At 33.4% G+C, this 57671-nt stretch carries 50 protein-coding genes, 2 tRNA genes and 1 pseudogene (1 of these 53 only partly in view); 14 read left to right on the top strand and 39 right to left on the bottom strand.

Annotated features, from left to right (window positions below):
- The 3 genes from X925_RS08330 to X925_RS08320 form a co-directional block, all read right to left on the bottom strand.
- Positions 1-1263, bottom strand: the 5' portion of a protein-coding gene (locus X925_RS08330) for a threonine synthase (RefSeq protein WP_121959662.1). Its footprint begins 3 nt before the window's first position; 1263 of the gene's 1266 nt are visible here — the first part of the coding sequence; it begins with the start codon at positions 1261-1263; the stop codon falls past the left edge of the window.
- 1 nt (position 1264) lies between these two features.
- A complete protein-coding gene (locus X925_RS08325; protein ID WP_012209517.1) occupies positions 1265-2731 on the bottom strand; it encodes a phosphoribosylaminoimidazolesuccinocarboxamide synthase in 1467 nt (488 codons plus the stop codon).
- Between the two features lie 256 nt (positions 2732-2987).
- The gene (locus tag X925_RS08320; protein WP_012209516.1) at positions 2988-4346 is read right to left on the bottom strand and encodes a uracil-xanthine permease family protein; all 1359 of its coding nucleotides are present in this window, start codon (positions 4344-4346) and stop codon (positions 2988-2990) included.
- Positions 4347-4609: 263 nt separating this feature from the next.
- Here X925_RS08320 and X925_RS08315 point away from each other — a divergent pair, with 263 nt between their 5' ends.
- From X925_RS08315 to X925_RS08305, 3 genes are read left to right on the top strand one after another with little or no spacing between them, the layout of a single operon-like run.
- On the top strand, positions 4610-4933 hold the full coding sequence (locus tag X925_RS08315) for a hypothetical protein (protein WP_012209515.1): 324 nt from the start codon (positions 4610-4612) through the stop codon (positions 4931-4933).
- On the top strand, positions 4933-5442 hold the full coding sequence (locus X925_RS08310) for a hypothetical protein (protein WP_012209514.1): 510 nt from the start codon (positions 4933-4935) through the stop codon (positions 5440-5442). The genes X925_RS08315 and X925_RS08310 overlap by 1 nt, the downstream gene beginning before the upstream one ends.
- 9 nt (positions 5443-5451) lie before the next feature.
- Complete coding sequence (locus tag X925_RS08305; protein ID WP_103065488.1) at positions 5452-6522, top strand: hypothetical protein; 1071 nt, start codon at positions 5452-5454, stop codon at positions 6520-6522.
- 97 nt (positions 6523-6619) lie between these two features.
- Here X925_RS08305 and eno read toward each other — a convergent pair whose 3' ends face one another.
- The 10 genes from eno to X925_RS08255 all read right to left on the bottom strand — a co-directional run bounded on the left by eno (position 6620) and on the right by X925_RS08255 (position 16362).
- A complete protein-coding gene (eno, locus tag X925_RS08300; RefSeq protein WP_121959661.1) occupies positions 6620-7918 on the bottom strand; it encodes a phosphopyruvate hydratase in 1299 nt (432 codons plus the stop codon).
- Positions 7919-7996: 78 nt separating this feature from the next.
- Positions 7997-8695 carry a UMP kinase gene (pyrH, locus tag X925_RS08295; RefSeq protein WP_012209511.1) on the bottom strand — a complete coding sequence of 233 codons (699 nt, stop codon included), beginning with the start codon at positions 8693-8695 and terminating at the stop codon, positions 7997-7999.
- A gap of 98 nt (positions 8696-8793) precedes the next feature.
- Positions 8794-9387: a translation elongation factor Ts gene (gene tsf, locus X925_RS08290; protein WP_103065487.1), complete on the bottom strand. Its 594-nt coding sequence runs from the start codon at positions 9385-9387 to the stop codon at positions 8794-8796.
- 132 nt (positions 9388-9519) lie between these two features.
- Positions 9520-10008 (bottom strand): pantetheine-phosphate adenylyltransferase, encoded by a 489-nt coding sequence (gene coaD, locus X925_RS08285; RefSeq protein ID WP_012209509.1) that lies wholly within the window; start codon positions 10006-10008, stop codon positions 9520-9522.
- 2 nt (positions 10009-10010) lie between these two features.
- Positions 10011-11114: a tRNA 2-thiouridine(34) synthase MnmA gene (mnmA, locus tag X925_RS08280; protein ID WP_103065486.1), complete on the bottom strand. Its 1104-nt coding sequence runs from the start codon at positions 11112-11114 to the stop codon at positions 10011-10013.
- The gene (locus tag X925_RS08275; RefSeq protein WP_012209507.1) at positions 11107-11577 is read right to left on the bottom strand and encodes an Rrf2 family transcriptional regulator; all 471 of its coding nucleotides are present in this window, start codon (positions 11575-11577) and stop codon (positions 11107-11109) included. The genes mnmA and X925_RS08275 overlap by 8 nt, the downstream gene beginning before the upstream one ends.
- An 89-nt stretch (positions 11578-11666) precedes the next feature.
- Positions 11667-13460: a LysM peptidoglycan-binding domain-containing protein gene (locus tag X925_RS08270; protein ID WP_012209506.1), complete on the bottom strand. Its 1794-nt coding sequence runs from the start codon at positions 13458-13460 to the stop codon at positions 11667-11669.
- A complete protein-coding gene (locus X925_RS08265) occupies positions 13457-14119 on the bottom strand; it encodes a DUF2225 domain-containing protein (RefSeq protein WP_012209505.1) in 663 nt (220 codons plus the stop codon). Before X925_RS08265 ends, X925_RS08270 begins: the two co-directional genes overlap by 4 nt.
- Complete coding sequence (gene ftsY / locus X925_RS08260; RefSeq protein ID WP_012209504.1) at positions 14116-15030, bottom strand: signal recognition particle-docking protein FtsY; 915 nt, start codon at positions 15028-15030, stop codon at positions 14116-14118. Before ftsY ends, X925_RS08265 begins: the two co-directional genes overlap by 4 nt.
- Positions 15031-15081: 51 nt before the next feature.
- Positions 15082-16362 carry an alpha-amylase family glycosyl hydrolase gene (locus tag X925_RS08255; protein ID WP_121959660.1) on the bottom strand — a complete coding sequence of 427 codons (1281 nt, stop codon included), beginning with the start codon at positions 16360-16362 and terminating at the stop codon, positions 15082-15084.
- 264 nt (positions 16363-16626) lie between these two features.
- On the opposite strand from X925_RS08255, the gene X925_RS08250 reads away from it, so the two are divergent.
- The 3 genes from X925_RS08250 to X925_RS08240 are packed head-to-tail and all read left to right on the top strand — an operon-like array spanning position 16627 to position 19071.
- Positions 16627-17001 carry a DUF2089 domain-containing protein gene (locus X925_RS08250; RefSeq protein WP_012209502.1) on the top strand — a complete coding sequence of 125 codons (375 nt, stop codon included), beginning with the start codon at positions 16627-16629 and terminating at the stop codon, positions 16999-17001.
- Positions 17002-17017: 16 nt separating this feature from the next.
- On the top strand, positions 17018-18127 hold the full coding sequence (locus X925_RS08245) for a DUF4097 family beta strand repeat-containing protein (protein ID WP_121959659.1): 1110 nt from the start codon (positions 17018-17020) through the stop codon (positions 18125-18127).
- A gap of 2 nt (positions 18128-18129) precedes the next feature.
- Positions 18130-19071 carry a hypothetical protein gene (locus tag X925_RS08240; RefSeq protein ID WP_121959658.1) on the top strand — a complete coding sequence of 314 codons (942 nt, stop codon included), beginning with the start codon at positions 18130-18132 and terminating at the stop codon, positions 19069-19071.
- Here X925_RS08240 and X925_RS08235 read toward each other — a convergent pair whose 3' ends face one another.
- Positions 19072-19797, bottom strand: a complete 726-nt coding sequence (locus X925_RS08235; RefSeq protein ID WP_369974001.1) for a WecB/TagA/CpsF family glycosyltransferase — start codon at positions 19795-19797, stop codon at positions 19072-19074.
- A gap of 205 nt (positions 19798-20002) precedes the next feature.
- Here X925_RS08235 and tig point away from each other — a divergent pair, with 205 nt between their 5' ends.
- The 3 genes from tig (at position 20003) to X925_RS08220 (ending at position 21540) form a co-directional block, all read left to right on the top strand.
- The gene (gene tig / locus X925_RS08230; RefSeq protein ID WP_041534145.1) at positions 20003-21331 is read left to right on the top strand and encodes a trigger factor; all 1329 of its coding nucleotides are present in this window, start codon (positions 20003-20005) and stop codon (positions 21329-21331) included.
- A gap of 51 nt (positions 21332-21382) precedes the next feature.
- Positions 21383-21459: transfer RNA gene (locus X925_RS08225), tRNA-Asp, on the top strand.
- Between the two features lie 4 nt (positions 21460-21463).
- Positions 21464-21540: transfer RNA gene (locus tag X925_RS08220), tRNA-Cys, on the top strand.
- A 13-nt stretch (positions 21541-21553) separates the two neighbouring features.
- Here the strand turns inward: X925_RS08220 and proB are convergent.
- The 12 genes and pseudogenes from proB to argJ all read right to left on the bottom strand — a co-directional run.
- Positions 21554-22657 (bottom strand): annotated as a pseudogene (gene proB, locus X925_RS10625) (glutamate 5-kinase); the annotation flags it as partial.
- A gap of 7 nt (positions 22658-22664) precedes the next feature.
- Complete coding sequence (locus X925_RS08210) at positions 22665-23660, bottom strand: isocitrate/isopropylmalate dehydrogenase family protein (RefSeq protein WP_012209496.1); 996 nt, start codon at positions 23658-23660, stop codon at positions 22665-22667.
- Between the two features lie 11 nt (positions 23661-23671).
- Positions 23672-24175: a 3-isopropylmalate dehydratase small subunit gene (locus X925_RS08205; RefSeq protein WP_012209495.1), complete on the bottom strand. Its 504-nt coding sequence runs from the start codon at positions 24173-24175 to the stop codon at positions 23672-23674.
- 30 nt (positions 24176-24205) lie between these two features.
- Complete coding sequence (locus X925_RS08200) at positions 24206-25465, bottom strand: 3-isopropylmalate dehydratase large subunit (RefSeq protein WP_012209494.1); 1260 nt, start codon at positions 25463-25465, stop codon at positions 24206-24208.
- Positions 25440-26585 carry a homocitrate synthase gene (nifV, locus tag X925_RS08195; protein WP_012209493.1) on the bottom strand — a complete coding sequence of 382 codons (1146 nt, stop codon included), beginning with the start codon at positions 26583-26585 and terminating at the stop codon, positions 25440-25442. Before nifV ends, X925_RS08200 begins: the two co-directional genes overlap by 26 nt.
- 155 nt (positions 26586-26740) lie before the next feature.
- On the bottom strand, positions 26741-27778 hold the full coding sequence (gene argC / locus X925_RS08190) for an N-acetyl-gamma-glutamyl-phosphate reductase (protein ID WP_121959657.1): 1038 nt from the start codon (positions 27776-27778) through the stop codon (positions 26741-26743).
- Complete coding sequence (gene argH / locus X925_RS08185; RefSeq protein ID WP_121959656.1) at positions 27775-29100, bottom strand: argininosuccinate lyase; 1326 nt, start codon at positions 29098-29100, stop codon at positions 27775-27777. Before argH ends, argC begins: the two co-directional genes overlap by 4 nt.
- Positions 29097-33587 carry a carbamoyl-phosphate synthase (glutamine-hydrolyzing) large subunit gene (gene carB / locus X925_RS08175; protein WP_233187764.1) on the bottom strand — a complete coding sequence of 1497 codons (4491 nt, stop codon included), beginning with the start codon at positions 33585-33587 and terminating at the stop codon, positions 29097-29099. Before carB ends, argH begins: the two co-directional genes overlap by 4 nt.
- Positions 33588-33612: 25 nt before the next feature.
- Positions 33613-34656: a glutamine-hydrolyzing carbamoyl-phosphate synthase small subunit gene (gene carA / locus X925_RS08170; RefSeq protein ID WP_121959655.1), complete on the bottom strand. Its 1044-nt coding sequence runs from the start codon at positions 34654-34656 to the stop codon at positions 33613-33615.
- A gap of 1 nt (position 34657) precedes the next feature.
- The gene (locus tag X925_RS08165; protein WP_121959654.1) at positions 34658-35842 is read right to left on the bottom strand and encodes an acetylornithine transaminase; all 1185 of its coding nucleotides are present in this window, start codon (positions 35840-35842) and stop codon (positions 34658-34660) included.
- Positions 35829-36728: an acetylglutamate kinase gene (gene argB, locus X925_RS08160; protein ID WP_121959653.1), complete on the bottom strand. Its 900-nt coding sequence runs from the start codon at positions 36726-36728 to the stop codon at positions 35829-35831. The genes X925_RS08165 and argB overlap by 14 nt, the downstream gene beginning before the upstream one ends.
- Positions 36725-37921 (bottom strand): bifunctional glutamate N-acetyltransferase/amino-acid acetyltransferase ArgJ, encoded by a 1197-nt coding sequence (argJ, locus tag X925_RS08155; RefSeq protein WP_369974003.1) that lies wholly within the window; start codon positions 37919-37921, stop codon positions 36725-36727. Before argJ ends, argB begins: the two co-directional genes overlap by 4 nt.
- A 399-nt stretch (positions 37922-38320) precedes the next feature.
- On the opposite strand from argJ, the gene X925_RS08150 reads away from it, so the two are divergent.
- A complete protein-coding gene (locus X925_RS08150) occupies positions 38321-39577 on the top strand; it encodes an IS110 family transposase (protein WP_121959674.1) in 1257 nt (418 codons plus the stop codon).
- Positions 39578-39998: 421 nt separating this feature from the next.
- On the opposite strand, the gene X925_RS08145 is transcribed toward X925_RS08150, so the two are convergent.
- The 12 genes from X925_RS08145 to flgB form a co-directional block, all read right to left on the bottom strand.
- On the bottom strand, positions 39999-42656 hold the full coding sequence (locus X925_RS08145; protein WP_121959651.1) for a CBS domain-containing protein: 2658 nt from the start codon (positions 42654-42656) through the stop codon (positions 39999-40001).
- 62 nt (positions 42657-42718) lie between these two features.
- Positions 42719-44473: a M3 family oligoendopeptidase gene (locus X925_RS08140; protein ID WP_121959650.1), complete on the bottom strand. Its 1755-nt coding sequence runs from the start codon at positions 44471-44473 to the stop codon at positions 42719-42721.
- Between the two features lie 17 nt (positions 44474-44490).
- Complete coding sequence (ribF, locus tag X925_RS08135) at positions 44491-45381, bottom strand: riboflavin biosynthesis protein RibF (protein ID WP_121959649.1); 891 nt, start codon at positions 45379-45381, stop codon at positions 44491-44493.
- A gap of 2 nt (positions 45382-45383) precedes the next feature.
- Positions 45384-46301, bottom strand: a complete 918-nt coding sequence (truB, locus tag X925_RS08130) for a tRNA pseudouridine(55) synthase TruB (protein WP_121959648.1) — start codon at positions 46299-46301, stop codon at positions 45384-45386.
- Positions 46298-46651: a 30S ribosome-binding factor RbfA gene (gene rbfA, locus X925_RS08125; RefSeq protein ID WP_121959647.1), complete on the bottom strand. Its 354-nt coding sequence runs from the start codon at positions 46649-46651 to the stop codon at positions 46298-46300. Before rbfA ends, truB begins: the two co-directional genes overlap by 4 nt.
- Positions 46638-47537 carry an HDOD domain-containing protein gene (locus X925_RS08120; protein WP_158245444.1) on the bottom strand — a complete coding sequence of 300 codons (900 nt, stop codon included), beginning with the start codon at positions 47535-47537 and terminating at the stop codon, positions 46638-46640. Before X925_RS08120 ends, rbfA begins: the two co-directional genes overlap by 14 nt.
- A 51-nt stretch (positions 47538-47588) precedes the next feature.
- Positions 47589-48938, bottom strand: coding sequence for a magnesium transporter (gene mgtE, locus X925_RS08115; protein ID WP_012209479.1), 1350 nt, complete (start codon positions 48936-48938; stop codon positions 47589-47591).
- 97 nt (positions 48939-49035) lie between these two features.
- Positions 49036-50289, bottom strand: coding sequence for an MFS transporter (locus X925_RS08110; protein ID WP_369973684.1), 1254 nt, complete (start codon positions 50287-50289; stop codon positions 49036-49038).
- Positions 50286-50498: a hypothetical protein gene (locus X925_RS08105; RefSeq protein WP_012209478.1), complete on the bottom strand. Its 213-nt coding sequence runs from the start codon at positions 50496-50498 to the stop codon at positions 50286-50288. Before X925_RS08105 ends, X925_RS08110 begins: the two co-directional genes overlap by 4 nt.
- A gap of 157 nt (positions 50499-50655) precedes the next feature.
- Positions 50656-50955, bottom strand: a complete 300-nt coding sequence (fliE, locus tag X925_RS08100) for a flagellar hook-basal body complex protein FliE (protein ID WP_012209477.1) — start codon at positions 50953-50955, stop codon at positions 50656-50658.
- An 18-nt stretch (positions 50956-50973) separates the two neighbouring features.
- Positions 50974-51396, bottom strand: a complete 423-nt coding sequence (flgC, locus tag X925_RS08095) for a flagellar basal body rod protein FlgC (RefSeq protein ID WP_012209476.1) — start codon at positions 51394-51396, stop codon at positions 50974-50976.
- The gene (gene flgB, locus X925_RS08090; RefSeq protein WP_012209475.1) at positions 51393-51794 is read right to left on the bottom strand and encodes a flagellar basal body rod protein FlgB; all 402 of its coding nucleotides are present in this window, start codon (positions 51792-51794) and stop codon (positions 51393-51395) included. Before flgB ends, flgC begins: the two co-directional genes overlap by 4 nt.
- A gap of 100 nt (positions 51795-51894) precedes the next feature.
- Here flgB and X925_RS08085 point away from each other — a divergent pair, with 100 nt between their 5' ends.
- Positions 51895-52920 (top strand): polysaccharide pyruvyl transferase family protein, encoded by a 1026-nt coding sequence (locus tag X925_RS08085; protein WP_012209474.1) that lies wholly within the window; start codon positions 51895-51897, stop codon positions 52918-52920.
- Here the strand turns inward: X925_RS08085 and X925_RS08080 are convergent.
- The gene (locus X925_RS08080; RefSeq protein WP_012209473.1) at positions 52901-53908 is read right to left on the bottom strand and encodes a WD40 repeat domain-containing protein; all 1008 of its coding nucleotides are present in this window, start codon (positions 53906-53908) and stop codon (positions 52901-52903) included. The genes X925_RS08085 and X925_RS08080 overlap by 20 nt on opposite strands.
- A 276-nt stretch (positions 53909-54184) precedes the next feature.
- Between X925_RS08080 and X925_RS08075 the strand changes: the two genes are divergently transcribed.
- The 3 genes from X925_RS08075 to X925_RS10475 all read left to right on the top strand — a co-directional run.
- Positions 54185-56113, top strand: coding sequence for a hypothetical protein (locus X925_RS08075; RefSeq protein WP_121959645.1), 1929 nt, complete (start codon positions 54185-54187; stop codon positions 56111-56113).
- A gap of 25 nt (positions 56114-56138) precedes the next feature.
- Positions 56139-57239, top strand: a complete 1101-nt coding sequence (locus X925_RS08070) for a BMP family protein (protein WP_121959644.1) — start codon at positions 56139-56141, stop codon at positions 57237-57239.
- 109 nt (positions 57240-57348) lie between these two features.
- Positions 57349-57671 (top strand): ATP-binding cassette domain-containing protein (locus X925_RS10475; RefSeq protein WP_233187767.1); only part of this gene is annotated, 323 nt, incomplete at its 3' end.

Raw genomic sequence — 57671 nt, 5'->3', positions numbered from 1 at the left:
TTTAAAATTATATTTTTCTAATAGTTGAGATAATTCATTTAAATTCGGATCTAAAGACAAAGGAGCGCCCGTTGCTTTTTCAGCATTTTTAATATCTTTCAGACCGTTCCCAGTAACAACAACCGCAACACTTTCAGAAGGTTTGATTATGCCGTTTTCAACAGCTTTTTTTATACCAGCCACTCCTGCAACTCCTGCAGGTTCACCAAAAATGCCAGTATTCTTTCCTAAAATTTTTATCATATTTAGTATTTCATCATCTGTTACATTGATCATATCACCATTTGAATCTTTAACTGCTTTAATAGCTTTTATATAATTTCGAGGTTTTCCAACAGCAATGCTATCAGCGATGGTATTTTCGGGAACTGGAACAAGATCTGTATCGCTTTTAAATGCCTGAGTAATTGGCGCACAGCCTTCAGATTGCACCCCTAATAGCCTTGGTAGTTTATCGATGAATCCTATTTGTTTTAAATCATACATACCTTTCCAAGCACCTGCTATTGTGCAGCCATCACCCACGGAGTAAACTAACCAATCAACCATTTCCCAATTTAATTGTTCAGCGATTTCAATTGAAGAAGTTTTTTTACCTTCAACTAAGTAGGGGTTTATCGCAGCGTTTCTGTTATACCAGCCCCACTTATCAATAGCTTCTTGTGATAGATAAAAAGTTTCTTCATAAGACCCCTTTACTGATAAAACTAAAGCTCCAAAAACCAATAGCTGAGTAACTTTTCCAATTGGGGCTCGCGAGGGAACAAAAATAACAGCCTTCATTTCATTTCCCATAGATGCTATGTTCCCCGCCAACGAAGAGGCAGCGTTCCCAGTAGAAGCGCAGGCAACGATGTTCATGCCTGCCTCTTGTGCTTTTACAACAGCTATAGCTGAAGCCCTATCTTTCAAAGATCCTGTTGGATTTAAACCATCATCTTTAATGTAAAGGGTTTCTATACCTAACAGTTTCGCCATAACATCACTTTTGTATAAAGGTGTGCCTCCAATCTTCAAAGGGGGTTTAGGGGTGTTAGGTTCTATAGGTAAGAGTGGTGAATATCTCCATATAGATGGATCAGGATTTGCTTTTAAATCTTGCTTATTCCAATCTTTTTTTATCTTTTCGTAATCGTATTCAACATCTAAAATACCTTTTTCTCCACATTTTGGGCAAAGATATTGTGTTGGTGAAGCTTCGTATTTTTCCCCACAAGAAATACAAACCAAATCTTTTACATATTTCAGTTTTCTCCCCTCCAATTTAGCCTAATAATCCCGTTTTTTTGTTAAATTCATTTATTAATTGATCGATTTTGTCTGCAATTTCAAAGGCATTACCCCAATATTTTTCATCGTTGTACCATTGCTCGTTCAATTCTTCTAATTCTTTACCCTGCTGTTCTATCCAAGTATAGTATTTTAAATTGTGTATTCTTTTTTTATCATAATAACTCAGTTCCTGAATAAAGTCTGTTTTTACCCCCATTAGATGCTTCTCAAAATCTACAGCAGCCTGCTGTTCAGAATATTTACCTTTTTGCTCTTGTAACTCTTTAAGCCTAGAATCGTATAATTCCATTGAATCAGTGAATACGGTCATCACAACATCTTTATCTGTTAATTCGTAGTATTTGGCAAATTTTATAGCAGAAAGAACATTTGCAATAGAAGAGATTCCCAGTAAAGATAAATTATTTACTATCGACGAAGAGACTCCCTGTTTTCTTAAAAAGTCTTTCCCTTCAGGTTCGTTGAAAAGCCTTATTAAATTCATAGCATCATTGTCATCTATTGCCATAACCATATCGGTATTTTTAACGTTATGAATCCAAGGCACATGTTTATCTCCTATGCCCTCAATTCGATGGGCACCAAATCCGTTGTATAATAAAGTGGGACACTGCAGTGCCTCTGAGACAGCTAATTTACTATTTGGGTACTTAGATTTTAAATATTCTCCTGAACCCAACGTTCCAGAAGATCCTGAAGTGAGGACGGTTCCTGCCAATCTGTCTTTTTCCCCCATAATTTTTTGCAGCACCTCTTCCATAGCAGGCCCGGTAACTACATAATGCCACAAACGATTGCCCATTTCATCAAACTGGTTGAAAATAACAATATTGTCGTGAGTAGACTTTAATTCATTACATTTATCGAATATCTCTTTTACGTTACTCTCACTTCCGGGTGTTCCTATTACTTCCCCCGCAACTTTTGATAACCATTCGAATCTTTCTCTACTCATACCTTCAGGCAATATAGCTATGGATTCACATCCTAAAAGCTGGGCGTTATAAGCTCCTCCGCGACAATAATTTCCTGTTGAAGGCCAAACGGCTTTTTGAGTAGTAGGATCAAATTGACCGGTTACAAGCCTTGGTACAAGGCACCCAAAGGTGGCACCAACCTTGTGGGAGCCGGTTGGGAACCATTTACCTACCAATGCCACGATTCGAGCTTTAACGCCCGTTAATTCAGATGGTAACTCAAAGTAATTTACATCACCATATAAACCACCTTTTGGAACTGGTTCGTTTTTCCATGTAATTCTAAATAAGTTGTATGAATTAACATCCCATAAACCTATATTTTTTAGCTGTTGTTTGATTTTATCAGGAATCAAAGCTGGATCTCGCATCTGTGCAAAGGTAGGTATAATAATATTATTCTCTATAGCCCTTTCTACTGCTTTTTCGAGTACCTCTTTGTCCATAGTAAAATCTATCATCTTATTCCTCCTAGGTCTTTTAAATATTTTTTAGATATGTTCTCATACTTGGAATCAAAAAGGCTTCACAGTGATGTACTTTCAAGATCAAAGCCTTTTTTCTTCGTTAAGTTATTATTATACATCTTTTTGACCAAATAATAAAATTTGATTTTCATTGATAAATCAAATTAATCTTTTTTAGTTGTCTATAAAGAACAATAAACGGGAATAATCATGAATAATCAACTTTATTCATAAGTGGCAATAAGTAAACTTAGGCTTTATATCCATTCTTTTCCTTTTTTGGTTCTGGTATCAAAAGGTTTAAAATAAAAGCGGTTAAAAATCCAACAGTAATGTTAGAAGAAAAGACAACAGCCATCCATTCTGGTAATTGGTTCACTATGTCGGGCCTAAATGTAACTCCCAATCCCAAAGCTAAAGAAAAAGCTAATATAAACATTTTTTTATCGCTTAGTCCACCTTTTGTTGCAATTTTCATACCTGCCATCGCTACCATTCCAAAGAGAGCTATAGTAGCACCTCCTAAAACAGGTTTAGGCATAACGCTTACTAAAGCACCAATTTTAGGAAAGACACCTAATAGTATCAAAACAATTGCCACACCGTAGCCAACGACTCGACTAGAAATTTTACTAAATTGAATAACTCCAGTATTTTGACTGAAAGTTGTGTTAGGAAGAGTATTAAAAACAGCTGCTAAAGCACTCCCTACACCGTCCAATAAAACTCCTCTTTTTAATCTTTCATCGTGAATTTTGCCTTCAATTGGTTCGCCACTAACTTCAGCAATAGCTGTCAAATCACCTACTGTTTCAATTGTAGTAATAATATATGCTAAAATCCAAGGAATGATAAGTGCCCAATTAAATGATAGCCCATATTTAAATGGGATAGGGACTGTTACCCATCCAGCTTCTACAATCGGAGCAAAATCCACCATACCCAACGGTATTGCAACCAGATATCCTGCAACTAAACCAATAGCCACCGCCCCAGCTTTTATGATGCCTTTGCCATATATATTTGCAATCACTATGATTATTAATACGAACAAAGCTATGGCTAAATTTTGCACATTCCCAAAATCAATAGCTCCAACTCCTCCACCAATGTCGGTTATGGCTGTTTCTATCAACCCTAAACCTATTAACATTACAACTGTACCAGAAACTACAGGAGGGAATATCTTGCGAGTTTGAGCTAAAAACCGACTCAAAATCATCTCAACCGGGGACGTAATAAGTGCCATACCTAAGACTAAAGGTAACCCCCCTAAGTTTGCAGCGACAATCGCCATAGGAACAAATGTAAAACTTGTCCCTTGTACTGCTAATAGACCGCTACCAAAAGGTCCTAATTGTTTTACTTGAAAAAAAGTAGTTACCCCGGAAATAATCAAAGCCATGCTGACGAAATATCCCGTTTCTAGAGGATCCAAGCCCACTACCCCCGCGATTATCAAAGGTGGAGTAATGATACCAACGAACATAGCTAACATGTGCTGAATACTCAGAACAACCGTTGCATAAAACGGAGGTTTGTCTTCAAGTTTGTATAAAACTTCTGTTCCTTTTTCTTCTTCCGTAGTCTTTTCTGTGCTATCTCCCATTAATAATCACCCCTTTGAAAATGAATAGGATTTTTACTTAAACATTAACTTTAATTATACTTTAGTTTTGCTTTATTCGCAAGTAAAGTTTTTTATAGATTAATGGGTTTAATCGTTTTTACTTCCTGTTATTTTTTTATAATTCCCCATAATCTGATATATTTAACTTAACGTATAAATTATGATATAATCTCAATATAGATTGAGAAGTAATTGTACAGTTTTAAAAATAATTTAATTGTTCGAAAAGGAGGACAGTCGTAATGTTTAACTTTTTTAAAAGAAATAAGTCAGATAATTCAAAAACCTCTAATAACAATGTTTTTTACGATGAAAAAAATGCATTAGTTATATATTTCAAATGTTCAAAATGTGGAGAGAAATTTAGAAGTTATCTTAGAAAAGGCTACGATTTTATTACGGATTACGATACAGGGGAGTACAAAATAAATAAAGAATATATTGGCTCAAAATGTTTTAACAGAATACACCTTTCTGCCACTTTCGATAGGAATTATAAATTAAAAGAATACACCTTAGAAAACGCGGAAATTATAGGTAAAGAAGAATGGGAGGAAAAAAGCTAATGCCTAGAACGAGAGGGGAAAAAGATACTAACGTAAATTTGTTTGAATATCGACCTGTAAGACCTTTTATTCAAATACCAGAAAAGGTACTTATGTATATTTTGCAACTAACCCCGTCGTCTTTTGCAAAGGTATATTTATACTTGTACAACATGAGCTACGGACTTGGATACGATCATACAGTTACCCATACCAGTGTGCGTGAAATAGCTTCAAATTTGAACATTAGCATTGGAAGAACACAAAATGCAATTACTTATTTTAAAAAAATTAAAGCTATAGAAAAAATAGAGTCAAGAGCGGTAATTGGAACAAAATACAAAATAAACGTGCCTGAATATTCTTCGTCTTTTAACAACTGGTACTTCACTGCCCCCAATAAAGTTAGATACATAATGATGAAAGAGAAATTGCTTACTTCGGAGAAGTTGGTTACTTCAAAAATCAAACGGTATAAATCTGTTAAAAAATCTTTGGAAATGGGTTTGTTTGATGATCTTGAAGAGTAGGGTAATAAAATGTATGACAATTTGTTGAGTTTAATCCTTTCTCAAAATAATTCCTTTTTATACGATTACGCTAAAAAAAATAATATTAATAGATTCGTAGGAACAGTTCTCTATTCTAAGAATAATTTAGTTGTAGTTGGAGTTAGAAATTTTCTTTTCCTTCTAGAAAATCAAAGCACTCAAAATTTTCAAACAGGTGTTAGGGTAAATTTAAATTTTCAAGATAAAACACATAATATGGATGCTCCAATTAAGATGAAATATTTGGGGGAGGCATCAAAAGACAGCATAAAATTAAGTTTGAAATTTCCAAACTTTAAAAATATTGATGCCGTTAACCTTAAATCTCCTAACTTCACTGAAACCCAAAATATTAAAGCGTCGGTATGGCTCGCAGAGTTTTCTCGAACTTTAAACGAACAATTAAAAAAATTAAAATTTGATAATTTAGAACCCCACGAGTTTACTTCTTTTAAAAAACTAACCGAAAAAATAGTAAATTCACTTCTAAAATCTTTTAAAGATAACTTAAACTCCGTTTTATCACCTTCTCACTCTGCGGTCAAAATTGTTGATATGATAAGAGCCTATATTTCTAAAAAGGATAATTTAGATTTTTTCTCTAAGAATGAGATAAGATTAATGAAAGAATTATTAACCTTGCAGGAAGAAGATAAGAATAGTCTACTTAATAAATATGAATCCAAAACTTCTATAAAACATAACATAGTGGATAAAACATTAAATTCTTACCTAACTATTAAAAATCTTAGCTTAGAAATAAAAACACCACTGATGTTTTTTTCTATCTTTGGGATGCCTATATTTTTAGCAATTGATAGAGAATATCAAAACAATTCAAAAAATTACCAGCAAGAGGCAATGAACCAAAAGTTGAATTTAATTCTTTTGACTAATAACTTTGGGGTTATAGATGCAAATATACAAAGTTTTGAGAAGGAAATTTATATAAGTTTTGAATTGGAGAATAACTCTGCGTATTTTAAATTGAAAACCCAGTATCTCATAGAAAAATTGGAGGAAAAAGATTATCTAGTGAAAAGGATTGATTTTGTATGATAAAATTAATTTCGTTCAAGTATTATAACAAATATATCTATTAAAAAAACCGGTGAAATAATAAATCACCGGTTTTTTTTAGTTAATTGAATATTTATTACTTTTTAATTGAATAAAAAGCATTCAAGCCTCTATATTGTGCAGTTGAACCAAGCTCGTCTTCGATTCTTAACAATTGATTATATTTCGCTATTCTATCGGTTCTAGAAAGTGAGCCAGTCTTGATAAAACCTGCATTTACAGCTACTACCAAATCGGCAATAAAAGAATCTTCCGTTTCTCCTGAGCGATGAGATACAACGGCGGTCATATTATTTTTATAGGCTAATTCAATGGCGTCTAGAGTCTCGGTTACACTCCCTATTTGATTCAATTTGATCAAAATAGAGTTTGTAGCCTTTAAATCTATACCTTTTTGCAATCTTTTAACATTAGTAACGTATAAGTCATCACCAACTATTTGTACCCTGTCTCCCACTTTTGCGGTGAACTCAGAGTAACCTTCCCAGTCATCTTGATCGAAAGGATCTTCTAATGATTTAATAGGATATTTATCAATCAACGATATATAATATTCGGCTAATTCAGCAGCACTCATTTCTTTTCCATCAACAGAGTATTTCTTTGTTTCTTCATTGTAAAACTCTGAAGCTGCGGCATCCATGGCGATAAAAATTTGTTTACCAGGTTCGTAACCAGCAGCTTGTATGGCTCTAATTATGTATTTTATAGCTTCTTCATTGGAATTTAAATTCGGAGCGAAACCACCTTCATCTCCAACAGAAGTTATGTGCCCTTCTTTTTTCAAAATATTTTTTAAATTGTGGAAGACTTCAGCCCCTGCCCTCAAGGCGTCTTTAAATGAATTAAATCCAGCAGGCATAATCATGAACTCTTGAATATCGAGATTATTATCGGCGTGTTGTCCCCCGTTTATTATATTCATCATTGGTACGGGCAAAACTTTGGCGTTCACGCCTCCTAAATACTTATAAAGAGGTAGTCCCAAGGAGTTAGCTGCAGCTCTTGCCACTGCCATAGAAACAGCTAATATTGCATTAGCGCCAAGATTTTCTTTGTTTTCTGTTCCGTCTAAATCCAGCATCACTCTATCAACGTTTACTTGATCAAAGGCATTCAATCCAACAACCTCTTGCTCAATAATGTTGTTTACGTTGTTCACGGCTTTAGTAACACCTTTTCCCATGTAATAATCTTTATTACCATCTCTTAATTCTAAAGCCTCAAATTTACCTGTTGAAGCACCTGAAGGAACAATAGCTGAACCAGTTACACCTGTAGATAAAGTTACCTCTGCTTCAACGGTTGGATTTCCCCTCGAATCCAATACCTCTCTTGCTTTTACTGATACTATTTCATCGTAAAACTTTTCCATTTAAATAACACCTCCAGAAATTTATTATTTAATATTTCGTGAAACCTCGAATAGAACTCATGCTTGAAGAAGAATTTGTTAGTGATCGACTTTTGTACCTATATTCTCTCCTTCAACAGCTTTAAGCAAGCTTCCTTCTTTGAAAAAATTGATAATCAATATTGAAAGATTATTTTTTTCACATATTGAAAAAGCCTCTGTATCCATAACTTTTATTTGCTCTTTAATCGCTTGTTCATACGTTATATTATTGTATTTTTTGGCATCTTCGAATAATTTTGGATCTTTATCGTATATCCCATCAACCTTGGTAGCTTTTACAAGTATATCTGCATTCATTTCTATCGCCCTCAATGCGGCAGCGGTATCAGTAGTGAACAAAGGGTTTGATGTTCCTCCACCAAATAAGACAATATAACCAGCTTCAAAATATTGTTCAATAAAATCGTATTTAAGTGGCAATACAGAGGGTAAATTAACAATTGGGGAAACTATAATACTTTTCAAACCATTCTTTTCGAAGAGATTTTTAAGATAGAGTGAATTAATGACGGTGCCCAACATCCCTAATTGATCTGCCATTTGAATTTGGAAATCTTTCAGCTCTTTCCCCCTAAAAATATTGCCAGCTCCTGTAACTATACCCAATTTTATATTTAAACTGTGGATTTTCTTGATCTCGTTCACCAGATATGTTAACATTTGTTCAGAAAATCCTTTTTCACTTTCACCACTCAAAGCTTCCCCACTTAATTTTAATAGTACTCTTTTGTACATAGGGCCTCCTTTTAAATAAGAGCATGCAGCCTTATAGTTGAAAGAAAAATTTTATACTCCATAAATAAAGCAAAAAGGCGGAAGACTCCACCTTTTTATCATTCACCGATTGCAAATCTTGCAAATTTATCCACTGTTATATTTTCTCCTACCTTAGCAATCATAGAATTAATAATGTCTTTGATGCTTTCCCCTTCTCCAAAAACATATTCCTGTTCAAGAAGACAATTTTCACTGTAGAATTTTCCTAATTTATTTTCTACAATTTGTTCTTTAATATTGTCAGGCTTGTTGGAATTTTTTAACTCTTCAAGGTAAATTTCCTTTTCTTTATCGATAATTTCTTGAGGTACATCTTCCCTTGAAATCCACTTTGGATTCATCGAAGCAATTTGTAGTGAAATCTTCTTAGCTAAATCGTGGAAATCATCAGTCCTAGCCACAAAATCTGTTTCACAACCTAATAATAAAAGAACACCTATCTTTTCATTATGATGAATATAAGAGTACACGATACCTTCGTTGGTGACTCTTCCAGCTTTTTTAGCAGCTTTTATGGCACCTTTCTTTCTCAGGATTTCTACGGCTTTATCTATATCTCCATCAGCCTCTTCCAAAGCATTTTTACAATCTAACATTCCTGCCCCTGTTGAAGCTCTAAGATTCTTTATCTTTTCAATTGATACGTCCACTTATAATACCTCCTAATGCTTATTATTAATGTTTAATAAATTTGAGTATTTGAAATCTCAACCGTTGGCTAAAACTAATTTATTTTAACACAATTAATTGAATATTAAAATAAGAAAATTATTGTTTTATTACTATTTTTTTAATAGTTTTTCTTTTAACTTCAATTCGACGAACTTAGAAACCCACTTACTAACATCTCCGTTGTAAGATGCAATTTCTTTTATCATAGATGAAGAAATATAAGAGAAATCAGTATCAGCCATGAGAAAAAAAATTTCTAACTGAGGAAAAAGCATATGATTCGCGTTTGCCATTTGAAGTTCATACTCGTAATCACTGACCGCTCTTAAGCCTCTTATTAAATTATAAATTTTTTTCTCTTTTAGGTAATTTACCAACAGACCGTCAAAAGATTCAACAATAACATTTGGTATATCCTCTAAATCTTTTTTTACCATTTCAATCCTTTCTTGGAGAGAAAACAAATACTTTTTGTTCGGATTATTCACAACAACAACATACAGATTGTCAAATCTTTCAATAGATCTTTTCACTATATTAACGTGTCCAAAGGTTATTGGATCGAAACTTCCTGGATAAGCTGCGTCCCTAATTCCCATTATCAAACTTCCTCCATTTCTTTAATATTGATTACACCGGAAGCCAAAACAACACCGCTTTCATCATAAATTGTTGCAAATTGTCCAGGAGTAACGGCAAATATAGGCTCTTTAAAACTTACTTTTAAAGTATGATCTGCAATTTTTTTAACAACTGCGGGCTTTTCCTCACTTTTTTTGCGAACTCTACAAAAGCCTTCTATTTCTTTGAAATCTACAAAAAAGTTGACATTTTGTACAATTAGTTCTTTAGAATACATTTCTTCAGTAGGAGCAACTATGAGAACATTCTTTTGAGGAAATATTTTATAAACATGCAGTTTTACATTTGCGTTTTTATAGTAGCTTATTCCAGAACGCTGACCAATAGTGTAATTCATGTATCCTGTGTGTGTTCCTATTTCGTTTCCTTCTAAATCGTAAACTTTTCCTTCTTCTGTAGTAACTCCATTTTCTTTTAGAAATCTTCTATAATCATTATCAGGAATAAAACACAACTCTTGACTGTCAGGTTTATTTGCCACACTTAAGCCTATTTTGTTGGCTATATCCCTGATTTCAACTTTATACATATTTCCCAATGGAAAGTGCAATTTGGGAAGAGTATTTTTGTCTATATAAGATAAAAAATATGATTGATCTTTGTATTGATCAACACCTTTTTTAATAATATAGGTAGAATACTTGTTAGAATACTCTTTTATTAAATAATGACCGCTGGAAACCCAATCTGCGCCATAGCTATGTGCAATTTCTAAAGCCTTCCCAAATTTAAAAAACCTGTTGCATAACATGCAAGGGTTTGGCGTTTTACCTTCTTTATATGTTTTTATGAAATAATCGATTATTTTTTCTTTAAATTCCTTTTTTATATCAACAATCTGAAAATCATCAAGATCTAACTTATCAGCAATTTTTAGTGCATCTTGTGTATCTGAAGGGCTACAACAAACCTTCTTTTTTTCTGGGATCAATGAGAAAACAACATCGCTTACAGTTTTGAAATGAAGCCCTATAACGTGATAATTTTGTTCTTTCAAAAGATAGGCAGCGACAGAGCTGTCTACCCCACCACTCATAAGCATTAATACTTTTTTGTTAGACATTTAATTTTTTTAATCTACCTCCTTCATTTTCAGCGATCTTGATCTTGGCAATTTTTCTTCCGTAATCGATTATATCTTGCAAAGTCATTTTACTCAGCTCTAACATAATAGAATTATTAACCCTTTTCCATACAAATTCAACGGCACACTCTATTTCCAACGAACATTCGCCAACAATACAATCAAAAGATTGAAGTGGTTTATCTAAGACTTGAATAATTTCACTCAAACGTAAATCTTTTGGATTTTTAGCCAAAGCATATCCTCCAAATTTACCTCTAACAGATTTAACTATTCCCGCATCACGTAATTCTATAAATATCTTTTCAAGAAAATCTTTTGGTATGTTTTGCCTTTCTGATAATTCGCTGATAGGTACTTTCTCTTTTCCTTCATCTTCGGCTAATACAGCTAATTCAAACAAAGCTCTTAAAGCATAACTGCTTTTAACAGTAAGAGACATATTTAATTCCTCCTTTTAAGATAAACGTTTCCTCAATTAATTAACACCCTTTAGATAAGCTTCGAATAGATTTACTAACTTTATAATTCTTATACATTTGATTTTCTACCAACTACATATATAGTTAGATTCTGTAAACTATTATTAGCTAATCTCACATCGTTTACATATATATCAATTTTATTACCCAATACCTTAGCTCCCGTATCTTGAACCTCAAAATAACCGTTATTGGGAAGATCCGATAATTCAGGTATATAAACTATGGTTCCTAAAGGCAAGACATCAGGATCTGCTGCAATTGTTTTATACGATGTTGGTTTTTCTCCAGACTTTGTTAGCCTAAAAGTTGGAGAATAGACAAGTTTGTCATCCCATTCTGTGTAGTACGTTGCCTGGAATTCTCCAATCATGTCGTAGAAAAGTTTCAATGGGTCTCTAGGTTCACCATTCTTCCACAATTCAACTGTTACAATACTCCCTGCGTTAGCAATTCCTAACGAAGTATTAGAATCAACCCATTTACCTTCATCAACATATGGTGTTTTTATATTCCCTATGACGCTTATAATAGCATTTCCGTGATCGATTTTTATATACCAATTGTTATTTGCTAACTTTCCGGTCTCAATTACCCTACCAGGTAGAACTGGATAAACTTGTTCGGTTTGAACCAAAACTCCTATCCCACTAGAAATTCCTGCAGCATTCCTTTCTCCAAAACGTACAACAATTTTTTCATACTCGGAGAGTGATGTTTTAGAAAATGGCCATCTAATATACTCTTCAATATTGTTCACTGGTATGATTAATTCTTGTCCTACTTTAATATTTGTGGATTGTAAATTGTTGGCTTGCAGTATAATTTGAACACCATTATTTCCTAATTTAAATGCGTTTGAAATACTAATTAGAGTATCCCCTGATTTCACTTGATACCTTACTTCGTTTGAATTCTCAAACAAATAACTTACTTCTGCATCCCCCACAGATCTATAAAGTTCATCTATCTTCAATTCAATATTTTGTATTTGACCCAGATATTTTTCGTTTAATGAATTTGATGGTTGAGTAATAACCTTCTGAAGGTCATATTTTAAATTTTCAACTTCCTTATCTAAAGAAGCAACTGTATTTTCTAAAGATTTAATATTCAGTATATCTTCGCTCTGATTTTGATAATAAAATTTTGAAACGGTCTCTTCAGTTTTATAATCAACTATATTTTCAACATATTTTTCTAAATTGAGTTTATCTACCTCTTGTTGCACAAGTTCTTTTATATTTCCATTTTCCAAAAAGTAAAATTCAGAGTTTTGAAAACTTTTCTCCAAATTATTAACCTTTTCCGTTAGTGAACTCACCGTATCTAAGAGGATTGTTTGGTCATTCTTAGGAATATTATTCACAACATTTTGTAATTCTGAAATCTGAATTTCCAATTGAGATACTCTTTGATCCAAATCAGTGTTTGTAAAATTATTTACCTTTTGTAGAGAGAGATTGTTAATTTGATTCTCTAAGCTTTGAACTCTTTGATCCAAATCTAAAAGTTTATCAATAGATTCAGAGCTTCGCCCTTCGTATAGATAATTTTCCAAGGTTACCACTCTGCTATCGATATTGGTGTACTGATCTTTTAAGCTTTTTGTCATATCAAAAGCATAACTGTTATTCTTTGAAATTTGATAAATTTCGTCAGATAAAGTATTAAATTTTTCTTCCATTTGAGTTAAACGCTCGTTTAAAGTATCCAACTGATTTTGAATTGCCACTAAGTCTTCGCTTGGCAAAGTAATTTCTTGAGAGGCAGGTTGAAAAACCGTACATCCCGATAGAAAAAATACCAAACCTATTAGAAAAATCCCAAAAAATTTCCTCACTTTAATTCACCCCTTAGAAATTTCGCAGCTTTTAAATACGGATTTGTAGGATTATTATAATTTTTCACCAAATAATCAAACAAATTCGCCGCTTCTTTTCTATTATTTAATCTATAGTTTATATATCCCAGATAGAACAAAGAAAATATATAATCTTCTTCTGAAAATGTTTCATAGTTCTTTTCAATTATCTTTCCACAATAGTAAAGTATTCCTAACTCCTTTTCTTCTTCATTTTGTTCACGATAATACCAAGCGAATTTTATTAAAATTTTTACTACTTCACTGGGTAGTCCCAAAATTGCGTAAATATTGGCTGCTATCATAAGTTGAGTTGCATAAAACTCGTGAGACTTTGAAGAAGAATTATCTACTTCAGGAAGAGATAATTTATTTATCTTACTCAAAAACAACTTAACCTGTTCAATATTTTGAGAATTTAAGTACTCATATATATAATCTTTATCTTTTTCTTGAAAAGTAAAGTTACAATTGGGACAGGTAATCAAAGAATACAGAGATACATTAACATCTCTATATTCAGGTTTTAAATCGAGATCGTAAGAACTTACCTTTATAGATGTAGAGGCCACTTTATCAAAAGAAAATTCTTTTTGACATATTGGGCAGACTGCAAAATCTCTAATAAAATCTTTCATATTACTTCGTCAACCCCTAATAAAGCATTGCAATAAGAAACCGGATCGAAAATTTGTAAATCGTCTTCTTTTTCTCCAAATCCCACCAATTTTATTGGGATATTGAGTTCATGGTTTATAGCAAAAGCTATTCCCCCTTTGGCGGTTCCATCTAATTTAGTTACGACTATACCCGTTATGTCTATAGCCTCCTTAAAAGCCTTAGCCTGTGAAATCCCGTTTTGACCAGTCGTTCCATCTAGAACTAACAGAGTTTCATGCGGAGCTCCTGGGACTTCTCTTTCAACCACACGCCTTATTTTTTTCAATTCATCCATTAAATTGCTTTTTGTATGTAAACGCCCAGCGGTGTCCACTAACACGACATCTTTGCCTCTTGACTTTGCATGTGTTATTGCGTCATACACAACAGCGGCGGCATCTGAACCTTTTTGGTGAGCTATCACGGTGGTATTTAACCTATTACCCCACTCTTTGAGTTGTTCGATTGCTGCTGCCCTAAATGTGTCTGCAGCAGCTAAAACAACTTCTTTACCTTGTTTAGAATACATCTTTGCTAATTTAGCAGCAGTTGTCGTTTTACCGCTACCGTTTACTCCAACAATGAGTATTACATAGGGTTTTTGTTGAAAATCACTAACTACTTCGTCTTTCTGTAAATTTTCCACTAGAATATCCCTCAATAATAATAGCGGGTCATTGTGAGAATTATTACTTTTATACCTACTTTTTAACTCTTCCAAAATTTTATGAGAAACTTCAACACCCATATCAGACATTATTAAAATCTCTTCCAATTCTTCCAAAACATCATCGTCGAGAACTTTACCAGAAAAAATAGTTTTGATATTTTTAAATACGGTGTTTCTCGCCTTACTTAAACCATTTTTGAACTTTTCAAAAATTCCCATTCATCTACCTCCATTAAATCAATCAAAGGTTTATTTGAATTATTAGCTGTTTTACCTGACTTTTATAATCATAGGTAACTTGCTGATCACAAAGTAGTTTTGTATTGAAACAGTTTCATTCGTTATAAGGTCTGTTCCATATAAATTAAAATCTACTGGTATTTTTCCGTGTCTATCTTCCAAATTCAAAATGGTAATGTATTCCTCCTCTTCTCCATTCCATTTTATCATTATTATACCCTCAGATAACTCGCAAAGAGAGAATTGATTACAAGTAGATTTAATCTCTTTAGTCAATTTAATGATCTTTTTGAAAAAACTTAAAAATTCATAATCACCTTTGTCCCATTTGATTGAATCTTTCTCAAAAAGGTTAGGCAGTTTTTCCATCATTAATTCTTGGCCTGCATATATTAAAGATGCCCCTGGCAAAAGATTATATAAAACAGTCCAATTTTTAATCTTATTTTTTCCCTCTAAAACGGATGCTATTCTAGGATTATCATGATTTTCTAAAAAACGCAACTTAAGAGAATTTTTTGGGAATATAGTTTCCTGCAAAAAAACATGTTCAAAAAAATGCTTCAAATCTTTCTCTCCAGAAAAATAGCTCCTTAGATAATAGAAGCCATCGTAATCGTATGTAAGGTCAAAAGCTTGATATACCTCAGAGTCCGAGTGAACATCGTACCCTTTAGTTCTGAGATCATGAATAAATTTCGGGTCAAGTGTTTCAGCCAACCAGATAATTTCCTTTTTTTGATTCAACAGTTCTCTAGATTTTTTCCAAAACTCTAAAGGCACTAGCGAAGCGACATCACATCTAAAAGCATCTACACCAAGATCAATCCAACCATCTAAAACATTTATTAGATAATCCCATAAATCTAAATTATCATAATCCAAATCGTAAACGTCGTTCCAATCTTCTACCTTTCTAGTTAATTTTCCGTTTTGATCTTTCATAAACCATTCAGGATGTGTTTCAGCTAGCTTCGAATCAATAGCGGTGTGATTGAAAACAATATCGATCAATATTTTTAATCCGTTATCATGTGCTTTGTCTATTAATCTTTTAAAATCCCTCTTATTACCAATTTCTTTCGATATTTCTTCGTAATCTTTTATTGAATAGGGACTTCCATGTGTACCTTTTCTACCAACTTTTCCGATGGGATAAAAAGGCATAAACCAAAGTATATCTGCTCCCAAAGCCTTAATACGTTCAATATCGTTATATATATCGTTGAAGGTTCCAGCATTTCCATAATTTCTAACAAAAACTTCATAAATTATAGAACTTTTTAACCAACTTGGTGAATCTATTGCCACGATTGGACCTCCTCGAAGTGAAATTTTTCTTTGAATCCCGATTATTCTAATAAGTATTATATCATCGATTATATCAAATACCTATCCCTTTTTTTAAAATTTATATTAGAAACCATTAAGTTTAATTTTTTTATTTAGAAAATAAAAAATTTTTTATTAAAAGTTGACAATTTTAAAGTTTTATGTTATAATTTTTTCAAAATAACGAGAAAGACTATCAAAATATCATAAAAAACATAAAAAATAATAATAGGAGGTCCTAATATGCCTAAATACCGCTTATCCAAATGCCCTGTTTGTGGAGGGAAGTTAAATATCGTAAAATATCGATGTGAAGAATGTGGAACTGAAATAACTGGTAACTTTGAATTAGAGGAATTTGCTCAATTAACAAACCAACAATTAAATTTTTTGAAGATTTTTATCAAGGTTAGAGGAAATTTATCGGAATTACAAAAAGAGCTTGGAATCTCTTATCCTACGGCAAAAGCAAGATTAGAAGAAGTCGCCACAGCGATGGGATACGAGTCTGAAAACATTGAAAGTAGAGAAAAAACACTTGAAATTCTTGAAAAAATTGAAAAAGGAGAAATTACCCCTGAAGAAGCAAAAGAATTATTAAAAAAGTACAAAAAATAAAAAGGAGTGATTTTTAATGCAAAAGATTGATTTGAATGTTGTAAAAGTGATAAAAATAAAGGCACGAAACTTTCATGGAAGAATAAAAATTTGCCACGGTGAAACAACATATCTCGAATACGCAGATCAAGACATCAACGTAGAAACTAGCTGGGGATCAGATCGTACAAGTGTATCAATCGATATAGATTATGAAAAAGGTGATTTCTTATCAAAGTTCTTTTCTTTCTCTAGAATGTTCCATGAAGTACCTATTAATTTGTACATAGGAGATCAAGTTAACAATATATCGTTAGACTTATCCTCAGCTGATATAGAAACAGACTTGGATTCTACCAACTTATACAATTTAACGATCAAAACTCGATCAGGAGATGTGGATATTAGAGGATCTAATCAAACTAAAACTTTGAAATCTTTAAGGGTGGATACCGGGTCTGGGGATGTAAGTATCGACTTAAGTAACAGTGAGATGGATGAATTAATTTTAAAAGGAGCTTCGGGAGATTTTGAAATTCACAACCTAAACATATCATATGGTGATTTTAGCATGGCTAGTGGCGATGTTCTAATTCAAAACTCTAAAATTGAAAATCTTAAGTTAAGTATGGCTTCCGGTGATGTCTCAATAAAAAATTCAATCGTGAAAGTAGCAAATTTTAAATCAGCGAGCGGTGATATCTCCGTAGATTCCCTAGATAAAGATTTTTACTGTACCGTAAACACTGCTTCCGGTGACATAGATCTAATAGTTCAAGGAAAAGAGAAAATTTATTTAGAAGCTCCAATACACAGATTTTCATCATCTATAAGATCAAACGTCGATTTAGTTCAAAATAATGATTCTTCTACTATGCCAAAGAAAAGAGTTTTAAAAATTAATGTGCTGACAGGAGATATTAGTATTAGAGGAGTAGAAATTCAGGGGAAAAGCATAGATTGGCAGGAAGAAGAAAAAGGTGAAGATGTTTCGCAAGACGATGAATTCTTAACTATTGAAGAAAAAAAGATTTTGTCCTTATTAAAAGAGAGAAAGATTTCTCGATCTTTTGCGATAGAACTTTTAAAAGAGTTGGGCTACTCTGATGAGTTAGCAGATAAATTTTTGAAGGACAGGGGGGAATAATAATGCAAGGAAGAATTATATTAGTCGCGTTAGGTATTTTAATTGTTTTATCAGTCATTTTCAACGAATTCTTAGTTAGTTTCAACCTGGTAGAATTCTTTTTTGCGGTGATTTTTCTTGCAGGTGGGCTAACCTTTTTCAAAAAAAGAAACGTAGGAACTTTAGGAAGTCTAATATTTGGAATAATACTTATGATAGACACATTTGAGTTGTTCCCCACCTCGCTAAATTTTTGGGAACTGTTTCTGTTGATGATCGCATCTTATATTATTGCTGCTGGATTTAAAGGGCTGTTCCATATTAGAAAGCCCCACTTAAAGATTGACAAATCAATCATATCTGAAAATCTTCCTCCTAAATTTATAGGTGACACACTTGATTTATCAACAGATGTAGACTGGAGCTCTGTAACTATTGACTCTTCTAAGATAGAGACACCTGTAAAAGTAAAAGCTGTAATTGATAATGATATATATTCTTTTAAACAAGAATATGACTCTTCTAAAGTCCATATTTTGAACAAGTTGAAAGTATCCAACGTAAAAGTACCTGAACGGGCAAAGATAACTGTATATTTAAATGAGAATATTAATTATAATTATCGTGCGAAGCTGAACGTTAGTGTAGCTTTTTTTGATTTAAGACAAATTAAAACAAGAGAAGTAAGAATCAAATCTACCGCATCTAAAATCACCTTGATACCTTCTCAGAAGGATAACACCACAGTTGATGTAGACTCTGAAGTTTCAGCGATAAACATAAAATTGCCTGGGGATGTCGCTTTAGTATTGAACCATGTTGGAGATTTGAACTTCAAAAATTTTGAACGAATGTACCAAAGAGAAGATGGAACTTATATTTCTGATAATTTCTCAGAGGCATCTTACACTTGTTATCTGAATATTTCCTCAGAGATTTCACGTCTAAATGTTGAATTTATATAATTAATCTTTATTTCTATACAAATTCATATAAAATTTAAATAAATCGGGTAATTTTTTGAATCGGTGGGGCTCTTCAAACATTCTATACAACCATTCTAATCCAAGTTTTTGAAAGAAAAGAGGAGCCCTTTTTGTTATTCCAGCAAATACGTCAAAGCTACCACCAACCCCCATCATAAGCTTAGCTTGTAACGTTTCATAGTTTCGAAAAATAAAGGATTCCTGTTTTGGAATTCCCATCCCTACAAAAAGAAGATCCGCTTTACTATCGTTAATTTTTCGAACTACCTCTCCTTCAGCATTTGCATCAAAATATCCATGGTGATAACCAACTATATTTACCTTGAATTCTTTCTCAATTACTTGAGATGCTTGTTTAACCACATCCTCTTGTGATCCCAGTAAAAATATTCTATAATTACTTATTTGAGACAATTCTAACAAATACTTCATTGTATCTATACCGGGACACCTTTCCGTCTCAATTCCTTTCTTTTTGAGTAATTTGACAATCCCCACTCCATCGGGAATAGAAAAAGATGCTTTACTAATGGCTTTAGAATAATCGTTACCTTTTAAATATTCCATATACATCAACGCATTTAAAGTAACTATCCAAAGCTTCTCTTTTCCTATTTGTTCTTCGATAAAAGAATAAATATCATTTTGACTGCCATAAATCATTGGAATATCTTTCAAAAGGAACTGTCCAATCAATACTTTCACCTCTAAATACTATTTCGAGTCGAAATATTGTATCACAAATAAATTAGAATTTCCAAAAAAATATTATACAAATAAAAAGTTGAGTTATGAAAAATGTTTACACTATAAAAACAAAAATTGACGTTTAATTAACCAAATTCCCTCTCTTTCATTGTATAATACTTTGAACTTTGATGAAAACTTCTCAAAATTAGGAGGAAGAATCATGGAAAAAACTTTACTTAGTCAAGACAAAAATGTTAAGAAATACCTTATCAAATTTTCTAAAGATGAAATTGAAAAAATAGAAGATCAAATCGTTCGAGAAATTAACCAGCATTACACCTTTGAAGGATTTAGAAAGGGTAAAGTCCCCAAACAGGTTATTAAGTTGCGTTTAGGTCCCGATTTCAATAATATGTTGTTAGAAGAAGCCGAACATGAGCTAGATCACAAAATCAGAGAAGAAGAAAATTTACTCTTCCCAATTATTGTTGAATCAAAAGCTCAAGATGAGGAACACATAGAATTTGAAGTTTTACTTCACACCTATCCTGAAATTACAAAAACAGAATTTGAAAATATAACGGTTAAAATCCCTGAATCTAAAGAAGTGGTTGAAGACTTTGTTCAAAGAAGATTGAATGATTTACTGGAGAGCAACGCAATATTAGATCCAAAAGAAGAACCAATACAATATGGAGATTATGTAAGAATTAATTATGATTTAGTAGACGAAAACGGTGAAATAATCAAGTCCAATGAAGAAGAAGAAATAGTAGTAAGAGAAAATGACGAAAGAGAGCTGGTTAAAAACCTTCTCGGGAAAAAATCCGGGAACGAATTTGAATTAGAAAAAGAAGACCAGGGCAAAAAATTGGTTCAAAAAGTGCGAATCGCACAAGCTTATACAAGAAGACTTCCAGAATTGAACGATAATTTCGCCAAAGAGTTGAATATTGAAGTAGAAACATTGAACGACCTGAAAGAGATGCTGAAAAAAGAAGGAGAAGAAGCTGTTAAAAATTGGCAGGATGAATTTGTGATTAACTATATCTTATCTGAGTTACCCAATTATGTTGATATTGATATATCTGAAGAAAGCATAAATTATTATATTGACTCGACAATAAACGACCTAAAAAGCAAGGATAAATACGAAGAAAACTTAAAAAAATTTGAAAATGATGAAAATAAATTGAGAGAAGAAATCAAAAAGAGTGCTTTAAATTGGATTAAAGAGATGGTTGTCATCGAAAAAATATCTTTAGAAAACAACATAAAAGTAGGAAATGAGGAGTTATCTCAAGAAATTAAGAACTTCTCAACTATGTATGGTTTACCTTTCTCTCGCGCTCAGGAAATAATAAGCTCAAATCCCGAACTATCAAATGAAATCCTGTGGAACAAATTAAGAGAAAAAGTTGCCCAATTCATCAAAGAGAAAGTACAAATAGTTGAAATATCAAAAGAAGAGTTTGAAGGTGAAAATGTAACCCCAAACGAAGAACAAAAAGAAGAAGTCATCACTGATGATGAAGCAAGCGAAGAATAGAATAGACTAGACAAAATAAGAATTATATGATAAAATACACTTGAAGTTGAAGGGGACGTGGTGAAGTTGGTTATCATGCCGGTCTGTCACACCGGTGGCCGCGGGTTCGAGTCCCGTCGTCCCCGCCAATTTGGCAACGTAGCCAAGGGGTCAAAGGCGGCGGTCTGCAAAACCGTTATTCGAGGGTTCAAATCCCTCCGTTGCCTCCATTATAACTAAATTATCCCTGTGTATTACTTCTTCAGGACCAACGTTGTCTTTGAACGTAAGAATTTCATTGGTTTTCTTACCAATTATTTCTTTCAATTCCTTTGATGAATAGTTTACCAAACCCCTTCCGATATTTTCTCCTTTTTTATTGGAGACTATCACCAGATCTCCGATGGAAAAATTTCCTGTTAAACTTACAATTCCTACCGCTAACAAACTTTTTCCTTTTAAAAGTGCCTCGCGAGCTCCATTATCCACAATCAATTCTCCTTTTGGCTTTAAGCTGAACTGAATCCACCTTTTCCTTTTGCTCATCTTTTTATCTTTAGGTAAAAAGGTTGTACCAATGTTGAACTTCGTATTTTCAATATTATCAACAGCTTTTGTGATGATACCCTCTTCGTAAGATGGGAGAATTGTTAAAGGTATTCCTGAAGCATTGGAAATCTTTGCTGCTTTTAATTTTGAACTCATTCCTCCAGTACCAAGTTTGCCACTCTTTCCGTTGGCAAGATTTTCAAGCTCGGGGGTAACTTCTTCAACAATATTAATCAGCGATTTCGGGTTCCCTAAATTTTTTAATAATCCTGGAATATCCGAGAGAATGATCAATAAGTCTGCTTCCAACAAGCTTGCAACTTGAGCAGACAAAACATCATTATCGCCTAATTTAATTTCATCTGTCGTTACTGTATCGTTTTCATTTACAATAGGTACTACATCATTTTCTAAAAGTGCATTCATCGTATTGTATGCATTTAAATAACGCTGACGATTAGAAAAATCGTCAGCCGTTAAAAGTATTTGAGCCACTTTAATATTTTTAACTGCAAAAAGATCACGATATTTAGAGATCAACACACCTTGACCAACTGCTGCACAAGCCTGCTTTTCAGAAACAGAATAAGGTTTATAACGGTAACCTAACTCACTTTTGCCAGCGGCAATAGCTCCTGATGAAACAATAATTATATCTTTTTTTCTTTTAAACTTTAATTCAGTCACTTGCTCGACGATTTTATTCATCTTACCAACATTTATTCCATTCTCATCGGCTATTGAACTACTACCAACCTTTATAACTATCTTATAAATTCTATCTTTCAAAAAAATCACCAACCATTCAATTCAAAAATGAAATAATTTTATTTTTTATAGACTCTATGTTACCTTTTCCACCTAAATCCGGGGTTAAACTATCTATATCTTTAACTGTTGAGGAAATAGCGTTTTCGAGTTTTTTTGCTAACTCGTTCAGCTTTAAATAATCTAACAACATAATGGATGAGCTTAATAAGGCGATCGGGTTTGCTATACCTTTATTAGCTATATCCGGAGCACTCCCATGGACTGCCTCAAAGATAGCAGTATCCTCACCAATATTAGCAGCTGGAGCAAGACCCAATCCTCCTATTAAACCTGCAGCTAAATCGGAAAGGATATCTCCGTACAAATTTGGGGCTACAACTACATCAAATTTTTCAGGATTCAACACCAACTGCATTGACATATTGTCAATGATCTTTTCTTCGTACTCTATTTCAGGATATTCATTTGCTACTTTTCTAATAGCTTCCAAAAATAAGCCATCTGTAATCTTTAGAATGTTAGCCTTATGAACAGCTGTGACTTTCTTTCTTTTATTTTCCTTTGCATAATTAAATGCAAAATATGCGATCTTTTCACTTGCGCTTTTTGTTATAACTCTGACGGCACAAGCTGTATCGTCAATCTTATACTCAATCCCTTTATACAAACATTCGGTATTTTCTCTCACTACAACCAAATCGACATTATTGTACTTAGTATTGAGACCCTCTAAACTTTTAACAGGCCTTAAATTTGCATATAAATTGAACCGTTCTCTTAGTGTAACGTTCACACTTCTAAATCCTTTGCCTATCGGCGTAGTTATAGGACCTTTCAAGGCTACTTTATTTTTCCTAATCGAATCGATCACATAATCAGGCAGTGGAGTTCCATATTTTTCAATTACCTTCTCTCCAGCTTCCACTAAATCCCAACTAATAGGAGCTTTCAAATGTTCAAAAATCTCTACCACTACAGAGGTTATTTCTGGACCTATTCCATCACCCGGAATCAAAGTAACTGTATACATAAAATCACCTACTATTCCATTAATTCTAAAGTACCATATTTTTTGTAATAATTAACCAAACCCCCACTTTGTAAAATCTTTAGCATCACTTTGGGGAGAGATTTAATCTTCAAAATTTCATCTTTGGTAAGATTCTTAACTACACCTTTTTCTAGATCAACAGTCAATAAATCACCTTCTTCTATATTATCAGTTGGAACTTCAACTAAAGGTAAGCCAATATTTATGGAATTTCTATAAAATATTCTGGCGAAAGATGTTGCTATAACAGCACTTATACCAGCATGTTTTATCACTAAAGGAGCTTGTTCCCTAGAAGAACCACAACCAAAATTTTCTCCTGCAACAATGAAATCACCTTTTTTGATTTCATTATAAAAATTTGGCCTTAGATCCTCCATCAAATGAACAGATAATTCATCCATATCGATGGTATTGAATTTGTATTTTCCAGAAATAATGTAGTCGGTGTTCACATCATCACCAAATTTATGAGAATAACCTTTTAATTCCATTATTTATCCTCCCGTTCTAAAAATTAACTTTCACAAATATTTTCGGGGATCCGCTATTTTTCCCTCAATACAAGAAGCTGCCACTGTGGCAGGTGATCCCAAATAGATGAAAGCTTTGTTGTTTCCCATTCTTCCTTTGAAGTTTCTATTTGCTGTAGAAATTACATTCTCGCCATCTGAAGGTACTCCATTATGTGTACCCACACAAGGCCCACAGCCTGGGGCAACTACCGTAGCTCCAGCTTGAATTAAAGTTTGAATTATTCCCTCATTCATAGCTTTTAATAAAGTATCTTTAGATGCAGGAGCCACAATAAGTCTAACACCCTTATGGATTTTTCTGCCTTTTAAGATATTCGCAGCTATTCTTAGATCTTCAATTCTTCCGTTAGTGCACGTACCTAACAAACCTTGATGTATAGGAATACCTTCAACTTCACTAATTGGACTAACATTATCAACGGCATGGGGTTTGGCAACTTGAGGTTCCAAATCGCTGACATCAAATTTGTATATCTTTTCATAATTTGCACCTTCGTCTGATTCGTAACTTTTAAATGGTTTATCAGTTCTTTCTTTTATCCAATTTTCAGCTTTTTCATCAAGTTTCATCAAACCGACTTTGGCTCCCATTTCCACTGACATATTAGAAATGGTAAATCTTGCCTCAACCGATAAATTATCAATAACTGGGCCCTCAAACTCTACAGCCTTGTAAGTTGCTCCATTGGCGGTCATATTCTTTATAACATACAACGCAACGTCCTTAGAATAAATACCTTTTGAAAGAGAACCTTCTAAAACAATTTTTATACTTTGTGGTACCTTAAACCATAACTTACCACTCGCCATAGCAATAGCCAAATCTGTTGAACCGACACCCGTTGAGAAACAATTAAGGGCCCCATAAGTACACGTGTGAGAATCAGCCCCTATTACGATCTGTCCAGGTAGGGCATGCCCTTTTTCGGGCATTAGTTGATGACATATGCCCTCACCGATATCGTAAAACTTGGTACCGTAATTGCTACTAAAATCTCTCATCAATTTATGTAACGCAGAAACCTTTTCACTTGGACTGGGAGCGTTGTGGTCTATTACAAAGGCTACTTTTTCAGGGTAGGCAACCTTTTTAGCTCCAACATTTTCAAACGTCTTAATAGCTAATGGAGTGGTTCCATCTTGCCCCATCATGAAATCAACATCAACTATGACTATTTCCCCCGCTTCAACATCTCTTCCCAAATGATCACTGAATATCTTTTCAGATATTGTTTTGTAAGTTGACATCCTTTATCTTTTCCTCCCTCATTTCGTTGTAAAGATAGATTAACTCTTTATCGAATAAGCTTCTTTTGAGTTGAACAGATAGGGATCTTACCCTTTTTAAAATCTCTTCTCCTTCTTCAGGAGTTAAATCTATTTCGTATTCTTTGAATTTTGCAATAATTGCGTTCCTCCCGGAATGTTTTCCAATAAGTATTTGTCTTTGTAATCCTACTTCTTCAGGAGTGAAGGATTCATATGTTTTGGAGTCCTTTAATACACCGTCTGTATGAATGCCAGACTCGTGAGCAAAAACATTATGGCCTACGATTGTTTTTGATAAAGGAAGAACTCTTCCTGACGCCTTAGCAACGTATTCACAAACTTCTTTTAGTAAGTGAGTTTTTATTCCCAAATCATTTTTGTAAATGTATTTAAGAGCCATCACCACTTCCTCTAAAGCTGCATTACCTGCTCTTTCTCCTAACCCATTTACCGTAACACCTGCGTACTTAGCACCCGCTCTTATTCCTGCCAATGTATTAGCTGTAGCTAAGCCAAAATCGTTGTGAGTATGCATTTCAACATTTATACCAACTTCGTCTATTATTCTTCTGATATGTTCGTAGATGGAAAATGGTTCCATCATGCCAACGGTGTCACAGTATCTTAACCTATCCGCTCCTGCCTCTTTAGCCTCTTTGGCAAACTTTATAAGAAAATCCATATCAGTTCTAGAGGCATCTTCAGCGTTTACAGACACGTACAAATTGTGTTTTTTGGCAAATTTTGTGGCATCTACCATGCTTTTTAATACCCAATCCCTATCTTTCTTTAATTTATGTTTGATGTGAATATCTGAAGTGGAAATAGAAATGGCAACAGCATCAACCCCACAATCAATAGATTCTTCAACATCCTTTATAACTGCTCTATTCCAGCCCATAATTGATACACCTAAGTCTAATTTACTTATCTTTTTTATGGCTTCCTTTTCATCTCCACCCATCGTGGGAATCCCGGCTTCGATCTGATAAACCCCTAACTCTGCTAACATCTTCGCTATTTGGACCTTTTCTTCATTGGCAAATACTACCCCGGCAGTTTGCTCGCCATCTCTTAAAGTTGTATCAACTATATACACGTTACTCACGTTCTTTTGTACGTTCTTCTTTCCATTAGATTTAGAAGAATCGTACCCTCCCTCCTTTCAATTTTTGTTTCTATTGTAACTCTAGACTTACATCAAGGTCCTTAAATTTTTCTTAATTATACATTAATTTCAAAAAAATATCAAGCTCATGGAAAAATTCTTATTATATCAAGTCCTTTATTCTCGGGTAGTCCAAACATTAAATTCATATTTTGTACCGCCTGACCACTGGCACCTTTCATTAAATTGTCAATCACGGACATGATTATTAAAGTATTTGTATGTTCGTCCGTTTCAAAACCTATTTGACAGAAATTAGAGCCAGCAACACTTTTAGTAGATGGATATTTTCCAGGTTTAAGAATTTTTATAAAATAATCGTTCTTATAAAATTCTTGGTAAAGATCGTAGACTTCTTTTAGGGTTATATCTGATTTCAAATTACAATAAATCGTACTTAAAATTCCTCTTGTCATAGGAACAAGATGTGGGGTGAAAACAATTTTTACCTCTTCTTGCATTATCTTTGATAACTCCTGCTCTATTTCTGGAATATGTCTATGTTTAGCCACGTTATACGGTTTAGTATTTTCATTACATTCTGAATATAGGTTACTAAATTTAGGTTCATGACCTGCACCCGATACCCCAGATTTACTGTCAATAATTATGTTTTTATCTGTCACAACTCTATTTTTTAAAACAGGGGCAAGTGCCAAAATCACACTAGTTGGATAACAACCTGGATTGCCCACAATTTGTGCATTTTTAATCTTTTCCCTATTTAACTCAGTTAATCCGTAAACTTTGTTAAATTTATCGTATTCTATGTCATCATTTGAACCATACCAATTTTTGAAAACATTAAAGTCATCGAAACGAAACGCTGAACCTAGATCTATCAATCTCTTACCTGCATCCACTACCATCTTACCGATTTCGAAAGTTAGTTCGTGAGGTAAAGTTGAAAATATAATATCGCAAGTAGCAACCGCTTTTTTGAAATCATCACCCTCTAATATCAGATCACAAAATCCATCGAGACCTGGATAAACTTCCGAAATTAATTGGGATTCAAAGTGTTTTGATGACAGATAAGTTATTTTAGCATTCGGGTGTTTTGAAAGAATTCTGACTAATTCCATACCTGTGTATCCTGTTGCCCCAAGTATACCTACATTCATACATCTTCCTCCCATCTGGCTGCCCCAATTGTTTTACGGCTTTTTAGAATATTTTTTATGTCTAAAACTTCATATACATCCTCATCTATCGACTGACAAAAATTTTTAAATTCTGAAATATTCAACTCTTCTATTGGAACTTTTTTTGTTATAGCGTACGCAACTAATTTTCCAACTATATCGTGAGCGGTTCTAAAAGGGATCCCTTTTTTGACCAAATAATCTGCCAAATCCGTTGCATTGAGATAACCAAATTTTACTGCCTGTTTCATTTTTTCTTCGTTCACACGCATTGTTTTCAACATACCTATAAATACCTTTAAACAAACTTTTAATGTATCAACTGTATCAAACAGTGGTTCTTTATCTTCTTGCATATCTTTGTTATACGCAAGGGGTAAACCTTTCATAGTTGTTAAAAGGCTAAGCAAATTTCCATATACCCTACCCGTTTTACCCCTGATTAATTCAGCAGAGTCTGGATTTTTCTTTTGTGGCATTATACTACTTCCAGTCGAATATTCATCGCTCAGTTCAACAAAATTGAACTCTTGGCTAGACCAAAGTACTATCTCCTCAGAAAATCTACTCAAATGCATCATTATCAAAGAAGCTATTGATAAAAATTCAAAGATGAAATCCCTATCGCTTACTCCGTCAATACTGTTTAGTGAAACCTCATTAAAACCCAACAACGAAGCTACATATGTTCTATCTATATCGTACGATGTCCCAGCTAAAGCTCCTGAACCTAAAACCGAAACATTCACTCTTTTCAAAGAATCTTTCAACCGATCTATATCCCTTTTAAACATCTCTACGTATGCCAACAAATGATGAGAAAATGTGATAGGTTGAGCTCTTTGCATATGTGTGTAACCGGGCATAATTTTGTTTTTGTATTTTTTTGAAAGTTCCACTAAAACGACATTCAATTGTTCTAATAAATCTATAATTTTGAATATTTCATTTCGTAAGTACATCCTTTCATCTGTTGCTATTTGATCGTTCCTACTTCTGGCTGTGTGAATCTTTTTGCCCACATCCCCTATCTTTTCAACCAACATTTGCTCTACCAATGTGTGCACATCTTCTACCTTTGGAATCTCTTCAAACTTTTCTTCTTTTATTTCTCTTAACGCCCTTTCAATTTGTTCAAACTCTTCTTCAGAAATAATTTTTGCCTTTTTCAACCCTTCCGCATGGGCTAATGACGCTTCTATATCGTAGGGCAATAATCTGATATCAACATTTATTGACGAATTAAATATTTCCATGTCTTCTGCAATTTTTTCTTTAAACCGACCTCCCCATAATTTCATTGTTCTCCTCCTACAGTCGTTTTGTCGTATTTTTGATTTTCAACAAAATGCTTCATCTGATAAGCTCTCATCTTCAAAGGTAGTCCAAACAAGTTTATAAAACCTTCTGCATCCTTTTGGTCGTAAATTTTATCTTCTCCAAATGTAGCTAACTCTTCGTTGTATAAGGAATATGGTGAACTTAATCCTGCAGTTATAATATTTCCCTTGTAAAGTTTCAATTTCACAACACCGGTAACCACCTTCTGTGTTTCATCTACAAAAGCATCTAAACTTTCTTTCAACTGAGAGAACCACAATCCATTATAAACAAGATCCGCATACTTTTGTGCCACTAAATCTTTGAATCTTGACGTTTCTTTGTCAAGTACCAAGCTTTCCAGTTCTTTGTGTGCAGTATATAGTAATGTTCCACCTGGAGTTTCATACACACCTCTTGATTTCATTCCAACTAATCGATTTTCTACGATATCTGCAATCCCCACACCATTTATTGATGCAATTTCATTGGCTTTCTTTATCAACTCTACGGGAGAAAGGTCTTCTTCGTTTATCTTCACTGGAATCCCTTTTTCAAATTCTATGGTTACATATTCAGCAACATCGGGTGCTTTTTCGGGTGGAGTAACCATATCGAATAACTCAGCTTTAGGTTCATTCCAAGGATCCTCTAAATCTCCGCCTTCATGGCTTATATGCCATATATTTTTATCTACACTGTATATTTTTTCTTTGGTTATAGATATTGGAATTCCCTTCTTTTGGGCATAGGCAATTTCTTCCTCCCTAGACTTAATTTCCCATATTCTCCAAGGAGCAATAATTTTTATAGAAGGATCTAATGCCTTAATAGATACTTCAAATCTTACTTGATCGTTACCTTTACCCGTACAACCATGAGCAATAACATTTGCACCTTCTTTTTGGGCAATCTCAACTAGTTTTTTTGCCATTAGAGGTCTTGCAAAGGATGTTCCCAACAAGTATTTACCCTCGTAGATTGCTCCAGCTTTTAAGGTGGGAAAAATATAATCGGTTACAAATTCTTCCACAACATCTTCTACGTAAACCTTACTTGCACCACTTGAAAGAGCTTTTTTCTCGATAACATGTGTTTCTTCTCCTTGACCTACATCAATACATACTGCAATAATTTCACAATTATACTTTTCTTTTAACCATGGTATGATTACAGATGTATCTAACCCTCCTGAATATGCCAATACTACCTTTTCCCCGGTTTTCATAAATAAATCACCTCTTTTTGATATTTGAAAATTTTTTTGTAGATTATGATAATAACCTACGTATTCGTTCAAGGACTGTACATTATTTTTTCCGATTTTGCAATTCTTTGTTGCTTCAATTGATTTTTGAGCTGTTTCCAATGCTGTAAATAGAGGAATGCCGTTTTCTAAAGACGTTCTTCTTAATTTGAATCCAAAGTTGGATACGTTTTTACCTTTTGTAGGTAAATTAATAACCATTGAAAAATAACCTTTCTTTACTAACTCTAATGATTTTTGGTGATCTATCTCTTTTATTGTAATATCCATCAATTTGAAGGCTTCTGCTGTCCCAGTAGTTCCCCACAATTCGTATCCACAGCTTTGAAGATATTTAACAAAACTTTTACTTCCACTCACTTCTTTTTCTGGAAATGATAATAGTACATTACCCGTAGAAGGAACATCCAAATGAGCACTTTTAAAAGCCTTATACATCGCATTATGATAGTCGAAATCGATGCCAAGAGTTTCCCCTGTAGATTTCATCTCTGCACCTAAGGCAACTTCAACACCTGGCAATTTTTCTAATGAAAATATTGGCGCTTTAACCACCGTATATGGGATTTTTAGATAAAAAGGTTCATAATACCCAAGTTCTTTCAAGTTATTACCTAACGCAATTTCAACTGCCAGTTTTATCATTGGAATTCCTGTTACTTTACTGATTATCGGAACCGTTCTTGAAGCCCTAGGATTCACTTCAATAACGTAAACTTTTCCCTCTTTCACGATAAATTGAATGTTTATTAAACCCTTAACTTTCACCGCTTTGGATATTTTTTCAACGTATCTCACAATTTCTTTCTCTTCTAATTCTGACAAGGTTTTGGCAGGAAATACGGCAAAACTGTCACCTGAATGAATTCCCGCTTTTTCAATATGTTCCATTATTCCAGGAATTAATACATTTTCTCCATCAGAGACGGCATCAACTTCAACTTCTACTCCTTCTATGTATTCATCTATTAGAACTGGTCTATTGGGTGATAAGTCTAAAGCATGTGATAAGTACTCGAATAATTCATCTTCGGAATTAACCTTTTCAATAGATTGTCCTCCAATCACATAAGAGGGTCTAACTAAAAGAGGAAACCCTAAACGCTTAGCAATTTCTCTAGCTTCATCAAATGAAGTAACGTACCCACCACGAGGCTGATTGATCTCCAACTCTTTTAGCAACAGTGAAAATCTTTTTCTATCTTCACACAAATCAATATGCTCATATGATGTTCCCAAGATTTTGATTCCATGTCTTTCAAGTTCTTCACCTAGATTTAAAGCTGTTTGCCCTCCAAACATGACCATTGTCCCCATTGGATCTTCTTTTTCTATGATATTCAAAACATCTTCTTGAGTAAGGGGTTCGAAGTACAATCTATCACCTGTATCAAAATCTGTACTGACGGTTTCAGGATTGTTGTTTATGATGATTGATTTGATACATTTTTCTTTTAATGCCCATAGAGCTTTAACTGTACAATAATCAAACTCCACCCCTTGTCCGATCCTTATCGGTCCTCCACCTATAACTATGACTTTTTTTATGTCCTTGTGAACCTCTATTTCGTCCTCTTCACCATAAGTTGAGTAGAGATATTGTGTTACTGAATCAAACTCCGCTGCACATGTGTCAACCATTTTGTATGACGGAGTAATAGCATAGGTTTTTCTCAATTCTCTAACTTGATCTTCTTGTAACCCGTTTAATTCAGATATTTCTTGGTCTGAAAAGCCAAGACCCTTTGCTTCAAGTAATAGGTCGTAATTCAATTGGGAGAATCTAATAGTATTTTCAAAATCGACGATGTTTTTTATTTTTTCTAAAAACCATTCGTCTATGAAGGTTAATCTATGAATATCAAAAACCTTATAACCTCTTCTAAGTGCTTCGGCAATATGAAACAATCTTTTTTCGTTCGGAATTTGTAAATGTTCTACTAATTCTTCATCGCTCTCTTTTTGAACCTCTTTAATTCTCAAGCCTTTAATTTTCATATCAAGAGAGCGTACCGCCTTTAATAAAGAACTTTCAAAGGTACGCCCAAGTGCCATCGTTTCACCAGTGGATTTCATTTGTGTACCTATCTTTTTATCAGCTTGATAAAACTTATCAAAAGGCCAGCGGGGGATCTTTGTGACAACATAATCTAAAGATGGTTCAAAAAAAGCTGTTGTTTTTCCAGTAACGGGATTTTTTATCTCATCCAAAGAAAATCCTATTGCGATTTTTGTAGCAATTTTTGCTATAGGATACCCCGTTGCTTTGGACGCTAAGGCACTGGATCTACTCAAACGAGGATTCACTTCAATAACTCGATATTCTTCGTTATAAGGATTGAGGGCAAATTGAATATTGCAAGCACCTTCTATCTTTAAAGCTTTTATTATCTTAATGGATGAGTCCCTTAACATTTGATGTTCTTGATCTGTCAACGTTTGAGAAGGTGCAACAACTATACTATCTCCGGTGTGAATTCCTACAGGATCAAAATTTTCCATATTACATACGGTGATGCAATTATCAAAAGAATCCCTAACCAATTCGTATTCGATCTCTTTCCAACCCAATAAGGATCTTTCTATTAAGACCTCTTTCATCATGCTCTTTTTCAACCCATTCTCTACAAATTCTATTAACTCCTCTTCGTTGTAAGCAAATCCACCACCTGTTCCTCCTAAAGTGTATGCTGGGCGTATTATCAAAGGATACCCAACTTTGTTAGCAAAATTTATGGCTTCGGATACTGTCGACACCGTGAGGCTTTCAGCGATAGGTTCTTCAATTTCTTGCATTTTTCTTTTAAATAATTCTCTACTTTCTGCTATTTTTATGGATTCAACCGATGTTCCCAATTCTTGAATATCGTATTTATCGATAATTCCACTATCTTTTAGTTGGATAATTAGATTTAAGCCTGTTTGGCCTCCCAATGTTCCTAAAATCCCATCGGGTTTTTCTTTCTCTATAATGGAAATTAAAGTATCCATTTCAAGGTTTTCCATATAAACTACATCTGCTATTTCTGTATCAGTCATAATAGTTGCAGGATTGTTGTTTACCAATATTACTTTACATCCTTCTTCTTTTAAAGATTTACAAGCTTGGGTTCCTGAATAATCGAATTCTGCAGCTTGACCTATTATTATTGGTCCAGAACCTATCACTAAAACACTTTTTATTTCGCGTTTTTTTGGCATTGTTGACCTCCCCGGAAGTATGTTTTTAGTTTCTATAGATTGAATCTTTGATTTTTTTAAAAATAAAAGTTGTATCGTGAACCCCAGGCCCACCTTCTGGATGAAATTGAACAGTAAAAATGGGATACTTCTTGTGCATAATTCCCTCGATACTATGATCGTTTAAATTGATGTAGGTGATTATTACATCTTTGTTTTTCACTGACTCTTTTTCAACCATATAACCGTGGTTTTGAGAAGTGATATAACATTTATTATTCAATAAATTCTTCACAGGATGGTTGGTACCTCTATGACCAAATTTCATTTTTACAGTATTAAAACCCAACGCCAAAGATATTATTTGATGACCTAAACAAATTCCAAAAAGTGGTTTCTCACCTATAAACCCCTTAGCTAAAAGTATTGCTTCTTTTGCCTTTTTTGGATCACCGGGGCCGTTGGAGAATAATACTAAATCTGGTTGAACTTTATCTACATCATTTTTACTACTGTTATATGGAAAAACGTAAAGATCGTAACCTTTAGATTTGAGCTGGTTTACTATATTTTTCTTAACTCCCAAGTCTATTAAGGCTATCTTTGGACCGTTCCCTTGAATTCTATAAATTTCCTTTGTTGAAACGCTATCAAGTAAATTCTCATTGGAAGTTGGAACTTCAAAATCCTCCTCTGTGGTTATCACACCATTCATACTACCTTCTATCCTTAACTTTTTCGTAAGGGCCCTTGTATCTACTTTACTTAAAATAGGCACTTCATGTTGGTTTAAATAATCTAAAAGTGAATACTGAGATGTGTGATGAGAGGGAAATTGACAGTAATCTTTAACTATCAAACCTTTGATGGTGGGGCTTTTTGACTGTAAATTCTCTAAATTTACACCATAATTTCCGATCAATGGATAGGTCATTACCAGTATTTCTCCTGCATAAGACGGATCCGTTATTGATTCTTCGTATCCAGTCATAGACGTGTTAAAGACAACTTCGCCTTGTCCAAAATCTTTTTTACTTATAATTTCTCCTTCAAAAATGGTAGAATCATTTAACTTTATAAATCCTTTCATCTTAATACCCCATTTCTACAAAAACTTCTTCGAGAATATTCATACCCTTGGCTATCTCATCTTTTGTGATTATAAGAGGAGGAACAAATCTTAAAACATTGTGGCTTAAAAGATTTATCAAAAGTCCTTTTTCCATAGCTTTTTTTACTATATCACTGCCTTCTTCTATGTCTAACTTGACTCCAATCATCAAACCTTTTCCCTTAACCTTATCAATTATCGAATGTTTTTCCTTCATTGCTAATAATTGATTTTTGAAAAATTCACCATTTTCTTTCACAGTATTCAGAAAAGATTCTTGTGCAACGTTTCTCATAACAGCCATGCCAACTGCACAGGCTAATGGATTCCCACCAAATGTCGATCCATGATCCCCGGGTGTAAATACGTCAGCTTTTTCATTCACAACAAGCACACCGATGGGGAAACCACCACCTAAGGCTTTCGCAAGGGTCATCACATCGGGTACCACTCCAGAATGTTCATAGGCAAAAAGTTTTCCGGTTCTTCCTATCCCTGTTTGAACTTCGTCAAAAATTAAAAGCAGATCGTTCTCATCACAAAGTTTTCTAACTTGTTGAAGATATTCATCTTTTGCTTCGTTTATTCCCCCTTCACCTTGAATAACTTCTAACATTACAGCACATGTATTTTCATCAATGGCCGACTTTAGTGAATTTATATCGTTGTACTCTACGCTTTCAAATCCTTCCAATAGAGGTTCGAAGTTCTTGTGATATTTTGGCTGGGCTGTTGCCGTCAATGCACCGTAGGTTCTTCCATGAAATGAGTTCTTTGCCGTGATAATTTTGTATCTTCGCCCATTGTACTTAGTGTTTCCATATTTTCTTGCTAACTTAATCGCAGCTTCATTCGCCTCTGCTCCACTGTTGCAAAAAAAGGCACTTTTCCCAAACGATTTTTCACAGATCATCTTGGCTAACTGTATTTGATTACTATTCCAATAGAGGTTAGAAATATGGATCAATTTGTCAACTTGAGATTTTACTGATTCAACAACTGCAGGATGAGAATGCCCCAAAGCATTAACGGCGATCCCAGCTACAAAATCTAAGTACTCTTTACCGTTTTCATCCCAAACCTTTATACCTTTCCCTTGAACTAAAGTTATAGGAAATCTTGAATAAGTATTCATTACATACTTTTTATCTTCAGAGATTGTCATTATCGTAAACCTCCTTCGCTATCATAGTTCCCACACCTTTGTCTGTGTATATTTCTAAAAGTAAAGCATGGGGAATTCTTCCATCTATTATGTGTGCTCTTTTCACTCCGTCTTCTAACGCTTGGATGCAGCATTTTAACTTAGGAATCATTCCACCAGTAATAAATTCAGAATTCAATAAATCTTTTGCTTCTCTATATGACAGTCTTGAAATCACACTTTCTTCATCTTCTTTGTTTTTCAAGATGCCTTCTACATCTGTCAATAAAACAAATTTATCCGCCTTCAAAGAGGAAGCAATTTTACCTGCCGCCATGTCGGCATTAACGTTATAAGTTTTCCAATCTTTCCCAATTGCACAAGGCGCGATTACGGGGATATAATCTTTTTCAGTTAAATTCAAAATTACCTCTTTATTCACATTTATTAACTTACCAACATAACCCAAATCCCCTTGGGACAAATCTTTTTCTGCCAACAATAAATTTGCGTCTTTCCCACTCAATCCAACAGCCTTTCCCCCTATTTTATTTATCAACGATGTAATCTCTTTATTTACCTTACCAACCAACACCATCTCTACTATTTCCATAACTTTTTCATCAGTTACCCTTAATCCATTTACAAATTTTGTTTCTATATTCAAACTTGCAAGCATTTTATTGATATCTGGTCCTCCGCCATGAACGATAACAGGATTCAACCCAACATATTTCATAAGTACGATATCTTTTGCGATCATCGATTTAATTTGTGGGTCTTTCATAGCGTTACCACCAAACTTAATAACAGCAATACTTCCTGCAAATTTTTTTATGTAGGGTAAAGCTTCGATCAAAACTTCCGCTTTAGATATCTCATCGGAAAACTTTTCAGTTTTTATCATGTTCTGTACCCTCCATTTATTTCTACATATTTGTAACTAAGATCACATCCCCAAGAAATAGCACTCTCTTCACCATCTTTTAAATCTACAATAATTTTCAATTCTTTCTCACCTAGAATTTCTTTTGCTTTAATTTCGTTAAACTCAATAAAATGACCATCTTGACAAAGTTGAATCTTTCCTACACAACTTTGAAACCAGACATCTACTCTATTGGGATCAAAGTTTCCTCCTGAATAACCAGCGGCCGCTAACACCCTTCCCCAATTAGCGTCCTCTCCATGAATTGCTGTTTTTACTAGATTAGACTTGGCTATGGACCTTGAGATCAATTTAGCATCTTCTTTCGTCTTTGAGTTTTTTACTTGTACCTCAAAAAATTTAGTAGCACCTTCCCCGTCTATCACAATTTTTTTTGCTAAATTTTCAACTACTTCATAAAGGGCTTTTTGAAATAAATTGTATTCGTGAGAATCTTCTGTAATTTCTTCGTTTTTAGCCTGCTTATTAGCCAAAATAAGAACCGTATCGTTGGTACTTGTATCGCCATCAACCGTTATCAAATTGAAAGAATCATTAACTGATTGCTTTAAAGCCTTATTCAAGGCTGATTTAGAAATGTTTGCATCTGTCAAGATGAAAGACAACATTGTAGCCATATTGGGATGAATCATACCTGAACCTTTGGCAACCCCCGTTATTGTGATCTTTTTACCACCAATCACAACTTGTGTAGAGTTAATTTTTGGGAAGGTATCTGTAGTCATTATCGCCTGTGCGAAACTTACAAGATCATCATTTGCTAAATCAATATTTTTTTCAAATGATTCTATGCCGTTTAAAATTTTTTCAATTGGCAATGGAACACCTATAACACCTGTTGAACTTACAAATACATCTTCTGACTTTAAATTTAAGATCTGAGCGGTTTTTTCTGCCATGCTTATCGCATCTGAATATCCTTTTACACCAGTGCAAGCGTTTGCGTTACCACTATTCACAATAACAGCTTGTATTTCGTTATCCTTAATGTTCTCCATACTCAAAATAACTGGAGCCGCTTTAACTTTATTCGTGGTAAAAACGGCTGAGGCATTAGCCTTTTTTTCTGAGTATATCAGTCCTAAATCTTTTTTGAGCTTCTTGATTCCACAGTGAATTCCCCAGACTTTAAAACCCAATGGTAAAACAATACCTTCTTGCATTATTTCCGTACTTTCCATACACTAACCTCCCTCGTATAATATGTATGGATATGAAACTTAAAAAAAGGTACTAAAAATCTGTTTTTTTCTCTTTTTCATTATTTCTTTTGTAAAGAGATGCCCTAATGCTAAAATAGTACCAGGATGATTAGCGAGGGAAGATTCCCCTCCTCCTTGCAAGACCTTTTGGCCGTTGCTTTTAGAGCTTGCTTCCTGACTTAGCAGTCAACTTGCTAACCGATTACTGCATCACCTTTGATTAGGCCATCAGCAAGGCTATTTTTCATTGGTGGATGCTCATAGAGCGCGAGGTTGCCTTTGGCTGCTAAGATTAGGGCATCTCTTTCTTTCATCCTTTATCTTTATTCGAAAGGTGGTGAAATAACTATGAATTACGACGTTTTATCTACTTTATTCGTCGGTATCGATGTGAGTTCTCTAACTAATACAGTTTGTGCAATTGATTTTCAAAACAACAAACTCCTTGATTTTGAAACTAAAAATAACAGAATAGGTGCTGAATACATCGCTGAGGCTATCGCCAATTGCCTTGTTTCTAACAACCTTGATTATGTCGTTATCGCTTTGGAAGCTACTTCTTTTTACAGCACTCACATAGCCAATTTTCTGTCAACCAATAAGAAACTTTTGCCTTTTAAGCCTCTTGTGTATCAGCTTAATCCAAAAACTACCGCCAATTACAAAAAGACTTTTGTCGATATCGATAAAACAGATCATTTGGACGCTTACGTCATAGCCGATTTCGCTAGATGTGGCAAGATTTCTTCTTCCCCTTGGCGTGGTTCTCAGTTTTTGGCTTTACAAAGGCTCACACGCCATAGGTTCCATTTGGTTCAAACACTCGTTTCTGAAAAGAATTGGATGCTTTCCAACATTTATCTGAAATTCAGTGAATTGGCTGTGAATAATAGGGATAAGCCCTTTTCCGATATATATGGTGCTACGTCTTGTGCTGCTTTGACTGAGTTCTACTCTTTGGATGAGATAGTTTACAAACCCATCGATGATTTAACTCAGTTCGTTATGAAAAAAAGTAAAAACAGATTCAAAGATCCCGTGAAGGTTGCAACACTTCTTAAACAAGCAGCCAAGAATTCGTACAGATTAGACAAAATGGCTTATGAACCTTTGAATATCGCTATCTCTTCTTCCTTCAACGTAATAAAAGCCTTGGAAAATGAAATAAAAACCGTTGATAAGGCTATTGAAAAAACGGTAAAAGGGCTTAATCCCATAGAATATCAATCACTCATCTCTGTCAAGGGTATCGGTCCTGTTATATCCTCTGGTATTATCAGTGAGATAGGTACGATAGCTTCCTTTCAATCTCACGATAGTTTAGCTAAATTTGCAGGACTGACATGGAGAAAACGGCAATCAGGGAATTATTCCTCTGATGAGACAGAAATGACTAAAACAGGTAACCCGTATCTTCGATACTATTTTATCGAAGCAGCTAGCTCCGTTAAAAATTATACCCCTGAGTTCGAAAAGTATTATCGGAAAAAATACTACGAGGTTACCACTCATCAACACAAAAGAGCCCTCGCGCTCACGGCTCGTAAGTTGGTTCGCATGATTTTTGCATTGCTGAGCAAAAATCGAATCTATTCGAATTACTAAGGTGAATAGATACAAGTGAATCTTTTTGTGTTTTCAAGCCTATTTTGTGTTTTTCTGAAAGTATGGGTATTGTCAGTTACGCTAATTTTTAACAATTTTTTTGATTTTTACCTCTTGACATATCACCGATTAGCTCTATTCTTTTGAACTTACTGTCTTTAGAAACTCTAAAAAAAACGGCTACATCTTAAAAGATGTAGCCGCATGGATTAAAACTCAATTAGGAGAATAACCATCTCCCAACCTCATAAGCACCCATTACCGGTGCTTATGATCCACCGGCTACATGGGCGCCTCCTATTGTTATTTAAATTTATTTGATTATAAGAAATGAAATTTTTTTCACAATTAGTCATAAATTCAAAAAACTCCTTTTGCTAAATTTTAGGGATTATAACATAAAAAAATTGAATTGTCAAATTTATATCAAATTTTTTTCTTCGCCAGGTTGTATTTCGCAATTCAAGAGTTTTTTCTTTATTTCTTCTAACTTTGCTTTAATTTGAACACCTTCGTATCCTTTCTTTAGTAAATCTTTCCCCGTGATGGAGAGTTTTAGTTTCTCAATCTTTCGTAAATATTCATAGTATTTTTCCAATAATTCTTCTGGAAGTTTTACAGCTAAAAAAATTAGTTGTTCATTTTGAAAACCGTTGGTTTTTTCATAGAAATATGACAATTTTAATATTTTTTCTTTGTCATTTAAATCTTTGGAAATTTCACTATATACGTTTTTCACTTGCATTAAATTCTTAATAAAATCTTTCGGTAATCCATATCTTTCACTAATTTTTTTGAGAGATTCTTCTGGAGTGTATTGCAGTAGAACATCTAAAACTAGGTGGAATAGTCTGACTTTATTCAGATAACTTGGTAAGTTAGCCTTAAAGTATCCCTTAACATCAAAAAGTTTTTCCAAATCTTTTACTAATGTGGGAGAATAGTAAGTTTTTTCGAACAAGTGGAAAATTATTTTCAGTTTACCCATTCTTTTTACTGCTTTCATTGGTTCAGGTTCTTCTAATATTTTTTCTAATTCTTCTCTTATTCTCATTCCAGTCACTTTTTCCAAATATCCATTTTCCACAGCTTCTTCTAATTTTGTTAAGGTGTTAGGCTCAATTTCAAAACCAAATCTTTGTTCGAACCTTATAGCTCTCAATATTCGAGTAGGATCTTCGATAAAAGAGAGTGGATAAAGTATCCTGATTCTGCCTTCTTCAAGATCTTTTTTACAATTAAAAAAATCCATCAGTATTCCAAAGGAACCCGAATTAAGTTTTATGGCCATGGCGTTTATAGAAAAATCTCTTCTGTATAAATCTTTTTTAATAGTTGATAATTCCACCTTTGGTAATTCTCCTGCTTCTTCGTAATATTCTGTTCTGGCGGTTGCAATATCAATCCTTATTATCTTATTTTCCCCATTTCTATAAAAAATTGAGCAGGTGTGAAATTTAGGATGTTCAATATATTTTGCTCTCAATTGTTTAGCAACATATTTACCAAATAACAAACCATCCCCTTCCACTACTACATCTATATCGTAGGGTATTGACTTTGTACCGTTTGATTTAGAGCTAATCGCTAGCAAAAGATCCCTGACAAATCCTCCTACTACATATACGTTTAACCCCAACTCATTCCCATACAAGCCAATAAGTTTTAGAAGATTAAGAATAGATGTGGGTAGAATTTTTTCCATTTCTTTTTTTAGATTTTGCGATTTATACTTTTCTTCTAAAATTGGGCTAAGTGAAAAATTAAAAACTCCGTTAGTTGCCCTCAAAAGGTCTGTTCTAGTTATTATACCAACAAGTATACCATCTTTTAAAACGGGAATCCTTCCGATGTCTGCTTCTGCCATGATCCTTCTCACTTGATTCAATGAGGTTTCTACATCAGCAACTTTTAAGTTAGTACTCATTATAGCTTTAACAGGTGCATTTTTTAAACCATGTTTCATTGCTTTTTCTATGTCTTTTTTAGTTACAATACCCACTAATTTATTATCAGAAATTACTGGGAGGCCAGAATGTCCTGTTTGAAACATCAATTCATGAGCCCTTTCAACCGTTTCAAATGATAATATGGTTCTTACGGGAGATGACATAATATGCTTTGCTCTTAAAACTGGGACAAAAGAAGATTTTAACTCTTTTTTAATTTTGTCAATAACCTCTTGTATTCTAAGACCTTTTGTTTTAGCTGAACCAGCTTTTTTATGACCTCCGCCACCAAATAAAGATAGTATTTTATTTAAATCTATTTCTTCAATCCTTGATCTTGCAACTATATAAATGCTTTTGCCCATTTTTACAACAATAAACAAAACATCCGGAGTAAGAGTTTCAAACAATTTGTGGGTTATAACGTTTAACCCACCTATAAATTTGTCGATTTCAGAATAAGCGATATGTATTGTTATTTCCTCCAAGGTAAGCTCTTGAACATTGTTATAGAGTTTGTCAAAAAGTTCTTTTTGCTCTTTTGTCATTTCTAACGAAACAAACTCTTCTACCTCTTCTATCCTGGCACCGCCTTTTAATAATTCTGCAGAGATTTGATGATCCAATGACGTTGTTGTAGAATATACAAAATTTCCAGTATCTTCATGAATTGCTATTAAAAAAAGAGTTTCATAAGTATCAGGAAGAACTATTTTGCTTTCTAATAATTTTTGAACAACTAATGTTGTGGCACTACCTACTTCTTTTGAATAATTATTACCTTTGATATTTTGCTCCTTTAACTCTGGATGATGATCATATATGTCAACTTCTATTCCTTGCTCAATAAGAGATTTTATAAATTCAGGAATTCTATTGATATCCGCAGTATCTACAATCACAACTTTTTCGAACTTGTGGTTTTTTATTTCTTCTTGATAATCTTTTATAAAATTATTTTCCTTTTCGTATGGAATATCGTATATATTCAAAAATTCCTTAAGATTTTGCTGAGGTTCTCCTTCAAGTACAATAATAGCATCTTCATATATTAATGATGCCGCAACACATGCAGCAAAACCGTCAAAATCAGCATTTTTATGCGTAGTTATTATAATTTTAGGAACCAAGATAAATTCTCCCTTGGATTAAATCCATTATTTAAAAACATGTTAAATTTGGTTAACTTAATTCAATCTAATTTGCTAATAAATTCCCTTTCTATGAATTCAAAACCTTTTTCCCAAAAATCTTTATTTGAAATGTCAATCCCAATTTTTTTTAGTAATTCTTTAGGTGAATCTTTTGCACCACTTCTAAGCAACTCTTTGTATTTCGGTACAAAAGATTTTCCTTCAACCTTGTACTGTTGGTATAAAGCTAAGACTAATAAATTAGCAAAATTGTATGCATACACGTAAAAAGGTGTTCTAAAGATATGAGGTATACTTGCCCACTCATAGTAATATTCTTTTGGTATTATTACTGAATCACCAAACATTATTTCTAATTCTTTTTTATACAGTTCTGCAAGTTCTTTCCAACTTGCACTTCCATTTTGTTCTATCAAATTGTGAGATGATATTTCGAATCTGGCGATCATATTTTGTCTAAACATCGTCGAAAACATTCCTTCAATATTTGATGCCAGGTACCCCGTTCTTTCTTCTTCTGAAAGAGTGGGTAGTATCTTGTCAATAACCAACATCTCACCAAAGACAGAGGCAACTTCCGCCATCGTTAAAGGAGGGTGATAATTCCAAATGTTTTGTTCAGAGGCTAAAGTTCCATGTATCCCATGTCCCAACTCATGCGCCAAAGTACCTACATCGGCAAGAGTCCCTGTAAAATTCAACAAAATAAAAGGTTTTTTATTTGGAAGCGCATAAGATGTGTAAGCTCCACCTCTTTTACCTTTTCTTATTTCAGCATCGATTCTTTTTTCTTTAAAGAAAGATTCAGCAATTTCTCCAATTTCTTCATCGAACTCGTAATATGAATCTAAAACAATCTTCTGTGCCTCTTCAAAAGAATATTCTTTTTCCACGTTTGTTAAAGGCGCATAGATATCAGCAAGCGTTTGTTCTATACCCAACTTTTTACCTTTCCATCTGTAATATTGGTGAACCATAGGCGTTCTGTCAGTGGTGACCTTTATAACGGTTTCCACAATTTCATCTTCAACTTCGTTGTTCAAGTTTCTCATAGAAATCGGCCTTTGGAAGTTTTTCAAATTAGCCTCTGTGTTGTAATTTTTTACGATAGAATTGTATGTTTTTTCGAAGATGAGGCTATCTTCGTCATACTTTTTAAAGAATTCTTTCATTGCTTGACGTCTTAATTTTAAATCAGGTTTTCTTCTTAAAGCCCTTACTTGTGGATCGGTTAATTCTTTGATTTCCCCATCGATCTCTAACTTGAAAGTATATGAACTTGTTAACCGACCATATAGCTCTTCAAAGCCTCCACGTGATGAGTTGTACATAGCAGCTAATACCTTTTCGGCATCTTCACTCAAGATATGATTTTTTGATTTAATAAGCCGTTGAATCACATGAGTGTAATCTTTCAATTCCTGGTCATGCATCAATTCATTTAATTTCTCTTCACTTTGCTTCAATAACCTCGGCTTCCAAAAGGATGATTCCATTTCTATCTTTGAATCGTAATCTTTAGCCGTGGCATAGAGTTTTTGAGCAGTTTCATCTTGGGTGTTGGAATCATAAAGTAAGTGACAATACTGGTAAGTAAAATTATGCATTTTTAAAATTTTCTCAAACTCTTGGAAGAAATTTTTCAACTCACTTGGCGTCAAAGAAGGGTCAGATAGTTTGTCATAATATTGCTGCTGTAACTTTTTGATTTTTCTCAAGCTTTCTTCGAAATCTTCATTAATTTGTGAGTCCTTGGGTGAAGAATAAAAAAACGTTAAATCCCAAGTAGGCAAAACAGTTCATCTCCCTTCTATATATAATGTTTCTGTATAATCTTTCTAGCTTGATCTTCATCTTTCTCCATAGCAGCAATTAATTCTCTTTCATTTTTAAATTTTACCTCGTCCCGCAAAAAATCAATTACATCTAAAACAATATAATCACCATATAGATCACCAAAAAAATCCAAAAAATAAACTTCAACTTTCGGGATTTTTTTATATTCGTTAAAAGTTGGCCTTAAACCGACATTCATTAAACCCCACAAGAAACCTGATCGTCCCTTTACATATCCTTTTACAATGTAAACACCAAACTTTGGTAATATGATTTTCTCTTTTTCCCAAACGTTAATATTTGCAGTTGGAAAGCCAAGTTTAAACCCTAGATGCCTATCTTCATAGACTGTACCTTCCAGAGTCCAAGGCCTTCCAAGCATTTCATTTGCCGTCTTAATATTACCTGATTTTAGCTCTCTTTTTATTGCGGAAGAACTAACCCTGTTTCCTTGACTTTTTAAATCTTTCAGTACTTTGACCACCAAACCTTTGCTTTGACTAACAGCTTGTAAATATTCCACATCGCCTAAGGCATCTTTCCCAAAGGTGAAATCTTCACCGCACACTATTGCTTTTACACCCTTTTTCATCAATTCTTCAAGATATTGTTCATGGGGTAATCCCCATACTTCTTCTAAATCTTTTACTTCAACCTTAAATCCCAAATCTTCGCAGATTTGTTTTCTTCTCCAACTAGGTAGGATAAGGCCTTCAAAACCTCCAATATACTTTTCAGGAGGATATCTAAACATCAAAATCAAGGGGTCAAACCGTAAATTATTTGCAAGTTGGAGAGTATTTTTCAATATATATTGATGGCCTTTATGTACACCATCAAAGATTCCGATTGTGAGTGCGTACAATTTTATGTCACCTCGTACAGAATTTTATTTATTTTTACTATTCTATCGTTTCTTTCTTCTTCTTTAAAGAGAGTTTTTAAAAATGTTGATTTTTTTTCAGCTTTACCTATTCCTAAAAAATACCCTTTTTCATCGTATATTTTAACGTAATCATTTTTGTTGAAATTAGAAAATTCTAAAATATTATCTTTATAAATTTGGTACCCTTTAATGACTTGTTGACCGTTATTAATCTTAACGTAAGGGAGATCTAAAGCCTCATCCATTTTTAACATTTTTTCCAACGAAACTTCTTCTAACAGAATACTATCTTTTAATTCAAACTTACCACTCTTTATTCTACAAAGTTCTTTGGTAACAGCTCCACATCCTAAAGCATATCCTATATCCATGATTAATGATCTTATGTAAGTTCCAGAATTTACTTCTACATTAAAACTAAATTCTTGTCCTTCTTGTGAAAAATTTGAAAGCTGATATATTTTTACTTTTTTTGGAGGAAGATTAATTATTTTACCTTCACGCGCATATTCATAAAGCTTTTTACCTTTATATTTTTTAGCCGAATATGCAGGAGGAACTTGCAAATATTCCCCCACAAATGAAAAACATATGTCTTTTAAATTAGAGATGTGTTGCTGAGTAACTTCGTTCTTTTCTTGTACTTTTCCTTCTATATCAAAAGTATCTGTAACGATCCCCAATTCAGCTTTTACATAGTATGTCTTTTTTTCGGTTTGGAAAAATTCTAATAGTCTTGTAGCTTTATTTATTCCTACAACTAGTACCCCAGTAGCAAAGGGATCAAGAGTACCAGCATGACCAATCTTCCTAATTCCAAGTTTTTTTCTGATTATTGAGACAACGTCATGGGAAGTAATACCCTTTGGTTTGTTGATTACTAAAAAGCCACTTTTCATTTACTCTCCTCGTTTTTCTCTATTTTCTCTATTAGTTTATTTATTCTTATACTTGCTTCAATACCTTCGTCTTTATGGAACCTTACTTCGGGGGCTTTGAACATTTTAATATTTTTTGCGATAAGAGTTCTAAACATACCCTTTGCGTCGTTTAGAATTTCGATAATAGCATCAACATCTTCATCGAGGGATGAAACATATACATCTAAATAAGATTTATCTTTTGATAGACGTACCATATTTATATCAATAAATTTGTCTTTTAATCTAGGATCCTTTAATTGAGAAAAACCTTGGGTAATTAATTTTTTCATTTCAGACTCAAGCATTTCTCTTCTATACTGAGCCATCAGATGTCACCTCCATATCATCGAACACTTCTTTCATATTCGTAAACTCAGGAGACCTTTTAATAATATCTTTGAATTCTTCAAAATAACTGGAATATTTATTATAATTTAATCCCAAAAAGTTCCAAACCTTTAAATCAACCTCAGGAATATCGAAGCATCCCGAATAACCATAAAAATACAAATTGGTAGTTATATTCGCAACATTTACAATATACAATAATTTTTTTGCTTCTTCATTACTAGACTCTAAGGGATTATCATGATAGGTAGCGGTTGCTATGACTAAGTCCGACATATTCCAATTTTCAAAAAGCTTTTTACCAATTTGCTGATGTGAATAAGTTGATAACATATTTTCTGCCTGAAAAAAAGAAATTTTTTCGTGTTGAGCAACTTTAATGACCATCTCAAAAACATCGGGCATGATATGGGCCATTACTACTTTACTAAGATCATGCAAAACACCACACATAAAGGCTTCTTCTTTATCAGGGGAATTAAGATATTTTGCTAAAAGTTCTGAGGCCACTCCAGTTGAGATCAAGTGAACCCAAAAATGCTGTGTATTGAAAAAAGGTATTTCTTGAGAAAAATAATTCTCGACGGTAAAAATACTTAAGGCTAAATTCCTTACCGTTTTGAACCCGAGTAGATTTATCGCTTGTGTTAGTTTCGTTACTCTCTTAGGTAGTGCATAATAAGCCGAATTAGATAGTCTTAAAATCTTTGCAGTTAAAGCAGGAGATTGAACGATCATATTATGCAAGTCATTTATATCAGCATCGGGATCGTTGGCTATGTTTATAATTCTTTGTACAATAAAATCAGGCGTAGGTAATTCTTTAATTTTTTTGGTGATCTCTTGAATATCCATTTCGTTCATTATATCAGTTCCTTCCATCAAGTTCTAATTCACTTTTTTGTTGTTTGTTATTCATAACAAATCTTTAAGAAGTAACGCGGAAATAGAAAAATAAAAAAACATACTTAGTATATCCATCAAAGTAGAAATAAATGGTCCAGAGATCAAAGCAGGATCTAAATGTATCTTTTTGGCAAGAAAAGGTAGTATGGCTCCTAAAAGATTTGAAATCATAACTACTATAATTATAGATAAAGATAAACTCAACATAATTAAGGGTTCTCGAGTATTGACTATTGATCTTAAAAACATGATTACTCCTAGAATTATACCTAAAATTATACCAGAAAAAAACTCTTTTCCTAAAACCTTTTTAAAATCATCCTCTTCAATATCTCCAACTGCCATTGATCTAATTACTATAGCAGACATTTGACTTCCAGTATTTCCGCCTATGGCGTTAATGGTCGGCATAAATGCTGCTAATACAGTAATTTTCTGTAGAACGTCTGAAAATCCTTCAATTACAAAAACAGCAATACTCTCAAAAAGTAGTAAAGCACCAAGCCAAATTACTCTACTTTTTACAAGTTCCCAAATCGAAGTATGAAAATAAGAAGTCTCTGTTACTCCTACTGCTGCCATTTTTTGGATATCTTCTGTGGCTGATTCTTCTAAAACATCTACAATATCGTCAATGGTTATTATCCCTACCAGTCTTTTTTCGCTATCTGTTACTGGAATAGCTAAAAGATCATAATCTTGCATGACCCTTGCAACTTCTTCCTCATCATCGTAAACCGTTGAATAGATTGGGGTTTCATTCATTATATTTTTTATAATCTCATTCTCTTCTGAAAAAATCAAATCTTTTAATTCTACTGTCCCCTTCAATTTTCTAGTGTTATCTATCACAAACAAAGTGTAGATAGTCTCTTTTTTATTGCCTTCATCCTTAATATGATTAAGCGCTTCTTTAACTGTCATACTTTCTTTGAGATCCAAAAAATTTGGGTTCATTATCCTTCCTGCAGAGTATTCTGGATAATTAAGAAGAATAACAGTGTTTTGCCTCTCTTCAGGAGAAAGATGGGCAAGTAAGCGCTTTACTACGTTGGCAGGAAGTTCTTCTAAAAGATCAGCTCTATCATCTGGTTCCATATTTTCTATTATTTCTTTCAACTTATCTTCTTTAAAAAGAGAAAGTAGTTCCATTTGATCATCTTTCTCTAACTGAGAAAAAACTTCTGCAGCGGTGTCTTTAGGCAAAAATCTGAAAACAACAATTTTTTCATCGTGAGGTAATTCTTCAATCATCTCTACTATTTTTGCGGGTTCTTGTTCTTTTAACAACTCTTTTAGAAGTTTAAACTCCTTTTCGTTTATTAATTTTTTTATATCAACTTTTACTTCAACCTTCAATTTTACTCCTCCTTTCAATCATTACGGTGGTAGATCGAGAAATTCACAGAAACTACCGTGACTATCCATATTTGCATCTCCTTTCTAGCCGATAATTTTACGCTTCTTCAGGCTCTTTTACAAAATAGAAAAGTATTCCTCCAATGATAAACAAAAAGAGCAAGCTTGCAACTCCCCATCTAGAACTCTTCCCAATTTGTGTGAAGATCCCTACTAAAAAGGGCCCCAAAATTGCTGAAAATTTTCCAAATATATTGTAGAACCCAAAATACTCTGCAGATCGATCCTTTGGTATCATGCGACCATAAAGTGACCTGCTAAGAGCTTGAATCCCACCTTGAGAAGATGCTACTAACATAGCTAATATCCAAAATTGGACAATGGTTTCTAAGAAAAAAGCAAAAACAGTGATAAAAGTATAGACAAAAATTGCAAAATATATCAAATTTTTTGTAGAAAATCTCTTGGATAATCTTCCATACAACAAGGCAAACGGAAAAGCTACTATTTGTATCACCAAAAAAGCGACCAGCAAATCGTTGGCGTTAAGTCCAACATCAAGTCCGTAAGAAGAAGACATCCTTATTATTGTATCCACTCCATCTATATAGAAAAAATATGCCAATAAAAAGAGAAAAACATTTTTGTTGCCTTTCATATTCTTTAAAAATTGCGAGAGCCTTTTAAAAGAATCTTTTATTGGAGTTTTCGTTTTTTCTACATAGTATGTTTGCTTAACATTTTTCATGATTGGGATTGAAAAAACAAACCACCACACTGCAGTGATAACAAATGCCAACTTTGTTGCTGCAGTAGTAGATTTAAGGCCGATTAATGAAGGATTCAAGATAAAAATAAGTCCAATTAAAAATGGTATAGTACTACCTATATAACCCCATCCAAAACCGCTAGATGATACCCAATTCATACGTTCTTTTGAAGTTACATCCGTTAAAAAGGAATCGTAGAAAACATTGGCTCCAGAGAATCCTATGCTTGATAAAACATATAACACTAAGGCAAAAAACCATTGTCCTTCTTGAATCAATGACAAAGAAGCTGTAAACACAACACCCATCAAAAGAAAGAAAAGCAAGAACCTTTTTTTATAATCCTTATAATCAGCTAATGTCCCTAAAATTGGTGCCAAAATTGCCACTATCAAAGTTGCTATAGTAGATGAATAACCCCAATAAGCAGTCGATAAATAATCTGGCATGTGAGCAGCGGCATAATCCTTAAAGAATATTGGTAACAGTGCGGTGGTTATAGCAACTGAATACGCGGAATTCGCCCAATCGTACAAAATCCAACTTCTTTCTTCTTTTGTCAACTTTGCCCTCCCCCTTATTTATTATCTTTTTCATCATCATTAATGAATAGATCTAAAGGATCTTCATAATAATTTTCCATCGCTGATAAAATTTCACCGATCTGAGCAAAGTACTCATCAACGTCTTTTTCATCGTAGATTCCTCTTAAGAATTCTTCCAACTTTTCTAAATCTACTTCAGGATTTTCCTCAATGTACTTTTCTGCACTTTTGATTATTTCTTCCATAAAAATCACCTCCTTTCACTATATGCATAAATTATAACAAACTTTTATCAACTTTTTTTAAATTTTAATAAAATATAATAAAACAAAAAGATTGGGTAAAAATACCCAACCATTTAAAGATCAAATTGATAATATTTATAAGGGAGAAAAAACATAATTAAATCTGCATTCTCATTATTTCTTTATATGCTTCAACGATTCTATTTGTAACTTCTGTTGTTAATTGTAACGAAAGAGAAGCCTTTTCTGCAGCAATCATAACTTGATGTATATCCGTTATATTGCCTGCGGCATAATCTGCTGCAACTTTATCAGCATTCTTTTGGATTGAATTTACTTCCTCAATTGCATCTTTTAATAATTTAGAAAAGTCTAAATTTTTATCTTCTTGTTTAGTTTTTTCTGGAGCTAATTTATTGGGGTCAATCCCATTTATTCCATTTATACCTTCTGTCATCAATGCTCACCTCCTTACTTATCTGCCTATTCCAAGGGCAGAATTGTACATGCTTTTGGCTGAATTTACAACCGCTGCATTCATCTCATAAGCTCTTTGGGCAGACATCATATCGACCATTTCTCGTAATACATTGACATTAGGATAACTAACGTATCCTTCAGCGTCTGCATCGGGGTGGTTAGGGTCATATACTAATCTAAAAGGTGAGGGATCCTCTACTATAGAAGAGACCTTCACTCCGCCAAAATTCCTATCTCCATTTGTACTTTCACTGAGTGCTTCTTGAAAGATTACTGCTTTTCTTCTGTAAGGTCCACCTTCTTCTGTCCTAGTTGTATCTGAATTAGCCAAATTCTGAGAAATAACGTCTAACCTAAATCTTTCTGCTGTCATACCGCTTGCAGCAATATCCAAAACCTTAAATAACCCATCCATCATTTACCACCTCTAATAGCTGTTTCATATCTTTGGATTGCATAGGTCGTCAATCTGGATAAAGTGTTGTATTTTAAGGTATTTTGAGTCATTCTTACCAATTCCATATCGGGGTCGACATTGTTTCCGTCATCTCTAAGCGATTTGGAATTATCTATTTGAATATTTGGTTGAATTTTTCCTAAAGATAAGGTATTATTTATGTGTTGGTCTCTATTCACTTTAAGAGTCAAAGCTGAATCTTCACTCAACGCTTTTTGTAACTCGTTTTCAAAATCAACGTACTTTCTTTTGTACCCAGGTGTTTCATAATTTGCTATATTTTGAGAAATCACATTTTGCCTTAAAGATAATGCATCCATAGTATTTGGAATAATCTGAAAATTGATATTATCAAACAATAATTTTCACCCACCTTTATTTTATCTATTTTATTTTTCTTTTCAAAAACAACATTTTCCTAAATAATGATTTTTAAATAATTAATTTGGAGGAAAAAAGATGAAAAAAATTTTTTTAATTGGGTTTTATGGGTACGGCAACTATGGAGATGATCTATTGTTAAAAAGTTTCTTACAAATATTAAATGAAATAAAATTCGATGGAATTATATTCTTACCTCTTGAAAACGAGTTGGAATTCGATGAAGAATATAGATTTCAAATAATCACTGTTCCAAGATTCAATTTCTACGAAATACGTAAAACTATAAAAGAGAGTGATGTTATAATTTTTGGAGGAGGAAACCTTTTTCAATCCGAAACATCTTACAGAAGTTTTATGTACTATTACTATATAGCCCACCTGGGGGAAAAATTTAATAAAACAATCTTACTGTTATCCCAAGGTTTTGGATCTTTTAACCAAAAACGAAGCCTCCAAAAATTAAAGAAAATCCTTTCTTACCCAAAACTTTACGCTAATTTGAGAGATGAAACATCTTATGTCTTTGCAAAAAAATACAATAAAAATATCTCTCTAGGTGTAGATGTAGGACCATATCCTTTTTTAAATTATACTTATAAAAAAACAGACAAAATATCAGTTTGTTTGAAAGAAGAACATGATTTACAGCTTTTAACAGAATTCTTATCAACTTTTGAACATTATACACTTTCCACTTTAGTAATAAATGCAACCCAAGACACATTAAAAAATTATGAATTAGTTGAAAACATTAGAAAAGAAACCAAGGTATCCGCTGAATTCCCTTTTAAAGACCCAAATAAAATAACCAAAGAAATTTCTCAATCTAAAATAATTATATCTGATCGTTTACACAGTGCTCTAACTGGAATCTTTTTTGCTGGGCAAACATTAACTTTCAACAATGTTAAGAATAGAAGAGTCCTAAAAAACATAAAGGAAGATTACAACTTTTTTTATAAAAGCACTCCTGAAATACCCTTTATCTATTACGACACCGTTTCTTCAAATTATGATTTCAAAGAAATTTCTGATATATACAAAGATAAATTACAAAAAACGGTGTTTGATATTAAAACACTCATTCAAAGTATCTTATAACCTGCAACTTCGAAGAATCGGTACAAAGTACCAAAACTACATTATCAGTAGGAGACTCAACGTCGATTGGATAATTGTAGGTATCAATTGTTTGATAGACGTTCGTACCCTCAATTACAAAAAGCTTATTTTCTATATGTGAGATAGCGAATAAGTATTGTCCATTGGGAGAAACAGAAATATCACTAATTGGTACATCATCTAAAATAACGTTGGTTTCACCAGAGGAGAGATCGTAGTAATAAACACCACCCATGAGAGAATTGCCCACAATATTATTTTTGTATATCTCAATGTTTGTAGTGTACCTTCCAAATTGAGCTATTTTAGGCTGTTTTCTGAAATCATTCCTATACAAATTGCCATTGTAATACGAAACCATATAAATGATTCCATTTGATCCTACAATATCTATAGGATGTTCTATATGGTTATAATTTACAATATAAGTATCATTATTAGGAATCAAAAAAAGCAAATCGGTTAAAAACACGTTGTTTTGAAAATTATCAAATAAAGGTATAAAAACTTGGTTGCCTATATTTCTAATTAACGGGCTATGCACAGGAAGGACCATTGATTTTTTTATAAACAGGTTGTAATCGACAATGTATAATTTAAAAGGATTTGTGCCTAATATGTACAATTCGTTGTTTATAAGTTTTATATTTACAGGTTTAGAATCTAAGATTAATTTTTGCATCACCTTGTTGTTTTTGATTTTTAGTAATTCTTTATTGTAATTATCAATAACATAAAAAAATTCTCCATCGAATGCTCCACCCATAGGTAAGATAGCTTGTGTAAACTCAATTTTTTCTAAAGTAAAGATATCTATAAAATGAGCTGTACCTTGGTAATCGGCAATTATCGCGTAATTTTTGCCCAAATCTATATGAAATGCTCTTTCCCCAATGTTGAAATTGTTGACTTCTAAAAAAATTGATTCTGAAAATAAAGACGCTGCCAAAAAAATAGATAGAACCATTAAGAAATGAAATTTTTTTGAAATATCAATCTCTCCTCTTATAAGTATTTTATAGGATTATTTTACCACATCAGATTTTCTCAATCAACATTTAATTACCTTAATTTTTTAATGAAAAAGCTCTTAATCATCTTTAATCGTTTTTAAAAGGATATAATTACTAATAATCAAGTATAATTAAGATAATCCAAGGTTGAACAACTACAAAAAAAATGATATAATAAAATCAATCATTTATTTGTTGTTCTAAATAATTACATAATTTGGAGGATAGAGATGAAGAAATTAGCCATTTTATTAATTACAGTCATTTTTTCTTTAACAGCTTTCACCCTCGATGTTGAAGCAGTTAGAGATGTTTATACATCGCTTATTCAAACCTACAACAGTGATGGTAATCTTTCCAACGAAGAATTCAATTCTTTTTTCCAAGAACTTAACAATTTAGGATTGTATAGATTTTATAGAACTCAAATGATAGGAAGTGCTGAATACGTTGATAGACCTACAAATATTCAAACTTATCTTTCTCAGATTTATGACAATGTAGAGTCTCAATTAACTACAATTGAAGAAAAATTGGCTTTTGCGGGATTCTTAGTGTATGTTCAATCCGATCTTTCTGGCGAACAAATTACACAAGAGATGATTAGATCTATGCCAGCCTACTTTGCAACCGTTCAAGATTATACAAGATCTTTAGAAAATGATGCTTTAACTTATTTTGGCAACGTTATTATATATTCTTTGGGAATTGTTGATACCGCTCCTTTCACTAATATTGAAAGATTCGAATCTAAGGCTGAGATTTTAGATAAAAGATTTTACATATATGAAGGGGAAGCTAATCCTGAATTTAATGAGATAATATTAGAAAATAGAGAAAGTTTAGAACAAGGAATTCAGCAGCTTGTACAATCTGGTATAACTGGAAGGCCACTCCAAATCGCGATAGATCAGCTCTCTTACAATTATGTCAATTCGCTAATAGATGAAACCAACCGCCAAGTACAACAAGTCACTCAAATATTTATTGAGGAAGGCAAGACTGGGACTAATATTTCTTTTATAAGAATTATCATCTATGCTGTTTTGATTCTTATAACTTTCTTATTTTTAAGAAAGTATCTTTGGGTGACAGCTTTAAGTATTTTTGGAGTTGAATTTGTCTATCTTCTGATCTTCTACAATCCTATAAAAGATACAATATCTTCCTTTCTATATGGAAGCTATATAGTTACTTTTGTGTTTTTGTTTTTAGCCGTTTTGCTCTTTAAAAGTTTCGGAAAAAAGACCAATTTTACAGAAAAAATTATAAACTTTTCCATCTTTTTCTTGGTGTTGCTTACTTTATTCGTACCCTCATATTATTCTTACGATCTTTTGATGCAAAATAATACTCAGTTTGATAATTCCACTTTTGAAGCTCAATTATTGAACGATGTTGTTGTTTACCCACATGCTCCATTTCATAAAACTATATCCAGTTTGAATTCATACTTAGGAAGCGAATACTCAAAAGTCAACACTTTTTATAGATCAACTTTTTCATCTTTTTTAGCTGATCTTTTGAACTCACAAGTTTTGTCAAACCTACAAGGATCATCGGTTCAAACAAATAGAGACGGCTTGAAAATTGATAAAGTACAAAATTACCGAAGTATACCACTTGATTTTTCAAAAGAGGTTATTGACTTTGTTAATTCATCAGAAATTGCAGAAAGAAATATCTATAATGAGTTAGACGCATTAAAAGTCCAAGCCAACGATGTGTTAAAATTTTCTGATGCAGAATTCGAATCTAAATTCATAGAAACTTCAAACCAACTCCTTCAATCTACTGATCTAATCGATCCCTTGTTACCCACTATAAAAGCCTTTTTTGACGTAGAAAAGGTCGACAAAATAAATTTAAGAGCCTATAACACTGTTTATGGTACAAAAATCTTTCTTTTGTTTTTTTTAAGTATAACGATTCTTGTCATTTTTGAAGAGAAAATCACAAAATTTGTTTCTTTAATATCTATGTATATAATAAGCATTCTTAGCTTCATACAAGTAACTCCCCTTCAGGTTTTCAGCCAAACTGGCTATCCTAGTATTCACACTGTTGACTACACTATAAACTATATATTTGGAATAATTTTATTACTTTTAACTTCTCTGTTGTTTGTTAGAAACTTTTACTTTCAAAAAAACAAGTAAATTTACCCAAAGGAGGTAGGAAAACATGAAAAAGTTGCTAGTTCTTAGTTTAATCAGTTTAATGTTTGTAAGTTCTTTCGCTTTAAAAGTTATTATGGTAACTGATGTGGGTGGTTTGGGAGACAAGTCTTTCAACGACGGAACATGGGCTGGAGTTCAAATGGCTATGGATCAACTTCCAAATGTTGAGGGAGAAATAATCATTTCCAAGGAACAAACTGATTATATTCCAAATCTAACCAACGCAGCTCAAAGAGGAGATGTAGTAATTGGAGTTGGATTTATGATGGCAGATGCCTTATTCAATATCTCCGCTCAATATCCAGATACATTTTTCATAGGAATAGATATAGAACCATCTCCAGGTCAAACGGTCCCAAACAATTTAGCCCTTTACACCTTCAAAGAACATGAGGCAGGCTTCTTAGGTGGATACGTAGCGGCTGCCATGACCAAAACAGGTAAGATAGGTTTCGTTGGTGGAATAGAAATACCCCCGGTCAAAAGATATGAAATAGGTTACAGAGCAGGAGTTGAAGCCTACAATCAAATCCATGGTTCCAATGTCCAAGTTTTAATCGGGTACGCTGCCAGTTTTGAAGACCCTGCAAAGGGCAAACAGTTAACCCTTTCTCAATACGACAACGGCGCAGATATCGTCTTTGCATGTGCTGGTGCAACAGGTAATGGTGTCATCGACGCAGCAAAAGAAAAAGGAATGTCTTTCTACGGTTTACCAGCAAATGCGCCTCTACAACAGGTTATAGATAAATATTATGAAAAAGGTGAGGGTTACTTCGCAATAGGAGTCGATGTTGATCAAGATTATATGGCACCTGGTTATGTTTTACTTAGTATCACAAAAAAGATCGATGTAGCAACTTTTGATGGTATCAACTCAGCTTTGTCAGCAAGATATTTTCAATCTGGACATAACAACTTAGGTATAGTCGATGACGGTGTTGGAATATCTCCAATGAAATATACCAAGGGACTTATACCAAACGAAGTAATAGCAGAATTGGCATATTTACAATCACTTGCCAAGGAAGGAAAAATCAATATCCCTCAAAGCGAAGCTGAATTAGGTTCCTTTAATGCAAGTAATATAGTTTTTCCATTCTAATTTACTCATTTATTGCAAATATGAGGCGGGATAAAATCCCGCCTATTTTGTAGATTATTTATCAAAGTTTGTTAAAACTTTTATTCCTGAAGTTGAAAGGAGGTTGCAGATGCCTCAAACAGAAAATATCCATGAAGAGTTAAATGACTATGCAGTATACATGAAAGAAATAACTAAAATATTTCCCAGGGTTGTTGCAAATGATAAAGTTACCTTTAAAGTAAAAAAAGGAGAGATTCATGCACTAATCGGTGAGAATGGCGCTGGAAAAACCACTTTGATGAATCAACTCTATGGTTTGTACCAACCCACAAGCGGCGAGATTTACATAAAAGGAAAAAAAGTTGATATCAAAGGCCCTTCTGATGCTATAGACAATGGTATAGGCATGGTTCATCAACATTTTATGCTGGTTGAAAATTTATCAGTTGC

Source organism: Petrotoga sp. 9T1HF07.CasAA.8.2 (genome assembly GCF_002895585.1).
GTDB lineage: Bacteria > Thermotogota > Thermotogae > Petrotogales > Petrotogaceae > Petrotoga > Petrotoga mobilis.
Note: the sequence above shows the minus strand (reverse complement) of the source record. Positions and strands in the feature narration are given on the sequence as shown.

Bases quoted from the DNA above. Each gene is read 5' to 3' on its own strand.
- X925_RS08070 (WP_121959644.1), top strand. From the start codon at position 56,139: ATGAAAAAGTTGCTAGTTCTTAGTTTAATCAGTTTAATGTTTGTAAGT.
- X925_RS08085 (WP_012209474.1), top strand. From the start codon at position 51,895: ATGAAAAAAATTTTTTTAATTGGGTTTTATGGGTACGGCAACTATGGA.
- X925_RS08275 (WP_012209507.1), bottom strand. From the start codon at position 11,577: ATGTCTCTTACTGTTAAAAGCAGTTATGCTTTAAGAGCTTTGTTTGAA.
- carA (WP_121959655.1), bottom strand. From the start codon at position 34,656: ATGAAAGGATTTATAAAGTTAAATGATTCTACCATTTTTGAAGGAGAA.
- X925_RS08240 (WP_121959658.1), top strand. From the start codon at position 18,130: ATGCAAGGAAGAATTATATTAGTCGCGTTAGGTATTTTAATTGTTTTA.
- flgC (WP_012209476.1), bottom strand. From the start codon at position 51,396: ATGATGGATGGGTTATTTAAGGTTTTGGATATTGCTGCAAGCGGTATG.
- carB (WP_233187764.1), bottom strand. From the start codon at position 33,587: ATGCCAAAAAAACGCGAAATAAAAAGTGTTTTAGTGATAGGTTCTGGA.
- ftsY (WP_012209504.1), bottom strand. From the start codon at position 15,030: ATGGGAATTTTTGAAAAGTTCAAAAATGGTTTAAGTAAGGCGAGAAAC.
- X925_RS08200 (WP_012209494.1), bottom strand. From the start codon at position 25,465: ATGTCAACTTACAAAACAATATCTGAAAAGATATTCAGTGATCATTTG.
- fliE (WP_012209477.1), bottom strand. From the start codon at position 50,955: ATGACAGAAGGTATAAATGGAATAAATGGGATTGACCCCAATAAATTA.
- X925_RS08150 (WP_121959674.1), top strand. From the start codon at position 38,321: ATGAATTACGACGTTTTATCTACTTTATTCGTCGGTATCGATGTGAGT.
- argB (WP_121959653.1), bottom strand. From the start codon at position 36,728: ATGATAAAAACTGAAAAGTTTTCCGATGAGATATCTAAAGCGGAAGTT.
- eno (WP_121959661.1), bottom strand. From the start codon at position 7,918: ATGGAAAAGTTTTACGATGAAATAGTATCAGTAAAAGCAAGAGAGGTA.
- X925_RS08320 (WP_012209516.1), bottom strand. From the start codon at position 4,346: ATGGGAGATAGCACAGAAAAGACTACGGAAGAAGAAAAAGGAACAGAA.
- X925_RS08305 (WP_103065488.1), top strand. From the start codon at position 5,452: ATGTATGACAATTTGTTGAGTTTAATCCTTTCTCAAAATAATTCCTTT.
- X925_RS08315 (WP_012209515.1), top strand. From the start codon at position 4,610: ATGTTTAACTTTTTTAAAAGAAATAAGTCAGATAATTCAAAAACCTCT.
- X925_RS08310 (WP_012209514.1), top strand. From the start codon at position 4,933: ATGCCTAGAACGAGAGGGGAAAAAGATACTAACGTAAATTTGTTTGAA.
- pyrH (WP_012209511.1), bottom strand. From the start codon at position 8,695: ATGTACAAAAGAGTACTATTAAAATTAAGTGGGGAAGCTTTGAGTGGT.
- truB (WP_121959648.1), bottom strand. From the start codon at position 46,301: ATGAAAAGTGGCTTTTTAGTAATCAACAAACCAAAGGGTATTACTTCC.
- X925_RS08245 (WP_121959659.1), top strand. From the start codon at position 17,018: ATGCAAAAGATTGATTTGAATGTTGTAAAAGTGATAAAAATAAAGGCA.
- tig (WP_041534145.1), top strand. From the start codon at position 20,003: ATGGAAAAAACTTTACTTAGTCAAGACAAAAATGTTAAGAAATACCTT.
- argC (WP_121959657.1), bottom strand. From the start codon at position 27,778: ATGAATGTAGGTATACTTGGGGCAACAGGATACACAGGTATGGAATTA.
- X925_RS08105 (WP_012209478.1), bottom strand. From the start codon at position 50,498: ATGGAAGAAATAATCAAAAGTGCAGAAAAGTACATTGAGGAAAATCCT.
- argH (WP_121959656.1), bottom strand. From the start codon at position 29,100: ATGAAATTATGGGGAGGTCGGTTTAAAGAAAAAATTGCAGAAGACATG.
- coaD (WP_012209509.1), bottom strand. From the start codon at position 10,008: ATGGGAATTAGGGACGCAGCTTATCCAGGAAGTTTCGATCCAATAACC.
- X925_RS08120 (WP_158245444.1), bottom strand. From the start codon at position 47,537: ATGAACGAAATGGATATTCAAGAGATCACCAAAAAAATTAAAGAATTA.
- X925_RS08250 (WP_012209502.1), top strand. From the start codon at position 16,627: ATGCCTAAATACCGCTTATCCAAATGCCCTGTTTGTGGAGGGAAGTTA.
- X925_RS08205 (WP_012209495.1), bottom strand. From the start codon at position 24,175: ATGGAATTAAAAGGTTATTCTCATAAATTTGGTGATGATGTGAACACC.
- X925_RS08210 (WP_012209496.1), bottom strand. From the start codon at position 23,660: ATGTATACAGTTACTTTGATTCCGGGTGATGGAATAGGTCCAGAAATA.
- X925_RS08325 (WP_012209517.1), bottom strand. From the start codon at position 2,731: ATGATAGATTTTACTATGGACAAAGAGGTACTCGAAAAAGCAGTAGAA.
- X925_RS08265 (WP_012209505.1), bottom strand. From the start codon at position 14,119: ATGAAAGATTTTATTAGAGATTTTGCAGTCTGCCCAATATGTCAAAAA.
- X925_RS08075 (WP_121959645.1), top strand. From the start codon at position 54,185: ATGAAGAAATTAGCCATTTTATTAATTACAGTCATTTTTTCTTTAACA.
- rbfA (WP_121959647.1), bottom strand. From the start codon at position 46,651: ATGGCTCAGTATAGAAGAGAAATGCTTGAGTCTGAAATGAAAAAATTA.
- X925_RS08165 (WP_121959654.1), bottom strand. From the start codon at position 35,842: ATGACAATCTCTGAAGATAAAAAGTATGTAATGAATACTTATTCAAGA.
- X925_RS08080 (WP_012209473.1), bottom strand. From the start codon at position 53,908: ATGGTTCTATCTATTTTTTTGGCAGCGTCTTTATTTTCAGAATCAATT.
- mnmA (WP_103065486.1), bottom strand. From the start codon at position 11,114: ATGTCTAACAAAAAAGTATTAATGCTTATGAGTGGTGGGGTAGACAGC.